The sequence below is a fragment of the Cupriavidus taiwanensis genome (assembly GCF_900250075.1).
GTDB classification, from domain to species: domain Bacteria; phylum Pseudomonadota; class Gammaproteobacteria; order Burkholderiales; family Burkholderiaceae; genus Cupriavidus; species Cupriavidus taiwanensis_C.
In genome coordinates this window covers 31,315-88,985 of sequence record NZ_LT977072.1, presented here as the reverse complement: position 1 = coordinate 88,985, position 57,671 = coordinate 31,315, and the positions used below count along the sequence as shown (strand labels likewise).

Annotated in this window: 47 protein-coding genes and 9 pseudogenes (1 of these 56 running past the window's edge); 23 read left to right on the top strand and 33 right to left on the bottom strand. The window is 54.3% G+C overall.

All coding sequences use genetic code 11. The annotated features are described in order from the left end of the window. Positions 1-180 carry the final stretch of a hypothetical protein gene (locus CBM2588_RS29175; protein ID WP_147298459.1) on the top strand. 189 nt of this gene lie to the left of the window's left edge, so 180 of the gene's 369 nt are visible here — the last part of the coding sequence; the start codon falls outside the window, past its left edge; the stop codon is at positions 178-180. 433 nt (positions 181-613) lie between these two features. Here the strand turns inward: CBM2588_RS29175 and CBM2588_RS29170 are convergent, their stop codons facing one another. Together CBM2588_RS29170 and CBM2588_RS29165 are read right to left on the bottom strand one after the other, a co-directional pair. Beyond that, entirely contained in the window at positions 614-925 is a 312-nt protein-coding gene (locus CBM2588_RS29170; RefSeq protein ID WP_115683837.1) for an H-NS histone family protein, read from the bottom strand. A 508-nt stretch (positions 926-1,433) separates the two neighbouring features. Beyond that, positions 1,434-1,748 (bottom strand): H-NS histone family protein, encoded by a 315-nt coding sequence (locus CBM2588_RS29165; protein ID WP_115683836.1) that lies wholly within the window; start codon positions 1,746-1,748, stop codon positions 1,434-1,436. 574 nt (positions 1,749-2,322) lie between these two features. On the opposite strand from CBM2588_RS29165, the gene CBM2588_RS29160 reads away from it, so the two are divergent. Beyond that, positions 2,323-2,598, top strand: coding sequence for a hypothetical protein (locus tag CBM2588_RS29160; protein ID WP_115683835.1), 276 nt, complete (start codon positions 2,323-2,325; stop codon positions 2,596-2,598). A gap of 537 nt (positions 2,599-3,135) precedes the next feature. Here CBM2588_RS29160 and CBM2588_RS29155 read toward each other — a convergent pair. The 5 genes and pseudogenes from CBM2588_RS29155 to CBM2588_RS29140 form a co-directional block, all read right to left on the bottom strand. After that, positions 3,136-4,563: a radical SAM protein gene (locus CBM2588_RS29155; RefSeq protein WP_115683834.1), complete on the bottom strand. Its 1,428-nt coding sequence runs from the start codon at positions 4,561-4,563 to the stop codon at positions 3,136-3,138. Further along, positions 4,563-5,468, bottom strand: a complete 906-nt coding sequence (locus CBM2588_RS29150) for a hypothetical protein (RefSeq protein WP_231942366.1) — start codon at positions 5,466-5,468, stop codon at positions 4,563-4,565. The genes CBM2588_RS29155 and CBM2588_RS29150 overlap by 1 nt, the downstream gene beginning before the upstream one ends. An 11-nt stretch (positions 5,469-5,479) precedes the next feature. After that, entirely contained in the window at positions 5,480-5,839 is a 360-nt protein-coding gene (locus CBM2588_RS31195) for a glycosyltransferase family 2 protein (RefSeq protein ID WP_231942342.1), read from the bottom strand. A 20-nt stretch (positions 5,840-5,859) separates the two neighbouring features. After that, positions 5,860-7,233 carry a hypothetical protein gene (locus CBM2588_RS29145; RefSeq protein WP_231942341.1) on the bottom strand — a complete coding sequence of 458 codons (1,374 nt, stop codon included), beginning with the start codon at positions 7,231-7,233 and terminating at the stop codon, positions 5,860-5,862. A 456-nt stretch (positions 7,234-7,689) separates the two neighbouring features. Then, positions 7,690-8,468: pseudogene (locus CBM2588_RS29140) on the bottom strand (IS256 family transposase); the annotation flags it as partial. Between the two features lie 2 nt (positions 8,469-8,470). Here CBM2588_RS29140 and CBM2588_RS31715 point away from each other — a divergent pair. Beyond that, positions 8,471-8,707, top strand: a complete 237-nt coding sequence (locus CBM2588_RS31715; RefSeq protein WP_115683832.1) for a hypothetical protein — start codon at positions 8,471-8,473, stop codon at positions 8,705-8,707. A gap of 543 nt (positions 8,708-9,250) precedes the next feature. Here CBM2588_RS31715 and CBM2588_RS29130 read toward each other — a convergent pair. Both CBM2588_RS29130 and CBM2588_RS29125 read right to left on the bottom strand, forming a co-directional pair. Then, entirely contained in the window at positions 9,251-9,529 is a 279-nt protein-coding gene (locus CBM2588_RS29130) for a hypothetical protein (RefSeq protein ID WP_231942340.1), read from the bottom strand. A gap of 444 nt (positions 9,530-9,973) precedes the next feature. Beyond that, positions 9,974-10,177 carry a cold-shock protein gene (locus CBM2588_RS29125; RefSeq protein ID WP_115683831.1) on the bottom strand — a complete coding sequence of 68 codons (204 nt, stop codon included), beginning with the start codon at positions 10,175-10,177 and terminating at the stop codon, positions 9,974-9,976. A gap of 292 nt (positions 10,178-10,469) precedes the next feature. On the opposite strand from CBM2588_RS29125, the pseudogene CBM2588_RS29120 reads away from it, so the two are divergent. After that, positions 10,470-10,927, top strand: a pseudogene (locus tag CBM2588_RS29120) (ATP-binding protein); the annotation flags it as partial. A 492-nt stretch (positions 10,928-11,419) separates the two neighbouring features. Here the strand turns inward: CBM2588_RS29120 and phaP are convergent. After that, positions 11,420-11,986: a TIGR01841 family phasin gene (gene phaP, locus CBM2588_RS29115; RefSeq protein ID WP_115684024.1), complete on the bottom strand. Its 567-nt coding sequence runs from the start codon at positions 11,984-11,986 to the stop codon at positions 11,420-11,422. 1,537 nt (positions 11,987-13,523) lie between these two features. Between phaP and CBM2588_RS29110 the strand changes: the two genes are divergently transcribed. Next, positions 13,524-14,459 (top strand): cation diffusion facilitator family transporter, encoded by a 936-nt coding sequence (locus tag CBM2588_RS29110; RefSeq protein WP_115683830.1) that lies wholly within the window; start codon positions 13,524-13,526, stop codon positions 14,457-14,459. A 607-nt stretch (positions 14,460-15,066) separates the two neighbouring features. Next, positions 15,067-15,210 (top strand): annotated as a pseudogene (locus tag CBM2588_RS29105) (IS3 family transposase); the annotation flags it as partial. A 264-nt stretch (positions 15,211-15,474) separates the two neighbouring features. Here the strand turns inward: CBM2588_RS29105 and CBM2588_RS29100 are convergent. Further along, a pseudogene (locus CBM2588_RS29100) lies at positions 15,475-15,662 on the bottom strand (transposase); the annotation flags it as partial. 708 nt (positions 15,663-16,370) lie between these two features. On the opposite strand from CBM2588_RS29100, the pseudogene CBM2588_RS29095 reads away from it, so the two are divergent. Together CBM2588_RS29095 and CBM2588_RS29090 are read left to right on the top strand one after the other, a co-directional pair. Then, positions 16,371-17,060, top strand: a pseudogene (locus CBM2588_RS29095) (MFS transporter); the annotation flags it as partial. A gap of 90 nt (positions 17,061-17,150) precedes the next feature. Next, positions 17,151-17,618, top strand: a complete 468-nt coding sequence (locus CBM2588_RS29090) for a MarR family winged helix-turn-helix transcriptional regulator (protein WP_115683829.1) — start codon at positions 17,151-17,153, stop codon at positions 17,616-17,618. A gap of 616 nt (positions 17,619-18,234) precedes the next feature. On the opposite strand, the gene CBM2588_RS31410 is transcribed toward CBM2588_RS29090, so the two are convergent. Both CBM2588_RS31410 and CBM2588_RS31185 read right to left on the bottom strand, forming a co-directional pair. Then, positions 18,235-18,363, bottom strand: coding sequence for a hypothetical protein (locus CBM2588_RS31410; RefSeq protein ID WP_269462458.1), 129 nt, complete (start codon positions 18,361-18,363; stop codon positions 18,235-18,237). A gap of 35 nt (positions 18,364-18,398) precedes the next feature. Further along, entirely contained in the window at positions 18,399-18,590 is a 192-nt protein-coding gene (locus CBM2588_RS31185; protein WP_231942339.1) for a hypothetical protein, read from the bottom strand. Between CBM2588_RS31185 and CBM2588_RS31585 the strand changes: the two genes are divergently transcribed. Beyond that, positions 18,495-18,857 carry a transposase gene (locus tag CBM2588_RS31585; protein ID WP_368666649.1) on the top strand — a complete coding sequence of 121 codons (363 nt, stop codon included), beginning with the start codon at positions 18,495-18,497 and terminating at the stop codon, positions 18,855-18,857. The genes CBM2588_RS31185 and CBM2588_RS31585 overlap by 96 nt on opposite strands. A gap of 22 nt (positions 18,858-18,879) precedes the next feature. Here the strand turns inward: CBM2588_RS31585 and CBM2588_RS29080 are convergent, their stop codons facing one another. Next, entirely contained in the window at positions 18,880-19,896 is a 1,017-nt protein-coding gene (locus tag CBM2588_RS29080; RefSeq protein ID WP_115683827.1) for a LysR family transcriptional regulator, read from the bottom strand. A 760-nt stretch (positions 19,897-20,656) separates the two neighbouring features. On the opposite strand from CBM2588_RS29080, the gene CBM2588_RS31180 reads away from it, so the two are divergent. Further along, positions 20,657-20,806: a hypothetical protein gene (locus tag CBM2588_RS31180; protein WP_159373684.1), complete on the top strand. Its 150-nt coding sequence runs from the start codon at positions 20,657-20,659 to the stop codon at positions 20,804-20,806. Between the two features lie 118 nt (positions 20,807-20,924). Here the strand turns inward: CBM2588_RS31180 and CBM2588_RS29075 are convergent, their stop codons facing one another. Both CBM2588_RS29075 and CBM2588_RS29070 read right to left on the bottom strand, forming a co-directional pair. Beyond that, positions 20,925-24,155, bottom strand: a complete 3,231-nt coding sequence (locus CBM2588_RS29075; RefSeq protein WP_115683826.1) for an efflux RND transporter permease subunit — start codon at positions 24,153-24,155, stop codon at positions 20,925-20,927. Between the two features lie 20 nt (positions 24,156-24,175). Next, positions 24,176-25,189, bottom strand: a complete 1,014-nt coding sequence (locus CBM2588_RS29070; protein ID WP_373427218.1) for an efflux RND transporter periplasmic adaptor subunit — start codon at positions 25,187-25,189, stop codon at positions 24,176-24,178. 715 nt (positions 25,190-25,904) lie between these two features. Between CBM2588_RS29070 and CBM2588_RS29065 the strand changes: the two are divergent. The 3 genes and pseudogenes from CBM2588_RS29065 to CBM2588_RS31710 all read left to right on the top strand — a co-directional run. Further along, positions 25,905-27,006 (top strand): annotated as a pseudogene (locus CBM2588_RS29065) (ISL3 family transposase); the annotation flags it as partial. A 626-nt stretch (positions 27,007-27,632) separates the two neighbouring features. Next, a complete protein-coding gene (locus tag CBM2588_RS29060; RefSeq protein ID WP_231942338.1) occupies positions 27,633-29,996 on the top strand; it encodes a PEP/pyruvate-binding domain-containing protein in 2,364 nt (787 codons plus the stop codon). A gap of 630 nt (positions 29,997-30,626) precedes the next feature. Beyond that, positions 30,627-31,073 (top strand): integrase core domain-containing protein, encoded by a 447-nt coding sequence (locus CBM2588_RS31710; RefSeq protein WP_373424464.1) that lies wholly within the window; start codon positions 30,627-30,629, stop codon positions 31,071-31,073. 399 nt (positions 31,074-31,472) lie between these two features. Here the strand turns inward: CBM2588_RS31710 and CBM2588_RS29050 are convergent, their stop codons facing one another. The 3 genes and pseudogenes from CBM2588_RS29050 to CBM2588_RS29035 form a co-directional block, all read right to left on the bottom strand. Continuing rightward, positions 31,473-33,071, bottom strand: coding sequence for a thiamine pyrophosphate-dependent enzyme (locus CBM2588_RS29050; protein WP_115683823.1), 1,599 nt, complete (start codon positions 33,069-33,071; stop codon positions 31,473-31,475). A 14-nt stretch (positions 33,072-33,085) separates the two neighbouring features. Continuing rightward, entirely contained in the window at positions 33,086-34,120 is a 1,035-nt protein-coding gene (locus CBM2588_RS29045) for a pyridoxal phosphate-dependent aminotransferase (protein WP_115683822.1), read from the bottom strand. A gap of 1,762 nt (positions 34,121-35,882) precedes the next feature. Continuing rightward, positions 35,883-36,683, bottom strand: a pseudogene (locus CBM2588_RS29035) (IS256 family transposase); the annotation flags it as partial. On the opposite strand from CBM2588_RS29035, the pseudogene CBM2588_RS29030 reads away from it, so the two are divergent. Beyond that, positions 36,657-37,076, top strand: a pseudogene (locus CBM2588_RS29030) (transposase); the annotation flags it as partial. The pseudogenes CBM2588_RS29035 and CBM2588_RS29030 sit on opposite strands and share 27 nt — an antisense overlap. A gap of 411 nt (positions 37,077-37,487) precedes the next feature. Here CBM2588_RS29030 and nifK read toward each other — a convergent pair. From nifK to nifB, 8 genes are all read right to left on the bottom strand, one after another. Next, positions 37,488-39,044: a nitrogenase molybdenum-iron protein subunit beta gene (gene nifK / locus CBM2588_RS29025; RefSeq protein WP_115683820.1), complete on the bottom strand. Its 1,557-nt coding sequence runs from the start codon at positions 39,042-39,044 to the stop codon at positions 37,488-37,490. Between the two features lie 70 nt (positions 39,045-39,114). After that, on the bottom strand, positions 39,115-40,575 hold the full coding sequence (gene nifD, locus CBM2588_RS29020; protein WP_115684023.1) for a nitrogenase molybdenum-iron protein alpha chain: 1,461 nt from the start codon (positions 40,573-40,575) through the stop codon (positions 39,115-39,117). A gap of 76 nt (positions 40,576-40,651) precedes the next feature. Further along, positions 40,652-41,533, bottom strand: coding sequence for a nitrogenase iron protein (nifH, locus tag CBM2588_RS29015; RefSeq protein WP_115683819.1), 882 nt, complete (start codon positions 41,531-41,533; stop codon positions 40,652-40,654). A gap of 667 nt (positions 41,534-42,200) precedes the next feature. Further along, positions 42,201-42,479 (bottom strand): hypothetical protein, encoded by a 279-nt coding sequence (locus CBM2588_RS29010; RefSeq protein WP_115683818.1) that lies wholly within the window; start codon positions 42,477-42,479, stop codon positions 42,201-42,203. Between the two features lies 1 nt (position 42,480). Then, the gene (gene nifT / locus CBM2588_RS29005) at positions 42,481-42,699 is read right to left on the bottom strand and encodes a putative nitrogen fixation protein NifT (protein ID WP_115683817.1); all 219 of its coding nucleotides are present in this window, start codon (positions 42,697-42,699) and stop codon (positions 42,481-42,483) included. 286 nt (positions 42,700-42,985) lie between these two features. Continuing rightward, complete coding sequence (locus CBM2588_RS29000; protein ID WP_115683816.1) at positions 42,986-43,477, bottom strand: nitrogen fixation protein NifZ; 492 nt, start codon at positions 43,475-43,477, stop codon at positions 42,986-42,988. Positions 43,478-43,685: 208 nt separating this feature from the next. Next, on the bottom strand, positions 43,686-43,877 hold the full coding sequence (locus tag CBM2588_RS28995) for a 4Fe-4S binding protein (RefSeq protein ID WP_115683815.1): 192 nt from the start codon (positions 43,875-43,877) through the stop codon (positions 43,686-43,688). 106 nt (positions 43,878-43,983) lie between these two features. After that, positions 43,984-45,540 (bottom strand): nitrogenase cofactor biosynthesis protein NifB, encoded by a 1,557-nt coding sequence (nifB, locus tag CBM2588_RS28990; protein ID WP_115683814.1) that lies wholly within the window; start codon positions 45,538-45,540, stop codon positions 43,984-43,986. 423 nt (positions 45,541-45,963) lie between these two features. Here nifB and CBM2588_RS28985 point away from each other — a divergent pair, with 423 nt between their 5' ends. The 7 genes from CBM2588_RS28985 to CBM2588_RS28955 all read left to right on the top strand — a co-directional run bounded on the left by CBM2588_RS28985 (position 45,964) and on the right by CBM2588_RS28955 (position 51,827). Continuing rightward, positions 45,964-47,055, top strand: a complete 1,092-nt coding sequence (locus CBM2588_RS28985) for a homocitrate synthase (protein WP_115683813.1) — start codon at positions 45,964-45,966, stop codon at positions 47,053-47,055. A 113-nt stretch (positions 47,056-47,168) separates the two neighbouring features. Then, positions 47,169-47,507: a nitrogenase-stabilizing/protective protein NifW gene (locus tag CBM2588_RS28980; protein ID WP_115683812.1), complete on the top strand. Its 339-nt coding sequence runs from the start codon at positions 47,169-47,171 to the stop codon at positions 47,505-47,507. Positions 47,508-47,522: 15 nt separating this feature from the next. Further along, the gene (locus CBM2588_RS28975; RefSeq protein ID WP_115683811.1) at positions 47,523-48,371 is read left to right on the top strand and encodes an electron transfer flavoprotein subunit beta/FixA family protein; all 849 of its coding nucleotides are present in this window, start codon (positions 47,523-47,525) and stop codon (positions 48,369-48,371) included. Then, positions 48,368-49,495 (top strand): electron transfer flavoprotein subunit alpha/FixB family protein, encoded by a 1,128-nt coding sequence (locus CBM2588_RS28970; protein WP_115683810.1) that lies wholly within the window; start codon positions 48,368-48,370, stop codon positions 49,493-49,495. Before CBM2588_RS28975 ends, CBM2588_RS28970 begins: the two co-directional genes overlap by 4 nt. Next, positions 49,492-50,802 carry an FAD-dependent monooxygenase gene (locus CBM2588_RS28965; RefSeq protein ID WP_115683809.1) on the top strand — a complete coding sequence of 437 codons (1,311 nt, stop codon included), beginning with the start codon at positions 49,492-49,494 and terminating at the stop codon, positions 50,800-50,802. Before CBM2588_RS28970 ends, CBM2588_RS28965 begins: the two co-directional genes overlap by 4 nt. Further along, complete coding sequence (locus CBM2588_RS28960; RefSeq protein ID WP_115683808.1) at positions 50,799-51,098, top strand: ferredoxin family protein; 300 nt, start codon at positions 50,799-50,801, stop codon at positions 51,096-51,098. The genes CBM2588_RS28965 and CBM2588_RS28960 overlap by 4 nt, the downstream gene beginning before the upstream one ends. A gap of 243 nt (positions 51,099-51,341) precedes the next feature. Beyond that, on the top strand, positions 51,342-51,827 hold the full coding sequence (locus tag CBM2588_RS28955; RefSeq protein ID WP_115683807.1) for a hypothetical protein: 486 nt from the start codon (positions 51,342-51,344) through the stop codon (positions 51,825-51,827). A 79-nt stretch (positions 51,828-51,906) separates the two neighbouring features. Here the strand turns inward: CBM2588_RS28955 and CBM2588_RS28950 are convergent, their stop codons facing one another. From CBM2588_RS28950 to nifE, 6 genes and pseudogenes are all read right to left on the bottom strand, one after another. Next, the gene (locus tag CBM2588_RS28950; protein ID WP_115684022.1) at positions 51,907-52,473 is read right to left on the bottom strand and encodes a nitrogen fixation protein NifQ; all 567 of its coding nucleotides are present in this window, start codon (positions 52,471-52,473) and stop codon (positions 51,907-51,909) included. A gap of 18 nt (positions 52,474-52,491) precedes the next feature. Beyond that, the gene (gene fdxB, locus CBM2588_RS28945) at positions 52,492-52,794 is read right to left on the bottom strand and encodes a ferredoxin III, nif-specific (protein ID WP_115683806.1); all 303 of its coding nucleotides are present in this window, start codon (positions 52,792-52,794) and stop codon (positions 52,492-52,494) included. Between the two features lie 18 nt (positions 52,795-52,812). Beyond that, complete coding sequence (locus CBM2588_RS31175; RefSeq protein ID WP_269462465.1) at positions 52,813-53,010, bottom strand: CCE_0567 family metalloprotein; 198 nt, start codon at positions 53,008-53,010, stop codon at positions 52,813-52,815. Positions 53,011-53,112: 102 nt separating this feature from the next. After that, positions 53,113-53,499 (bottom strand): annotated as a pseudogene (gene nifX, locus CBM2588_RS31170) (nitrogen fixation protein NifX); the annotation flags it as partial. A 47-nt stretch (positions 53,500-53,546) separates the two neighbouring features. After that, a complete protein-coding gene (gene nifN / locus CBM2588_RS28935) occupies positions 53,547-54,905 on the bottom strand; it encodes a nitrogenase iron-molybdenum cofactor biosynthesis protein NifN (protein WP_115683804.1) in 1,359 nt (452 codons plus the stop codon). Positions 54,906-55,010: 105 nt separating this feature from the next. Then, a complete protein-coding gene (gene nifE / locus CBM2588_RS28930) occupies positions 55,011-56,408 on the bottom strand; it encodes a nitrogenase iron-molybdenum cofactor biosynthesis protein NifE (RefSeq protein ID WP_115684021.1) in 1,398 nt (465 codons plus the stop codon). Between the two features lie 295 nt (positions 56,409-56,703). Here nifE and CBM2588_RS28925 point away from each other — a divergent pair, with 295 nt between their 5' ends. Further along, the gene (locus CBM2588_RS28925) at positions 56,704-56,991 is read left to right on the top strand and encodes a transposase (RefSeq protein WP_231942337.1); all 288 of its coding nucleotides are present in this window, start codon (positions 56,704-56,706) and stop codon (positions 56,989-56,991) included. A gap of 32 nt (positions 56,992-57,023) precedes the next feature. Beyond that, on the top strand, positions 57,024-57,671 hold a 648-nt coding region (locus CBM2588_RS28920; protein ID WP_172583720.1), incomplete at its 3' end, for a DDE-type integrase/transposase/recombinase.

Genomic DNA, 57,671 nt, shown 5'->3' with positions numbered 1-57,671 from the left:
GAGTACCAAATGACAGTGGTCGATTACAGCAAGCGCATCACCACTCGTATTAATTGCATCAACTTAGTTCGTCTTGGCCATATCAGCGACTGGTTTTACTTGGCACATGGCCTGCGGCATCCAATTGGACGCTACGAACTCGCCCTTACTCGTGCACCGGCAGGATCGCGGCGCCATTAACGTCTTGCCCTGGTACGCGCTCACGCAGGGCATCATCAGTAGATTTGCCCGCGCGCTCCAACAAATTCTGTGTGAGCTATCGTCGCCAATGGGTCCCAATGTCAACGCAGACGTCGATGCGGATTAGCTTAGATCGGATGAGCGTTGTGTGGCAAGATAGTCTGAAACTATAAAATTTAGGTGTAAAAGCGCGCGCATTGAAAGCTCGATGTTTTCGAGCCAGGCCTGCACCCATCCATGTCCTCATCGCGGCTTCGAGCGTGAAGAACAACAGACGCCTATGTGTTGTCGAACTATAAGCGCTGGGCTCGTTCGGTGATACTACACAATTTGCCAGGCATCGACGACTCCAAATGTCGTAAGAAGCATGGCTTCGACGGCAGGGGATGGAGGAGGTCCCTCGCCGCCAAAATTCCTTCAGGTCCTCGGAGGTTTATTCCTGGGGAATCAGAAAGCGTTCTGGCCGTTTACCTAGCCACGCCGGCGTTCGGCCACGCCCCGACCACGTCTTGCCCGTCTTAGGGTCCATGTACTTCGGAGGCAGTAACCTCTTTTCGGGCGAGGCGGCCACAACGGCAGGGCGGCCGCGACGACGGCGAGGCGCGATGTCGTCTTGGGACAATTCGTAGCGCATCATCAATCCGCGAATCTGTTCGATAACACTCGAAAGCTCATTGGCACGGGCCTCTTCGATTTGGACTTCCAGCGCCTGTTTCTGAGCTAGCAATTCCTGATATGTTGCCATTTCGATCTCCAATTGGTCAGTTACTCATGACCTATTACGCAACTTAAGAGAGTCCTGCAAGGAATCCATTCTTGAACACTTAGCCGGGAGCCAGCAACGTAGTCGCACAACTCAATTCATCCTACTTAGGGCCGGGTACACTGACATCACTGAAGCACAGGGGCGGAACGCATAGTGAAAGCGTCTACGTGGTAGCATAATGCGCCTTGCTGAGCGCGGCGAAATCTGGAAAGGGAAATGCAGGCTCGCGATTGATGCAGTCCATCGCGCGGCTACAGTTTAGCCTGCGATGAATTTAAGGCGGCCGCCTCGAATCTGGATCCATTACACGATTCTTCGTCACGGACTAACGGCCACGCGCCAATCTCAGGTTAGAGTCATTGTACTTGTGCGCACTACAATGTGGCAGACTAGCTAAAGCCCGTTTGCCACGTCCGCTTAATGGTTTTACGAAATGCCCGCTTTCAAGCGTTAGCTTGACCGGGCATTTGAGCACCTGTACGTGTCGTCACTCCTGCGGAATCAAAAAACGTTCAGGCCGTTTGCCCAACCATGCCGGTGCTCGACCTCTTCCGGACCAAGTCTTCCCGGTCTTGGGGTCCATATACTTGGGTGGCAGCGGCGCCTTTTCGCGCTGTGCTGAAGCAACACCGACTGGCCGTCCCCTACGGCGCCGCGGCGCAACATCTTCGGGCAACAGGTCGTATTGCGCCATCAAATCACGAATTTGTTCTATGACGCTGGCAACCTCGCTCGCCCGTGCCTCTTCAAGCTGGGCCTCGATCGCTTGCTTTTGCGCTATCAGTTCTTTATATGTTGCCATTTGCGCCTCCGGTTATTGCTGACGTTTGACTTATACGCACTTTAAAGTCAGTCCGCAAGTTCTTTTTGTTCCTTACCTTACAAAAATGTTGCAAACCGTTCAAATCCCGGGGCCGCTTTGCCGTGCCGCTGGTACTTGAACCGTATGGGTGCGATGGAGACTCTCCCCCTTCTCGGAGTCAACGGTACTCCTCCGCGCGCGTGTGCTTACCTGATCCGCTGAAATCGGCTCCCACGCTAGCCAAAAAAAGGGACCGATGCCCTGCTCCACAAGCAACCATTGCGCACTTAAAGTGATCTGTCTGGGCATGCTACAGCACGCTGATATCCCTGGCCCAGCTCAACCTAGCCTCATGCGCGACAACGCCGGTTCGGTTCCTTCGTCTCCACGGATTGGGATGGAATAGTAAGTCCATCTCGCACCGACGGAGTAGGAGAATCGGATTGAGCGGAGACGCACAGGTCTGCGTTCGATCCGAGTATTCTCATCATTGTCGGATATGGCTGACCAGCGCTTCCAGCAATGTAAATACAAAATTCGCTGGATCCAAGTTTCTTGCTTCTTTGCGTAGCCAATGCTCGGCAGCATCGGGTTCACTCTCATTTCCGAGCATCTGCGCCGCTCGGACAGCGACAGCTCGCTTTGCGAGCGCTATGGCATCAGCCGCAAGACCGGCTACAAGTGGATTACGCCAATGAAGGCGTCCGCGGAGCGATCCTGGCGCCGCGGGGCCCGGCGAGCAAGGAACTGGATTCAGCAGCGCCTAGCCGAGCGGTTTGGCGAGGGAGAGGTGCCGTCTCGCACGACCAGCTACAACATCCTCAAGGCAGCGGGCCGAGTCGCGGATTAGGGTACTGTACGAATATGGCGCCAACATCACAAACCCTAAGCCGTCGCCGCACGGGAGCGTAGCGGTCGGAATCCGCCCCTCTCGACGCGCTTGCTTTGCAGCCAGAGGCTGTCGCCATAGAGGATGACGGAGACGGCGCGTTCGAGATTAGACGATGTGCCACAGCAGGATCGCCCGTGACGACGAGATCCAGTCCGCTGGCGCGATAGCGTTGAAGTTCGTAAGTGCCGTAAGTGCCACTCCGCAGCTTGCCGAGCCGGTTGAAGCAACGGCCCAAGCCAGGTTCGCGTACTCGTGCGTTTTGGCGCGGGTAGCTCGACGAGCACAAGCTATGCAGTCACCTTGCCTTGCTTGCTCAAGGTTGCTAGCAGAAGGAATCGGACCACTGCGCGAGAATTATTTTGGTGCTGATCGGCTTGTGCCGCGGACCAATATCAAGACGGGGCAGTATATAGGTAGCCTCGATACTTTTCGCCTGCTTAACCTCCCTGCATTGCCATCTGCGCCCGGCCAGTCGGCAAGTTGTATTAGTCGCGCTTAGGCGCCGAACTGCGTGTTAATCACCGCTTCCACGAGGGTCACGCCATTTGGAGTCAAAGTAACGATATTATCGTCAACGGTGACGAGTGCTTTTCCCACCAGCGCATTCAGCGCACGATTGATCTTCGGATTGGCAAAAAAACTCCGCCCCTCAAAACGTTCTTTAAACACATCATCATTCACTGGGACTAATGTCGACAAGGCCATTTTGAACGCATTAATTTCACCATGAGCCCGGGAGATGCCTCGGCTGTCTTCAATGGGCAAGCGATGCTTGCCAAGTGCTTCCTTGTATCTACTGTATCCAGTTATGTTGATAGCTTCGGCTGTTGTACACTTCGAGCTACCACCCAAACCAATAGCCACCTCTGGATACTGCTTACCAAGATCAGTGACTAATCCCTTCCATTTTTCGGGGGGATGATTCCTATGATGGAAGTACATTGTGGGATGCTCCAGATAATTGCAGGACAAGTACTGTTCCACAAGCTCCCGCATTTGATATTGCTTACCTAAACCAGGGAACCCTCCCTTATTAGCGAAAATTTTTCTTTTCTGCCACAAACTTTGTCGCTCGCCGGAAACACCGGTGCGTCTTCTCATAAACTCACCGATGTGCAGCTTGGTGCAGACAACATGAGAGAGCCCCAATTCTAGAACCTTCTCCATGTCCCGTTTCACGTCATCGACACTTTGCCCGAGGAGTCCATAAATAAGGTCGACACTAATCCAATCGAAACCGACCTCGCGTGCGTCATGAACGGTTTCCATGCAAGCGCGGGCTGAATGCGCACGACCGGATGCTTTGATAATATGCTCATTGAAAGACTGCACGCCAAAACTGATCTTGGAAAAACCTATCCTTTTTAAAAAACTCAAATATTCTTTAGTCAGCGTTCCCGGATCACCTTCAAACCGCATCGATGCAGCCGACAAATTAAAGTTGCATCGATAAAAATCCACTAAGCGTCGCAGTTCGCGCTGAGGAAGTAGTGATGGCGTGCCACCGAAGATATTAAACTCCCCAACCTCTGCTCGGCGAAGGCCTGGGATACTCTCAAGCCAATGCCTTGCTTCTGCTATATTACTATCTACCACATCCCGGAACACAGTCTGCGCGGAGTCGACCTGTGGGTTGAGTATGACGGTGGGGAATGCACAAAAGTGGCAACGGTAGCGACAAGTTGGAATATATGACCAAAGATGGATTTGTTTAGCCTTACTTATCTCTCGCTCCATATCACCCAAAAAAGAATAATATGGGTAATTAAGAATATCACCGGGAAAAACATGGCAGCCGAATGTGTCCTTAAATACGTAATCTAGAAATTCACTATTTTCCGGCCTCGAGAGGAAATCATATACTCGCGGCAAAGGATAGCGAACATCGACGTCATTCAACGAATCTAGCGCTGCTTTGTTCATTAAAAAACTCCACCGTTCGCGAAATAATTATGTGCCTCCCCGGATTCACGGTCCTCACAAAAGTAATAGACAAAACGCTTGAAGTCTTCCGGCTTGACAACATCGAAACACTTTGGCAATGGTGGTGGGAAGCCGATATCTTCGCCAATGGTTCGGCGCATGGCGCTAAAGATCTCATCACGAAATTCGAAATAAAGTCGATAGCATGACGTTTTATAGGAATGGATAGACTTAAAGTCGATCATGCGAGTTTCATACTTAATTTCCTCGAGACGCCGGTACAGCTGGTCTGCCGCGCGGCCAGTGAAGAATTCACGAACACGTGCATTTTCCAGCAAAAGATGTGGATTAAGCAGCACAGGCAGAATGATATTCTTGGGAACATAGTCTTTTATTGAGCTGAGCCAGGCATTTTGTGACTGTTCGGGGGTCGTATCTTTCAGCGCAATATTTTGGCGTCCCTTTTCTGTCCGGACGTCCTTCATGATAATAATACCGTCCTGACCATAGGCGATGCCCGTGATGACCTCGTCAAGCAGAGTATCAACCCGACGACTGTTAATTTCTACCCGGGAATCTCGGGCGTAAACCGGTTTGCCACCCCATGCAACGACTCGTATCCCAAAATCCCAATCATCGGAAAGATGTTCCACAAATTTACCGCTTTTGAGTTGGTAGAAGATTTCGATGCCACCGACCTTGTCGTAGAACCTGCGCTCAACAGCGAAGCCCTTCCCGTCTGGAAAACCACCGAATAGTGAAAAGGACATTTCCCGACAGCGTAAAGTTTTTTTGATTTCCCGAAATAGATTCGGACGACTGGCGAATAAACTTTCATTATAATAATAATTGCACGTACCGAGATCCCCATTATCATCCATCATTTTTTTTATTATTGCGTGCAGCCAGTATGGCTCTACGGTGCAATCAGCATCCGAGGAAACAATATAGTGTTTTTTTGCACCCCCAGGCGAATGTCCCTCGTTCTTGAACGCAACGACGCATAATCCATACCCCGTTTTCTCGCAGATGAGACCCCCTGAACGGCTTCCGGGATGATATTGATATCAATAGTGGGATTTTCGGATTTAAGACGCTCTACTTTTTGGACGGTATCGTCCGTAGAATTGTTGTCTACAACAATCAACTCATAACTTTGGTGAGTAATCAATCCGTTATGGGTTTTCTGGTTGATTAAAGATGCGAGTACCTTCTCAATGCAATCGCTTTCGTTATAAATTGGCAGTACGACAGATACAAAAATATTGTCTCGCATACCACTTCCCAAGAAATCGATTAAAAAATATCAAAGGCCCTAGGAGAAAGTAATCGTTTTCCTAGAACATAATTATTTGCTGCAATTTTTTGTGTAAGCTGCTTGTTGATGACCAACTCATAGAGCGCATCAATGAATTCTTGATCAGGCAAGCCATCTTTCCCCTCTGATATCCTCATAACTGGAGCAACGAAGCCATGCTTGCCATAGACTTCATCATAATATTCATAGCTTGTCGTGATGTAACAGCGTTTGTGACAAATTGCTTCGCCAATAGGATTTCCGTAGCTATCATAATCCCAGGAGGTGAGAAAAGAGACCAGATCGCAGGAATAATATAGATCATCGATAGTGTACGTTTGGCTCCGGGAGGATACACCGCCGTGCTGAAGAAGGCCGAGAAATCTCACAGAACCCTCGCTGTTAAGCGTTTTGGATAAAGTTACTAGCTGTTGATAATATTCTGGATCTTCATTTGGATTCCCCGCAATAAAAAGCCACGCCCTCTTGTCTATGCAATTTTCAACAAAAATTCGATTTAGGTGATGAATTATATAAATATCCCTGTCCAATCGCTTTTGAGGGATAATTCTTGTAGTTCTTGCAATAAGAAGATCGTCATCACGGATGGAGAACTTCTCCCTCAAATTCGTGTAGCCGACCTGGTCTTTAAATTCGTAGGTATTTTTTTCAACCTTGACCTCAACGGCATAATTACACCACTCCTCAAGTTTGTTCTTTAGATCTTCGTTGAGTGTTACGTATGTGATGTGATTGGACTTGATAGGCTTGATTGCATTTTGGTATGGTGGTGAACCATACTTCATGGCGGTTTTTTCGCTGCTCCACATCAAATCATGATCCCGCCAAATAACAAAGTTTCCCAATCCATTGTGTTTTCCATACTCTTCGATGGCGAGGTACAGGGCTCGGGTGTAAATTATGTTTTCAGGAAGCGTCCCATTTTCTACAATAACATAGCCAATATTCAGACTATCCCAAAGCTGAACAATCTTTTTTGATAGTTGCTGTGATGCATATATAATGTCGCTCTTTATATTTTCTTTGTTTCGACTGGTCGTTGACGACGGTTGATTTATCAACAAATTATGCGCGCGCTTAATAAAATCGGCGTTATAATTTTTTATGGAAGTGATGTCATCTATGCGAACAAGAGTGAATAAGTCCTCGTAGAGGTCTTTTTCCCATTCGTATGGTTTATTAAATACCCCCTTGTCAACTTTTATATCATAACCAAGGTCCAGGTACGATTTTATACCTTTTTTTGAAAGCATTTTCGCTGTCTTGAGTGCCTCAATGGTAATTCCTGATACCGCGACTGCGTCAAATGATATAAATATGGCCCGATCGTATTTCATTTTTGCAAATGTCATATTAACTCGATTCAGAGAATTGGAGTCGCTCACACCGCAGCTATACTGGCAGTTAGTGTTCTACGAATTTCGCTAAGATATTGTGCGTTTCAACAATTTTGGCTTTATGTGTTCACCATCAAATATGCGCCCGTCCTTGGATTGCTATTGTGCAATGCCTCGTTGCCTCGGCAGGGACGACGGAACTTTGATGCGAGATTCGTACCACCAACATTCTTTGGTTGAAACCTCAGTTGAGCAGGCAGTATTGCAAATACTCGACAACTTTTAGTCAATAAACGGACAAATATGAATGTCTTCGTCGCCATTGCGACAATTAATCGCTGTGCCAGAGTAAGCGCAGCAGCTCCAGCTGTTGTAACTCAGGAGGTAATCAGAGCGGTGGAATGAGAAAAGACGGTGGATCTGGTTTAAGCAACCAAGCTCAATGTGAAAAGAAAATCGTTTTGATAGTGGGGTCGTATTCAGGAACGTCGCATTCAAGGCCTGTTCCATACCCTTAAGGTCATCAGTGACTGTCCTGCGTGCTACGACGGGTCTTCGGGTCATTGAACACCTTCATCCGGAACTTGCCTCCTTCGATGCTTTCAATCCATAAGCCCAGGATGTCGTGCGTGCCGTCCGGCAGCACGCCCAGGGCCAGGTAGACGGCGTGTTGCGCGCCACGCTGTCCTCGCGCATCTGCGCGCGCGTCGAAGAACACTACCGGCTACATCGCCTTCAGCGGGCGGGCCTGCCAGGCGGTGATCTCGTCCATGACGGCATCGGTCACCGAACTGATGAACTCGGGCGATACCTCTGTGCCGCACTATTCGGCCAAAGACTTGGATCTCCCGCACGGTCATGCCACGGACGTAAATGGCGATGATCTTGTCATCGAACCCGGTGAAGCGCCGCTCGTGCTTGGGGATCAGGATCGGATCGAAGCTGCCGTCGCGGTCGCGCTGAATGTCGACCCGCAGCGGCCATCTTCGGTTAGCACGGTCTTGGCGCTCTTGCCATTGCTGCGCTGATTGGCCGAACCGACTGGCGCTGCGCGCCGCGCGGGTAGCCCAGGTGTTGACCCAGTTCGGCACCCAGGGCGCGTTTGATCAGGACCTTCTTGAATGACATCGAGGCGTCCTGAACGGCCTCGGCGATCATCGGACACTTCACGAAATAGGCAATCAGGTCCTCAGGGATATGGTCGGCAGTTCACGGTCTGGGGCGTGGTCCGTCTTGGTTTTGCGGGGCATACATGCTCCTTGGCGACATGATATGCCCTAAACACAAAATTTCTGACAGACTCCTGCTGTCGAGGCGCTGGAGGAGGGCCTTTGCGAAATATGGCACGCCGGAGATCGACAACACCGACCAGGGCAGCAAGTTCACCGCCACGGAATTCACCGACGCGCTCAACCTCGGCATCATGCTGTCGATGGACAGCAAGGGCAGTTGGCGCGTCAACGTGTTAGTAGAAGCGACGGAACTTTAGGGAGCTGAAAGTGCCGGTTTCCTTAGCTCTGCCTGTCTTTATTCAAAAACGGCAGCGACAGACGTCGTACCCCGAAGCAGCTTGTATTCATGCAATAAACCGAAAAGTTCGCATACCGTTACATATTTCTCTGGTTTTTTAAACGAAAGATACATCCCGTTCTACCTAATATAAAGTTGAAAGCCCACGGCCGAAGCCGGGAAGATCGGTGAGACCGAAAGCATAGTTGCCATGCTTTTCGGGACCACAAAGCCGGAAATACTGGCGTGCTATGCTCGCTGAATTTGATATTAATCAAGGTGTCGGGCGGCTAGTTTAGTAAATTCTAACAAGCCATGGAGGTGCGGGGGCGCTATTCATGGGTTGTTAACTCGTTTCCACAATGGGAACTTAACCCGCACCGGCGAGCCGGTGCGGGCGTTTCTTTTTGTTCGTGCGATCTGGCGAAATACAGTCTCCCCGAGCGCCCACTACTGAACCACGCCGAGCACGCGATCAAAGTTGGAGCCTCGCGGCGCGGAGCCGCCCCGATTGAGTTCAGGCTCAGCGAGTTGCTCGGCGCCAAGCCTGAGACTCCGCGATGTACTGGAGTCCTTGTTCGCATTGTTCCAGCGACAACAATGTCGGCGTTGCGACATTCAGATCAAGCGATGCGATAAAAGCCATTTCATGGCTTTGCCCCCGGTCGTTGAAGTCAACGACACCGTCGCCCCTAATCTTTGCCGCGACAAATGGTTCGAGCGCATCGTGCAACTGCACCTTTCGCTCCCGCAGCGCTGCGTTGTGGCACGCCGAGCCAGTGGGGTGTTGTTCTTGCTCCATTTGTGCACGGCGATCCAAGCTCCGCAGGCGGCGTAGATCCATACATTCCCAGGGTCATCAAGAGGCGATACGCTGCTTCACTCGCGTTAAGAACCGCCCTGGCGCCACAGTAATTTCAGACCGGCTGGGGAAGTGCAGAAATCGGGCGACCAACGGATGTGGCTGGGCTGTACTTTAGCGCTGTACTTTAGCGGCCCGACGATTCAGTCTGCTCCCACTACTACAACGCACCTATTGCTGGAGCCACTTACGGATAACGGAAGCACTCGAGTATTAGATGCCATGCTACGATGGTCTTGTGGAATGGTAATTACAATCCTGAAATTTCGCCGATCTTCCCAAGTGGAATTCCCGGCAAAAAAATAAAAAAGGAGCGGCGACGGTGCCGAGCTCACGCACAAACTAGCACCACGCCGCCAGCAAGTCTAAATGGCTCTCAAGTGCTCACAGCTTACGAATCTTTGACGCCTGCAGTCCCTTCATACCTTGCGTGATTTCAAATTCTACTTTCGCGCCCTCCTCCAGTGACTTGAAGCCGCCACCTTGGATTTCCTTGTAATGAGCGAACAAGTCTTTACCGCCATCATCGGGCGCGATGAACCCATATCCTTTTTCACTATTGAACCACTTTACAATGCCAGTCGCCATTTCATCCTCAAAGTTGTTACATGTTTGGGCTTGGGCCACATCTCTTGCGTGTCGTGACCCTACTATGTGTGCAATAGCATAATTATAACCACGCTAGCCGCTATGACAACATCGTAATGCGGATTAACCAAGCCTTCTGAAGAAAAACTCAATTCATCTGTGCGCCGACCGAAACTGTCACCAGAGTTCGCACTAAAATGCCGCGGCCTGCCTTCTTCTACGTTGCCTGCCAGAATGCGTATTGCACTAAGTGCTTAGATGAAGCCCAATGCAGTTAGTTCATAAGCGCCAGACGAAAAGAATCGAGCGTTGCCAGAACGCTGTACTCCTTGGCCCCTCCCGCCGCCGGCAAGAAGACACATCTGGCTATCGCTGCGGCCACACATGGGGTTATCAAGACCAAGTTCATTACTGCGGCAGACGTGATGTTGCAACTCGAGGCCGCCAGGCGCCTCGAGCGATACGACTCGGTACTTCGGCACAACATCCTTGGTCCACGTCTGTTGATTGTCGATGAGATTGGCTATCTTCCCTTTGTCCGGGGACCAGACCAGCCACTTCTTTCAGATCGTTGTCAAACGATATGGGCGGGGGCCTCACCAGCAACCTCCCGTTCACCCAATGGGATCAGACCTTCGGCAACACAACATTGGCCGCTGCGATGCTGGACCGAGTCTTCCACAAGGGGGGATAGTTACCGGGCTGAAACAGCAACGCAAAGCCGACCACGTGTCAGCCACCAAAGACTGATTGACTGGTTCACTTATAATTTGCGCGGGCGCTCGAAGTGGCTCAGACTTGGACTGCGCTTGACACGAGTATCCGAAATATCGAACGGCGTGACCAACTGTTCGCATGCATCGGGCGTCCATATCATTGATCTGCACCACCGGCTCAACGAACGCTCGCAACTGTCACGCTCGACAAGAAGTTCGCGCAGCGCCGTATCCGCTCGGCGGCTCAAGACTGTCTGCGATTCACGCGACGTGCTCATCAGCATCCGGACCCGGCCTGTGCCTATTCTGGAGGCGGGCTGCATCGTCTCTCAAGGGAATATGATCAGCTCGAAGCGGGTGCTGCCCGCTAAAACGCTCGGTAAGCCTATCAGCGCTCCCCATGGAACGCAGACTTCTCGAGCGCACATGCAGCGACCATGGTGATAGGGGCTGAAAATAGGCTCAGTCATCAATCCGACTTTTTTGGGCGGGACTCTCCGTGGACACTTCCCGCCGCCGTAGCGTGCTAGCCTTTGTCGGCCCGCGCAGCGTTACTAGACGGCTGCAGGGCCGAGGACGATGCCACGGAGGCCGCGAGGTTCACGTTGTTCTCGGTGATGTCGCCCACCTGCTTGCCTGCTCGCTGCATCGCATCGAGAAAGCTTGTCGTGGCGGTCAGAGTCGACTTCCAGGCGGCCATGGCAGTCCCCGAGCCAGAAGGAGCGACACGCCCGACCGCATCAATATAGTCCTGCATTACGCGCTTGCTCTGTTCATACTGGGCTTCGGCCACCTTCGCAAAATCGGCACGCGTCTCCGCGGCAATCTCGAGCCCTTGCCGGCAGTACGCTTGAGTCTTTTCGGCCAACGGGAGCAAAATCCTGGCTTCCATCACCGGTAGGTCGGCATCGTTCTTGGCTTCAAAGGCCTTGCGCGTGCACGCCTGGGTTTCCGCTAACGTCGATTTCATCGTCTGTAAGTTCAGTTCCGCAACCTTGTGAAATCCATCGAGCGTCCTACTGGTAAGCCCGTACAGGATCTCAATACCCGATTTTTGCGCTGCTGCAATCGTTTCTAGGTCTAACGTAGGCATGATAAAACCCCTGGAAATGTGCCCCAGTTGTCCCAACGAGGGCTTTCACAAGAAATTGTCCGTACAGTTCGATACAAGGATAGCTCTAGCCGGATGGATATCTACCAGCCTTACGACCAGGGCACTCCAGCGTGTCGAGATCTGGGGCATCCACCCCTTCCGAATTCATGAGGACTCAGCATCCCTCCTCCTATGCTTTTCAACTAATGAAACCATTAACGATGCACCGGCGTCACACCTGCTATGGTACTTCACCGCCTGAGCCTGTGCGCCACCGCGAGATTGGCACCAATATCAGTACCGCCGGTAACATTCAATGTACTCTTAGCAACCGCCAGGAAACGTGGAATTGCCGTTGGCATTTGTCAAGATAGTCTTGTTGTGCATCCCAGGCATTGGGTTCTACTTTGGGCGCCAGGCGCCCCCACAAGCGGATCAGCCGTGGAAGGCGGTACTCCATCGTAAAACCAGACTTCACCTGCCGGATTTCCCCCCTCCATCCCAATGTACGACGCGAAGTACAGATCCAGCTGCTCTCGCGTGAAAAGCGTATTAATTGTTGCCTTCTCCATGCCGCAAATCGCTACGTTAGGTAATAATTTCCTACTCCTGTCCCTCTGGAGCATCTTTTGGCGCCACATTCTTGGCAGACCTAATTCTGCGCGCTCTATCACACACTAGACAATCCTCCTATTCGCATGGTCCGTTGGAATAAGCCCTCCCTGCTTGAGCGGGTGGTAACCTCCAGCGTTGCAAAGCGCTCACGTGCGATATCAATCTTCGTACAGAAAAAATGATCCGACTCGATAATTTAAATTAGATTTGAACAAGATCAATTTCAATCCCGCCGAACACCTTGGAAGAGATTCTTTATCGGCCCTACAGGTTCATGATTCCCTGTATCCTGATGACGTGCTCTATGCAGAGTCGGCTTCCAACTGCGAGAGCGAACGTCTTGTTCAACATTGTTGATCAGGTCGGAGCCTTGGCAAGAACTGACAACGCAGTGGATGCGACAGGGACGCTGCGGTGTTGCGCACTCATTGAGTACATGCTCCTTGGCGACATGTTATGCCCTAAACACAAAATTTCTGATAGGCCCTACCAGCGAACAATTCGTTGCGTTCCTTGACTAACGTTGTCGCCAATCAAAGGCCGGAGGACTCCAAGCTAATCAAGTGGAAGTTCGACAATCCATCGCGACCGAGGACGCAGCTTCCGGCGACAGGTTTGTTGTCTGCGTGGAGGTTTGTCTGGCATCAGTTTGCTTTTGACCTACCTTCTGCACCAGGCAGGAGATCCTTCGCGCTTGTGGATGGTGTACTGATTCGTATTTTCTTTGCTAGTGCTGCTCGGTGCTTTCGCATGGTCAAAGAAGCCTTAAAATGAAAAAGACCAGAATTGGGAAATCGCTTCAAAGACAATCTTCTGAAAGCCGAAGCGGAGCGGCAGGACTTTTTTCGTCACCACCTGGACGTGATGATCTACTTCCCGTCGCTTTGAGCTATAGTCTCACGATCAAATCGAAATTCACCGGATGCGTCCCGAACTACCCGAAAACGACGCCGGAAGGCTGACTGACGCACAGGCGCGCCACAGCGCCGGCTGGCGCAGCACGCTTGTCAGCGTGGCGGTCAATATCGGCCTGACCATGGCCCAGGGGGCGGCCGGCATCATCTCCGGCTCGCAGGCGCTGATTGCCGACGCTGCGCATTCGCTGTCCGACCTGCTTTCAGACTTTGTCGTGCTGGCCGCCGGATGGCAAAGCTGCAAGGACCCGGATGCCGATCACCAGTATGGCCACCTGCGCTTCGAAACAGGAGCGTCGCTGGTCCTGGGTGTGCTGCTGCTGACGGTGGCGGCGGGCATGCTGTGGGCAGCACTGGGCAAGCTGCAGCATCCCGCCGGGCTACAGCCGGTTCAGCCAATGGCACTTTGGGTGGCAGTGGTCGCGCTGGCATCCAAGGAGTTGCTGTTCCGCTACATGCTGTCCGTGGCGCGGCGGGTCCGTTCGAGCATGCTGGTAGCCAATGCCTGGCATGCGCGCTCGGATGCGGCTTCGTCGTTGGTGGTGGCGCTTGGCATCGCCGGCAACCTGCTCGGCTATCACAGCCTCGACCCGATCGCGGCAATGGTAGTGGGGCTGATGGTCGCGCGCATGGGGCTGCGCTTCAGTTGGGACGCGCTCAATGACCTGATGGACCGCGCCGCCGACAAAGAAACCGTCGCCGACATTCGCGCCACCATGCTGGGCACGCCCGGCGTGCTCGGCTTGCATGACCTTCGCACCCGCAAGATGGGCGACCAGGTGCTCGTTGATGTCCATCTGGAAATCGAGGCCACGCTGACAGTGGCACAGGGCCATGCGATTGCCGTCGACGCCCGGCGCCGCACGCTGGAGCACCATCGCGTACTCAACGTGATGACCCACGTCGACCCGGTATACTTTACCAAGACCCTCACGGCAGAATAGATGTCGCCCTGTTAGGATTTGAACTTTGGGATATCCAAAAGATTAAAGTGGCTTGGACTCGTTGTCATCGGACGGGGTGGCAAGCTTGGGTGTTCAACGGTCACCGAAAAGAGAAATATGACATCGTGTGTTGTCGTTGCTGGCTGGGTAGGCCGTGGTAGAAGAAAATCGCCTTCCGGATAGGCCATTTTGGAATGATCGCACTCACGCAGTTGGCCCCATAAATTCGGACTGAATGGTCATTCCCGTGGAAGTGTGGCATCCAGGCGAGGTGCCGAACGAGCAATGTCAGTCCGCACAAAAGACGCCGTTACGACGCCGCTCCTACTAGGCATCTTCTAGTGCTGCGCCGAAGGTCACGGAAAGATTGAGCGGAGATGAATTGCAATGAAATTGCACAGCATTTAAGGGGCATCCCTTATAAGGCGAGCCGGCCACGGACTTTTTCCAACCTGAGGCGGGCCACCGCTCTTTCTGACCAAAAATGCCGCAGCCTAACTTCCTTGATCGAAATTAATCACGATTTTTTCGTGCGATTGCCGTTTTTGCCATCACGCTCCAGGCCATAGACGTCACCCTCAAGCCCCCCTTCCACCAGCACCCCGGTGGCACGCTCAAGTCCGAATTCTTTTACCTGAACGAGTTTGCCAATATGGAGCAACTACAGACCGGACGGGCGCGCTACATCCGCTATCACAATCACGACCGCATCAAGTTGAAGCTAAATTGGCTGATTCCTGTGCAATACTGAACTCAGCCTTCGTCTAACTCAAACTGTGGTCAGTTCAAGGTGGCGCCTGAAGGAAATTTAGACAAACTACTAGACACAATGCAGAGCAATGATTGTGGCCGTCAGCCAACTGGATGCCGCGGCCCCAGGCGGGGCGCCAGCATGGCGTCAATCAGAATCAGCTCTTTCAGAATCCGCGACGTGATGTTGGCCGCCGTCGAGGGAGCTGTCTCATTTTTGTGTGCAAGGCGGTTTTGAATTCTGTTAGCCCCGTGCCGCAGTAAATTACTCGCCATACAAAATAGCAAACTGGTTCATGGCGGACTTTCAGTCATAGGTGGTGCGAACCGACTAGGCCAGCACGTTGCGCAGCACCAGCCACAGCAGGTTGACAGCTGCTTCATTCGAGGGGAGGTGCCCTCGGGTTTGATGATCTTGCGCACATGCATATTCAGGCTTTCGATGGCATTCGTAACCGCATGATTGGAACCGGTGCCCTCTTCTCCTCACCGAGTAACTTGGTGTATGGTTCGACCATCGAGACAGGTGCACCGGTGAGCACTTTCATAGATCGAGATTGAAAACAGAGCTCCTCGGCGATGACGAATTCAAGCGATACGAACGGATAGCAGGCAAGCGAGCGCGACCATGCGGTTGAACACACCCGCACGGATGGCCACTTCGGTGGTCTGCAACCCAATTTCGCCTGTCTTGAAGACTTGCGTCCATCGATGGGGTCGGGCAGCCACGACTAGATGAACACCTGCGCAACCAGCGCTAGCATGATACCGACCGCTTGAGCTGCGCACACATATGAAGCTTCATGCCTTAAAAACACTGGGTCATCCTGGCTCAGCAAGGAGTAGCCCTTGCAAACCGGCGTTTAGAATGCCGTCGCATCGTCATTTTGTTGCACACAAGACAGAAGCGTGCCTGAAACACGACAAAGCTAATGGAGATTCGGCATGCAGAGAGCAGGACTATTAGCAATTCGGCTCGATGGCCCGTGATTTGCAAGGTGGTGACGCAAGGAGGTTCTTATGCCAAGAGTGGCAAAACTACAAGGCGCTTCCCCCAACGACAAGGTGTTGCCCTTCCCTGAATCTCTGATGGCTACGTTGGGCGTGGCTTTCGTGGGAACGCTTGTGGCGCTAGACCAGACCATGGTGGGCAATGATCGCGGGCCGATTCGCGTCGACTGGCTGGGGGCGCAGCTGATCGCGGCCGGCCTGGGCAGCATGCAGATGAGCGTGGAACTGTTGCCGGCGCATGGCCTCGACGCCTTTACCGCTGGGCTGCTCGTGCTGACGGCGGTGGCGTCGGCGGCGCTGTGGCAGTGGGAGCGGCGCTGCGCCAATCCGATCCTGCCGGCCGAAATGTTCCGGGACCCCGGGATGGCGCCGCTGTTCAAGCTGGCGGTGTTCACCGGCTTTACCATGTTCGCGCTGTTGCTATATGCGCCGCTGCTGTTCCAGGGCGGGTTCGGCTACTCGCCGAAGCAGGCCGGCGTGCTGATCACGCCGCTGGTGGTCTGCATCACCGTGGGCAGCGTCCTCAATGGCCGCATCGTAACGCGCATCCGACGCCCAAACAATGTGCTCTATGCCGGCTTTGGCATGCGGACACTGTCCTGCCTGGGGTTGTCGCAGGCCACCCGCGGCATGCCGCATGGCGTGCTGATGGCCATCATGCTGGTCAGCGGCCTGGGCCTTGGCTTTAGCATGCCCAACCTGACGGTGTTCGCGCAGCAGACCGCGGGGCGCGAGCACCTCGGCATCGCCACGGCCATACTGCAATCGCTGCGCATGGTCGGTCGCATGGTGGGATCCCGCTTCTCGGGCGGCAGCCGTGCTGGGTGTGTGGAGCGCGCGCCAGGTGCCTTCGATCAAGCCACGCCACGGGCTTGTACCAGTCATGGCGGCGGACTAAAGCTGCGCGGCAGCTTACCCTGAGGAGAAACGATGGATATGGAGCGACAAAGTGTGGCCGTATTGCAGCAACTCGGCCGAACCTATCGCGCCTTTACGGGGGCGTTCGAGAAGCGCATGGGACTACCCTTGCCGCGCTGGCGAATATTACATGCGCTGCATCATCAGGAAGGCGCCATGGGCCAGAAAGCCCTGGCTGACCTCGTCGTCATGGATCCCGGCGCGCTGACCCGCCAGCTAAAAGTTATGCAGGAGCTTGGCTGGATCGAGCGTAGCATGTCGGAACGGGACAACCGCGTCCTCCATGTCACGTTATCGCCTGCCGGGAGGCAGGTGGTGGCGCACGCAATGCCGCTGCGCTCGTCTTTCCTGGAAGCGGCGCTGTCCGAAGTTTCTACGACGACCTTGGATGAACTATCGCGCGGCCTAGCGCAACTTGAGGCTGGAATTGCCCAGGCACAGCGCTGCGCTGCAAATCAAACTAGCCCGCGGAGTACCTAGAGCCCTCCGATCAACAACGCGCGGTTGAGTGCAGCAAGCTTCCACAGCCTACACTCATTGAAGAGGCTGAGCTTCGTGTAAGGTGAGCCGCAATGCTCCAATTAACGCAACGGGCGCTCGGCGCGGCGTCACCGAGGCGGCTGCCTTGACTCTCTTCGAACGCACCTCCGTTGTTGGTTTACCCGATGTCATGAAGGCGCAGTGAGTTCTATATACGGCGGCGACTAGTCCACTGCACCATTGAAAAAACACCAGTTTGTACTTGAATTGGGTGCATGGAAAAATGAACTTGACCGAGTCTGAGCGTGAACAGTTGCAGGCGGCGACTCGGAGCCGCGCCGTACGCGAGGCTTGAAGCCGATTCTTCTGCGTGACGATAGCCACATCGCGTGAAACAATCATGCAACGGCCTGGCTGCGACTCGCGTTTTATCACGCGATGATCCAGCCGGTTTTTGGCCGAGCGGCTGTCCTGCTTGCACGCGAGCCATCCTGAGAGACGGCCACTGCAGCCGCCCGAGGAGTTTGAGGCGCGCGTGCTGAACTCCACGCTCAATTCCAAGCGTGCGCATGGGCCACGTACCCAGAAGCTTGCTGCGGAACTTACGACGTGTCGGTCACGGCTGGTGCAGCGCATCTGCCGCAGACATGGCGTACGCCCGGATCGCTGGGACAAGCATATGATCTCCAATGATCCGCACTTCGAGATCAATGCCGCGGACCTGTACCGGAACCAGCCAGCGCATGCGGTGGTGTTCTCCTTGACCGAGAAGACCGGAGTTCAAGTCCCTGGATAGTAAGGATCGGTGTTGCCGCTGTCGCCGGGAAGCACGGCGCTCTCAACCTGTTTGCCGCACTCAATACGATAAATGTGCCGGTGATCGGCAAGACCGCACCATGCCATACCAGCGATCAATTCGTCGCGTTCCTGAGCGACGTTGTCGCCAGTCAGAGGCCGAAGCAGGAATTCCACCTAATTTGTGACATCATTACCAGCTACAAGACGGATATCGTAGGTACCTTCCTCAATAAGCATCGCGACATCCGGTTGCACTACACGCCGACTTATTCGTCTTGGCTCAATCAAGTGGAAGTACAACGATCCATCGCGACGAATTCGTCCGGTTCCGTTTCAATGACGCGGAGGACTAGGATAAATCGGTGTAACTCCGGACTGTCCAGACTCACCACGCCTGCCTATACCTGCCAAGCAGCCGACAGGAAAAAAATATATCAATAACGCAGGCGGCTGATTACGGCCTCTAACTGAAAGTACTTGTGTCTACGGCGCCTGCCTCTGGTAAGCGATTGCTTAGAAATTGCTGTTGAGCCATGTTGTTACTTCTGCCGATGGCCTTGAGCGGATCGCGCATCACAGCTCTACCAACCTCCATGACGTCGCTCACCACTCGTTGATCGCAACTGCGTTCCGCCCCCCAAAAATTCAAGGCAGCCCATCTGGGGAAACTACAAGGGAGTGCTAGAAGTTGCGTTTCTCGCTCGCGTGTCACCAATGGAACGTTATAATCCAGCAGCGAGCAGATGCCGCCCGCTGAATGCAGTAGCGTTATCTGCGCATGCCAGGATGGTACCACCGTCTCTCGGTAGCCAGGTGTACCGGCCTGCCGGCTCAGGAAGGCACGTAACGGGCTGCCGGGTTCGCTGTCTTCTTGCAATAGGATCCAGGCATTCTCGCTCTTATCCTCGTTGACTCTGCGCGTGGCGCTGACGAGCCGACGCTGCGTTGCCACGATGTTGTGCTGGCGCATACGCTCGGGATGGTGCCCGCTGTCGACGACGAAGGCGCAGTCTAATGCTCCGGCGTCAAGTAGACTGGCAAGCACCGCGTCGGCAATCACCGGCCGCGTGACAAAAGTGTCTTGCGGAAACTCCTCGCCTAAGGCGAACAAGATTTCAGTGATGAGGGGATCGCCAATCGATGCCGAAAAGCCTATTGCTACGCGCCTACCACCCTCCTGACGCTTGATCGTGACCTCCTCTCGGCGTCGAACCAAATCTCCCCATATCTCCAGGATCTGACGCGCTATCTTTTCCAGACGTATCGCATGCGGCGTGGGCACGAGTATGCCGTTTCCTTTGAAGAACAAGGGGTCACCGGTGATCTCGCCCAAGCGATCGAGACTATAGGACACCGTGCTCACGCTGCGCTGGGTGCATGCTGCGACAGCACCCAGGTTACGGTACTCCATAACGAGAACAAAGACTTGCAACAGCTTCGTGTTAACATGACGAATTTCCGACAGCGTAGGATTGGACATTCTACCAATATCACCATGCAATGGTGACGCGAGTCTAAAGGACGGGATGGTATCCAAAAGAAGATAGACATAAGGTCTAGTCCCGTCAATTGATCTGAATCAAATCTTTGCAGGCGATCTGATTGTTCCACAAACTTTCGAAAGATCCTCATGCAGGCGGGCCGCTCATTGAATCGGCGGCTTGTTATGCGTTTAGGTTTCAATACAAGCCAACGCCGGCGAAAGCGGCAGGAGCCCCCAAAGATTGTTAGGGCTGTCAATCTGCAACCTAAACTTCTGATGAGTGCGACGGCAATGCAGGCCGCTACGTTGTACTACATAATGCGCTATGAGCGTAATCGGGTCGACATAGCGCCGTTACCATACATCGCTCCAGTACATCGGTTCACCAAAGACGTGATTCTGTAGCAACCAAGTTACAATCCGTAATTTGCCCCGATCTTTGCAAGTTCCAAGTCAATTATCTTTTTGCTTGCCTAGATTTAATTCGGTTGCGGCACCCAGGATTTTGTGCTACGTTGATATATAAACGTCCCTTCGAGGCTATGTGCCCGGCTTTCTCGCGCAAGCCTGCACACCGGGTGCGTGCAATGCGGGGAATTGTCATCAGGAAGAACAACTGCTTGCGCGTACCTTCTGGCGCTATCATGTGAACAATCAAAGAGGGCTAGTGACGATGAACGTGCGAAATTTTCCGCAGGCGATTGTTTGAGCTAAAAATGGAAGGTAGCTGGACCAACTTCGGTCTGTCCAGGTTCGCGTGAAACAGTCGAACGTGAATCCCCTGGACTGCTTTTCGAGGGTTTTTATCTCCGTGGCATCAGGCACGTTGGAGACCGCCTATGCGTTCATGGCGAATTTCATCGCTACCTACAACGCGCTGTTTGCCAAGGTGCCGGCACCAAATTGAGCGCCACTCTTTGCACATTACCTTTCGTGGTGATGGCCTCTGCCAATATGGACCCGTAATCGAAGTTAGTCCACGACAACTACGCTTCACAAGTGGATGGGCGTATCTCGCGTAGAGTTCATCTTGCAGGCTCATTCGCTTTTTCGGGGCCACCTTTCGTGGAGGGCAAATCACCGGCAGCCGGATGTGCAGCTGAAGACGGTGTTCTGTCTCGCCAAAATGGACGCAACCACGCGCCGAAATCATCGAGGTACGTATAGATCACCGGCACCACCACCAGCGTCAGGATCGACGAGGTGATGATCCCGCCGATCACGGCCTGCCCCATCGGCGCGCGCTGCTCTGCGCCCTCGCCCAGGCTGAAGGCCAGCGGCACCATGCCGAAGATCATCGCCAGCGTCGTCATCAGGATCGGGCGCAGCCGCACGCGCGCGGCTTCGACCAGCGCGGCCTCGCGCGACAGCGGCGCGCGTCCATAGGTGCCGTCCACATCGCCCTGGCGCGCCTGGTTGGCGAAGTCCACCAGCAGGATCGCATTCTTGGTCACCAGCCCCATCAGCATGATGAAACCGATGATCGAGAACATGTTCAGGGTCGAGCCGAACAACAGCAGCGCCGCGAACACGCCGGCCAGCGTCAGCGGCAGCGAGGTCATGATGGCGACCGGCTGGAAGAAGCTGGCGAACTGCGAGGCCAGGATCATGTAGATGAAGATCACCGCCAGCGCCAGCGCCGACACGGCGTAGCCGAACGACTCGTTCATCGACTTGGTCGAGCCACCGAAGCGGTACTTGTAGCCGGCCGGCCAGTTGACACCGTCCAGCGCGGCCTTGACGTCGCGCGCGACTTCGCCGGCCGAGCGCCCGGCCACGTTGGCGGTCAGCTCGATCTCGCGGTTCAGGTCGCGCCGGCTGATCTGGTTGGCGCCGGTGGTGGGCACCAGCTCGGCAATCTGGCGCAGCGCCACCATCCTGGGCGAGCCGTCGGCGTTGGTATGGCTGCTGGCGATCATCAGCGCGCTGAGGTCGGCCATGCCGGTGCGCGCGTCCTTCGGCAGGCGCACGCGCACGTCATAGTTCTTGTCGTCGGGCGCGCGCCAGGAGCTGATGGCATCGCCGGCCAGCAGCGGGCGCAGCGCATTGCCGATCTGCGCCACGCCCACGCCCAGGTCCGAGGCGAGCTCGCGCCGGATGCGGACTTCGATGGTGGGGCGGTCGTCCTTCATGCTTGAATCCAGGTCGGTCAGGCCCGGGATCGCCGCCATGCGCGCGCTGGCTTCGCGCGACAGGCGCCGCAGTTCGTCGAGGTCGTCGCCCTGGATCGACACCTGGATCGCCTTTTGCCCGCCGGCGCCGTCGGGCATGCCGACCATGGTCAGCGTGATGCCGGCGATGCCGGCCAGGCGCTGGCGGATCAGCGGGTTGAGCTGCGCGGTGGTCAGGGTGCGCGCGCGCCGCTCGGTCAGGCGCACCGACACCAGCGCGTTGTTGCGTCCCGAGGCGTTGCCAGAGTTGATGGTGGCGTAGGTGTAGGCCACTTCGGGGAAGGCCTTCAGCGCGGCTTCCACCTGCCGCACCTTGGCTTCGGTGACGTCGAGCGAGGTGCCGACCGGCGTGGTGAAGCCGACCTGGGTCTCGCCGAGGTCGGCATTGGGCACGAACTCGGTGCCGATCAGCGGCACCAGCGCAAAGCTGCCGAAGAAGGTCGCGGCGGCGATGACGGCAGTGGCCAGGCGATGCTTCAGCGCCCAGCCCAGCATGCCGGCGTAGCCGTCGCCGAGCTTGTCCATCCTGGCCGAGAACCAGTCCAGCAGCCGGCCCACCGTGCGTCCGTACCAGCTCTTCTTGTTGCCGGTGCCGTGCAGGTCCGGGTCATGCCAGACCGAAGACAGCATCGGGTCCAGCGTGAACGAGACGAACATCGAGATCAGCACCGCCGCCACCACGGTGATGCCGAACTGGTGGAAGAAGCGGCCGATGATGCCGCCCATGAAGCCCACCGGCAGGAACACCGCGACGATCGAGAAGGTGGTGGCCAGCACCGCCAGCCCGATCTCGTTGGTGCCGTCCAGCGCCGCGCTGCGGTGGTCCTTGCCCATCAGGTTGTGGCGCACGATGTTCTCGCGCACCACGATGGCATCGTCGATCAGCAGGCCCACGCACAGCGACAGCGCCATCAGCGTGATCACGTTGAGGGTGAAGCCGCACAGGTACATCACGCCGAAGGTGCCGATCAGCGCGATCGGCAGCGTCAGCCCGGTAATCACCGTGCTGCGCCACGAGCCGAGAAACAGGAACACGATCGCCACGGTCAGGAAGGCGCCTTCCAGCAGGGTCGAGCGCACCTCCTTCACGCTGCTGCGGATGCGGCGCGCGGTGTCGTTGACCACAGTCAGCTGCACGCCGGCGGGCACCAGCTTGCGCACCTCGTCGGTCATGCGCACCAGGCCGTCGACGGTATCGACCGTGTTCTGGCCCTGCGCCTTCACCACCGACAGGAACAGCGCGCGCTTGCCGTCAAGCAGCGCCAGGCTTTCCTGTTCTTCCTGGCCGTCGCGCACGTCGGCGATCTCGCCCAGCGTTACCGGCTGGCCGGCGCGCCGCGCCACGATGATCTGCCGGAACGCAGCCGGCGTGGGTACGCGCCCCTTGATCTGCACCACGGTCTCGGTCGCCGCGGAACGCAGTTCGCCCGCGGGCAATTCCTGGTTCTCGTTGCGGATCGCGTTCATTACCTGGTCGACGCCGATGCCCAGCGCCTCCAGCTGCGCGGGCCGGATGCGGATCTCGACCTCGCGCTTGGTGCCGCCCACGATATTGATGGCGCCCACGCCGCGCACGGTTTCCAGCCGCTTGCGCACGATCTGGTCGGCGATGGTGGTCAGCTCGCGCTGGCTGCGGCTGGCGCCCGGCGCGTTGGAGACCGACAGATTGAAGATCGGTGCGTCCGAGGGGTCATAGCGCAGCACGCGCGGTTCCTTGACCTCGTCGCGGAACTGCGGGCGGATCAGCGCGATCTTGTCGCGCACGTCCTGCGCGGCCTGGCCGACATCGACGCTCAGGTCGAACTTGATGACGACGACCGAGGTGCCCTGGTACGAGTGCGAAAAGATCTCGTCGATGCCGGAGATGGTGTTGACGATCTCCTCGACCTTGCGCGTGACGCCGGACTCGACCGACTCCGGCGCGGCGCCCGGGTATTCGGTCTGCACCACCACCACCGGGAAGGTGATGTCCGGGAACTGGTCGACCGGCAGCCGCTGGTACGAGAACAGCCCGACCACGATGAAGGCCATCATCATCATGGTGGCCAGCACCGGGTTGCGGATCGACAGGCGGGTGAACCACATGGCGCGCGTCCCCTATGCCGTCAGGCCTTGACGCGCCTGACCTGGCTGCCGCTGCGCAGCGTGCCGAGGTTGTTGCGCACGATCTCGGCGCCGGCGTCGAGGCCGGAGACGATTTCCACCATGCCGCCGGCTTCATCGCGCACGCCGAGCTGTACCGGGCGTTCCGCCAGCGTGTCGCGCTCGATGGCATAGACGAAGGCGCGTTCGCCCTCGGTACGCACCGCCGACACCGGCACCGCCACCACCGCGGCGCGCTGGCCCAGCACCAGTGCGCCGCGCGCGAACATGCCCGCGCGCAATGCCTGGTCGGCATTGTCGACGCGGACATAGACCATGATGCTGCGCGTGCCCTCGCTGACCGCCGGGTTGATGCGCACCAGCTTGCCGGCAAAGCCGCCGGCGCCTTCCACTTCCAGTGCCACCGGCTGGCCCACCGCGGCGCGCGCGACGTCGGCCATCGGGATCGGCGCTTCCAGCTCCAGCACGCGCAGGTCGACCACATCGACCAGGCGCGTATCCGGCGACACCTTCTCGCCCGGCTGCACCGCGCGCGCGGCCACCATGCCGTCGAGCGGCGCCTTGACCACGGTGTCGGCCAGCGCCTTCTGCGCCACCGCCTGCCCGCCCTGGGCGGCGTCGAGGTTGGCTTGCGCCACCGCCAGGTCGGACTGGTACTTGTCGAAGGCGGTCTGCGAGATAAAGCCCTTGCCGACCAGTTCGCGGTTGCGTTCCCAGGTCTGGCGCGAGTTCTCGAACTGGCCGCGCGCGGCCAGCATCTGCCCGCGCGCCTGCGCGGCCCGGGCCTCGTATTCGGCCGGGTCGATGCGCACGATGACCTGCCCGGCGCGCACCGGTTCGCCTTCGCGCACCAGCACCTGCTTTACTTCGCCGGAGACCTTGGCCTTGACCGAGGCCTGGTTCAGCGCGCGCAGGCTGCCCGACAGCGGCAGCGACAGTTGCAGGTCCTGGCGCGCCACCTGAACCAAGTCGGTCTGTAGGAATTCGACGCCGATGGCCTCCTCAGGTCCAAACATCCGATGCGAACTTCTAGCGGTGCGCACATAGGTCACAATACCCAGCACTAAAATAGCGCAGCCAATAGTGACTAGCAGGTTCTTTCGTTTCATGTCGGCCTTTTGGGCGGTTACTGGCTTAGGCGGCGCCCCCCCTACCCATCCTCAAGGCTTGCCCGAACATATCGTCGCGGAAATACTCTGCGACACCTCGGGACTTCTTTTGGGTCACTCACGCTCAGTCCCTTGCCAAAAGCGTGATCACTATAAGCATCCGCCAGCACACGGCTCTTAGGCCTGCGACTTGGCATGCCCAACGAGAACACACACAACGGTACAAGCCCGGTGAATTTAATGACCCGCTATACAAAGAACCTCTCATTTTCCCAATTATCTGCCGCACGATCATAGCCTGTCCGTCAGTCAGACCTGAATTGCGCGTAGGAATTCCCTGATAGATCCTCAATCTGATGGCGCACGGTAAATACAGCGGCAAACATTTTAGTGCTGTCGAGCGCCGAGTAAAGAATGTTTTCGTTAAAGCACGATCCCTCATAGGTACTTCCGTATGCTTCATTTGTGCTGGAATTGGCTTTCAAGTGGCTGGCCTGCTCAACGACCTCTCATTCGTGACGCAGCGCAAGATCGGACCCGACCGCAAGAGGCCGGGCTCAGTAGAACCCACGAGGAATCGCCCGAGTACATGTAGCCACAACGCACATCCCTATCCGAAGCGGTTAGCAAGGTCATGCATTGCGAGGAGTGCGGGGCGCGGTGCCATCAAGTTCACAGACGGTAGTTCCCGAGTCAGGGATCTGCCGCTGTTCGAGTACCGCGCTGCGCCGCACTTCCCGCGACGTGGGGTGTGGTGCAGCCAGTGCGGCGGCCCCGGCTTGAACGGTTGGAATGGCTCGGACGCGATCAACGCGTCACGGCCCGGCTAGCGCAAGTCCGCGGCCATTTGCTACGCAGCTGCACGGTGCAGGCCGTGGGGGCCTTCTACGATCTGGGCTGGCATACGGTCAAATCCATCGACAAGGCACGCCTGCGCGAGCCTGTGGTCGAGCCGGACTGGCCCACAATCCCTTATCCGACCATGGACGAACACCCTGCACAAGGGACATCGCTACGCCACAGTGGTCGTCGATCCGATCGGACGGCAAGTGTTCTGGATCGGAAAGGGCCGCTCGCGCGAGACTGCCCGAGCGTTCTTCGAGCAACTCTAACCGGACGCGGCCAAGCCCGTCGCGGCAGCCGCCCATCGACATGACGACCGCCTACGAGCTGGAGATTCTGGAGCATTTTCCGCAAGCCGAGGTAGTCTATGACCTGTTCCACGTCGTGGCCAAGTACGGGTGCGAGGTCATGGACCGGGTTCGCGTCGACCAGGCCAATCGCCTGCGGCACGATCGCCCGACCAGGCGGGTGCTCAAGTCCACGCGCTGGCTGCTGCAGCGCAACCAACAGAATCTGAGTGCCCCTCAGGCGGTGCATCTGGACGAGGTGCTGCAAGCCAATAGGCCGTTGATGACCGCCTACATCTTACGAGATGACTCAAGCGGCTGTGGTTCTAACGCCGACCGGGATGGGCGCAGAAGGCCTCGGAGCAGCGGGCGCGCAGGCATGGCCGAGCTGCATTCCTGCCCTCAATGTTCGCCCAGCGCCTGAAGGCCTACTGGCACGGCATCGTTGCCCGCTGCCGGCAGCCGTTGAACACGAGCGTGGTCGAGGGGATCAACAACACCATTAAGGTCATCAAGCGGCTTGTCTACGGCTACCGCGACGAGGAGTACTTCTTCCTCAAAATCCGCGCGGCCTTCCCCGGAATTCCTCGTTGAGCCAAACAAAATGCCCAAACAGGACGGGAACCTTGGCGTGTTTGTCGCAACAGTGTTGCCATGGCTTCGCGGTCACGAACGGAGCAGCAAAGGTCAGCTTTACGACAAAATCGTCATCTTCCCCACCAATAGTCGCCGCTATTGACCATATAGCGACATACCAAGAAAGAAAGTAAAGAGTGTCTTTACTGTATCAGCAAACGGATCATTGCTACTTGTCTCGATCAAAAATTCCCACAGCCTATCGAGATCCAGACAAAGCCCGCAGCCAGTACCGAAGGCCCCAATAGCCCAGTCATGTCACGCGCGTCGAAGATCCACACCAACCCGCATAGACATTCAAGGGGCCACGATCCCCTGGTCATTTCCTTCAAAGTCTCCGCTCTCAATCAATCCATTGAGTTGTGAGTATATATGATTTTAAGTTTGGCACGCATGTTGCTCGAAGTACTCGCAGAGCGTCGATGTGAAAATTACCAAATGCCACATAATTTCGCTCTATTCGGACCACAAATTCACCCTCCATTACGGAAACATATAAGGTAGCCTCCAAAGAACCAGCAGGTCGATATATCCTGGAAGACCCGTCTTCTACGAAACTTATTAATAGCCTGGAGATCAATAAATTGGACAAATCAACTTCCTCCTTGAGCATTTTCTCGGACGTCGCCCCCTTCAAAAACACAAAAGCCAAAACATTAATCGCCCTTAGATCCGCCGCCTCGAAATTCCACGTCTATCCGCTTCATCGTGTGACGCATGCACAATGGAGCACGAATTCCACAAAAATTGTCAAACTAATCAAAATATCTTTTGGAATATCGGAGCCTCTAGCAGTTCGATCTAGCGCAGCATCCGAGGATAGTCTGGAGCAATCTAAAGCCGGCCAGTACCTTTCTGTCTTAGATGTTCGTACCGATGAGCAACTGATTCAAGCAATAGGTGATGTTTTCTCTTCGTACGGCACCCCATTGCCATCCGACGAGGTGTTCGTCCAACCGATGGCTAAAGATATTGCAGTAAGTGGCGTTGTCATGACTTGCGACCCTGAATCTGGCCTTCCATACTATATTATCAGTTACGATGAGAGCGGCGATACCACAGTTGTGACTTCCGGTGGAAACGGTACCCGCACTTACATATTTTTACCAGGCCACGACGCACCGGAGCCTCTCCGCTGTTTGGTGCCAGCAATCGAAGAAGTGATCGAAATTGTCGGTATTAAAGAGGTAGATATCGAATTCGGGATCTCGAATAATGGAACCGTGGTGATCTTTCAGGTAAGGCCAATCACAGCCCCGCGGAAATGTGGATATAGCGTTGGTCACCTTGACAAGCTTTTACAATCACTGAATTGCGTTGAAGCTTCGATCGAGGACGTCAACAGCTTCAATAACGGCCAGGGACTCGTAGGGGAAGTTCTCGGAGTCATGCCGGATGTGAACCCCGCCGAGTTGATAGGAACTAAGCCAAGGCCATTGGCCGCCTCCATCTTTCGTCACCTGTTCACTAATACCGCTTGGGCTTCCGCGCGGGCAAATTTCGGATACCGAGATTTGCGCGCAGTTCCCCTCATGCATATGATTGGCGGCACACCATATGTTTCTGTATCAGCAAGCGTAGCCTCATTTTTACCGGCCACATTGCCCCATTCCATAGCAAAAAAAATCATCATCGAAGCTCAACGCAATTTAATTCTAAAGCCAGAGCTTCATGACAAAATAGAATTTCGCGTTGTTCCAACTTGCCTCAAACCAAGAATGAGGGACGGCCACTGGCGCGAGCTATTTCCAAGCCTTTCTGAGAACGAATGGGCTTCGTACCTGGATCTGCTACGTACCTTAACGAACCGCATTATCACTGGCGACGACCTTTTTGATCGTGCTAGACACAGCATCGAAGCATTAGAATCCGCTGCAAGATTTATAAATTGGGATGAGGACCACGGATTGCTTGATGTACTATCGTTGATCGAAAAAGTGCACGTGCATGGCACAGTACTATTCTCTGAGATCGCGAGAGCGGCCTTCGTAGCGACGGACATTCTCAAGTCATTAGAGTCTGAAAAATTGCTTCGCCCGGGGTTCCTGGATGCCGTCGTGCGCGCCTCCGACTCCGTTGCAGCCCAACTAGTAAACGATTTTTCCGCACTACAGCCTGCAGAATTTCTAAAATTACACGGCCATATTCGCCCTGGCACATACGAGATCACCGTTCCTCGATACGACGATCCTATTAGTAAATACTTCGACTGGATGAATCGCACCATCAAGGAGGAGCCGACAGAAGTATCCGCCATCGACTTGGCTCTGTCACCCGCTCAGATATCAGCCCTTTCTTCCGAGTTTGATCGAACCGGCTACGCTTTCGATTGGCCGATATTTGAGGCCTTTGCAATGAAGGCGATTCAGGGCCGTGAACGCGTGAAGCATTCTTTTAGCCGGCTAATTTCGGACGCCTTGGAGATGCTCGCACTCGTCGGAGCAAATCTTGGTCTTAGCAGGGACGATCTGTCGTTCCTTACGATGCCCGACATTGCATTTTCTTTAGAGATTCGCTCCAATCATTCGACCTTTCTTCGGTCTGCAGTCGAGAGAAATCGACAGCACTGGGAAACAACCAGATATCTGCGCCTGCCTGATCTGTTGTGCACACCGAAAGACATCTTCGGCTTCCATGTCTTCCACTCCCGCCCGAGCTTCATCACCGAGATCACAGTTGAGGGGGTTGTCACGGATGTATATGGTTCGTCTTTCAAGGACAGTATCGTATTTATGGAGAATGCTGACCCCGGTTTTGACTGGATATTCACGCACGGCGTCAAGGGGTTCATCACGAAGTACGGTGGCGAAAATTCACATATGTCAATCAGAGCGCGCGAACTTGGTGTTCCCGCCGTTATCGGTGCCGGCAGCCGCTTTGAACAATGGCGGAACGCACGCGTTATTCGACTCGAATGTGCAGCGCAACGCGTCCAGGTTCTCGGTTGAGCTATGTTTCGTAAAGAACTGAGGAAATACGGAGTACGGCGATGCCCGCGCCGCATTAGAACGCTCCCACGAGCGGCCTTACCGAGACTCGTGAAGACCTCATAGCCAAGTTGCTTCGCTTGGCCCTCGGCAGGCACACCTTTTCCGATCCTGCCGAGGCTGTCAGCCTTCGACATCCCTATTCCAGGATGATCTTGCGCGACAGAGGCCCTGATGTTCTCATAGTGTGTATAAACCGGGGACATAGGTAACACCTGTTCGGGGACATGGGTAACACAACTAGACTGGCTGGCAGTGTCTTTTGGGAGACCTGCCATGCCATGGAAGGAAGTGTCACTCATGGATCAACTCAGGGAACTGATGATCCGGGCCAGCCAGCCGGGAGCGAACCGGCGGGAGTGGCCAGGCGATGGGGCATCGCTCCGAAGACGTTGTACAAGTGGCTGTCGCCCTACGCCGAGTCGGGCGAAGGTGAGGTGCGACCAGCGTGCTGAGACGGTCCAGTCCAAGCTGATTGCGACGTTTCGCCGCTACGGCTTGCCGCAGCGCATGACGATGGACAACGGTCCGCCATGAAGCGGCGATTCTGACGGCCTGGGATATACGGTGCTAACGGTCTGGCTGATACAGTTGGGCATCAAGGTCAGTCATTCAAGGCCATATCACCCCCAGACACAAGGCAAGGACGAGCGGTTTCACCGCACCCTCAAGGTCGAGCTATTGCAGCATCGGCGTTTTGCGGACAACGACGAAGCGCAGCGCGTTTTCGACCGCTATCGCGAAACCTACAACGGCAAGCGCCCGCACGAAGCATTGGGCATGGCGGTGCCCATGCAGCGCTATCGTGCCAGCGTCATTGCGTATCCGGAGATACTGCCAGCCGCCGAGTACCTGTCCTGTGACAAGGTCTATAAAGTTGACAGGTCCGCGCGCATTGAAGTTGGCCGACGGCGCTTCAAGATTGGCAAGGCGTTCATCGGCCAGCGCATTGCCTTGCGACCCACGGCGCAGGACGGCTGCTACCGAGTGTGGTTCAGCCGCGTTGAGATCGGAGAAATTGATCTGCGCGCATCATGATGCGCGCAGATCACGTGTCACCTATGTCTCCGAACACCTGTCACCCATGTCTCCGGTCTGTACAGTGGGTAGGGGGTAACCAGCGTGATAGACCGATACCATTATCCAACCTACTCAGCAAGGCTGACGGGTCAATACAATTGTAATCGCTAAGGTGATGACAGGGTCATGTTGACGTCGTGAGCGTCGCCAACTGGCGTGCCCGTCTGATTTGCAAGCGCGTGAAGGTGAACAAATCGATGCGGCCATGATCACTCAGCCATCATATGAGTGGATTCTCTTCGGGCACGGGGGCGATCCCATAAACATTTGGAAATTCATAGCTGTGTCCAGCCGTTCTCCATACCGGCTCCTGAAGCGGTCAACTTTATCGAAAACTTCATAGAATGGAGAATCACCTCACCGGAACTGGTCAATACTTGGCATATCCCCCACGCTGACTTCGATCACCGTCGGTACACTCGTCGTTGTAATGGCGCGACGTAATGCGAACCGCAGTCCTTCGGGAGAGTCCGTTCGGAACGCTTGTGCACCAAAGCTTTCCGACAAACGGCAGAAATTTGGATTTCGAAGATCAGTTGCTATAATTCTACCGCCGTAGTCGTTGACTTGCATCTGTTGGACATTTCCAAAACAGTTGTTATTGAAAAGCAGAACGATCAAAGGAATCTTATGCTGTACAGCAGTGGCTAGTTCTTGAACGGCAAACATGAACCCGCCGTCCCCCGTAATAGAAACCACTGGCACGTTAGGCTTTGCAACCTTCACTCCGAGCGCAGTCGGAAATCCATATCCAAGTGTTCCCTGATAGCCGGTAGATATGTAAGTGCGGGGACTGAACACGGGATAAACGATGCGACTCGCAAAGCCAACCTGAGTTAATTCGTCTACAAATATTCCATGTTCACCTATTTCTTCACGGATAACCTTCAGATAGCTCAATTGTGGTTCGAGCACTGCTGAACGCGCTTCCCATGCGGCTTTGACTTCCATCAATGCAGTTTCACGTGGACTTCGAACTGCATTGTATTTTTCAAGCCTTCTCAGCAAGAGTGGCAAGGCTTGCTCTGCCCGAGCCGTAATTTCGCATTTCGGCGTGAAAAATCTACGATGGGTGGTCGGGTCAACGTCAATGCGAATAATATCCGGCCGATGTGTCCGAATCCATTTTTTGCCTGGGATTCGCATGTTGGTACCGATGGCCAAAACAACATCAGTTTTTCTCCAAAGATCCTTCGCGGCGGGCAGGTGAAGGGAGAGATAGCTACGGGCATCCACAACCCCCATGCCGGTACGATATGCCACGACCGGTGCCTGTAAGACCTCCGCTAACTGCCGGACCAGTGTGCTCGCGCCTTGCGCACCGCTTCCGACAAATATCATTGGAGCAACTGAGGCACCTAGCACTTTGGCGACCTCATCGAGAGCGTCCTCGTCCAGAGGAGGTTCATAGGGAGTGCGTAGTTTGAGTTGGGGATCGGCGGGAGCCGTGCTGGCCAACACGTCCATTGGAATCTCCAGTCCAACTGGTCGAGGTCGACCCGAAAGCATCTGGTGAAAGGCTTCGCCGATCAAGATCGGAATCTCCGATGGAGTGTTAGCAGTTGCTACCCATTTGCTAAGGGAACGCAAGATTGAGAGCTGATCATTGATTTCATGCAATTCCCCCCAACCCCTTCCTATTGCAGTTGAGTTTATCTGACCGGTCAAACACATCAGCTTTGCGTTAAGTGCGTACGCCGTCGAGATCGCGGCGGTTGAATTGAGAAGGCCGGGCCCCGGAACAACGTTGAATACCGTGGGCAAATCGCTGACCAGAGCATGACCGAGTCCCATATATGCCGCGCCTTGCTCATGTCGAGTGTGAATTATCCGGAATTTTTCTCGATGATCGTAAAATGCATTATAGAGCCAATCGTTCTGCATGCCAGGTAGGCCGAATACCGTCCTTATTCCGAGGTTATGCAAAGAAAGAACTGCTGCCTCACCACCCGTCATAGCTCTCATAGTCTTCAGCCCTCCAGAAGCGTATCTAATAAAGCGAGTAATCTCGTGTTGTCACGTGGTGCACCGACCGTGATTCTTATGCAGTGCGGCAGATCGAACGCGGGACGTACCAGCACCCCGTGCCCAACCAAGAGCCCCGCCAGTTCCTCAGCGTTGAAGCCTTTGGGACAGCGAACCATGAGAAAGTTTGCCTGGCTTGGTGTAACCTCCAGATTCAGGGCTTTCAGCCCGGTCGCGAGCCTGCGCCGCTCGGCATGGTTGTTATCGACGGTGCGCTGCAAATGAACCCTATCCCCCAAAGCGGCAATTGCAGCCTCCATTCCTGCTGTGCTTAGGTGAAAATTTCGTTTCCGCTTCTTCACCTTCCGTGCTATCCGTTGCGGCGCGATCCCATAACCGATTCGCATACCAGCCAAGCCATAAGCCTTGGAAAAACTATGAACGATCACGACATTTTGGTCATCGAGGACATGCCGTATAGCGTCAGGAAGGCCTTCTTCCGTAGCAAATTGATAATACACCTCGTCATAAATTACGGTGACATAATCCGGAATTTTATCCAACATCGCACCCAACACATTTTCCCCAAACCAGGTCCCGGTCGGATTATTTGGATTACAAAGATATAGCAGCCTGGTATCCTTGTTTATCTTGCGCAGGATTGCATCGACGTCCAAGCGGAAATCTGGTCTAATAAGAGGCACTCTGTCTATCTCGCATCCCTTACTTGCAAGAGATCTTGAGTATTCACTAAAGCACGGCGGACATATGATGGCACGTTGACCAGGATTAATCAGCGCATCTTCCACTAAAGACAGTACCTCGACACCGCTGTTTGCCGAGAAAAATTGCGCGCTTGTAAGGCCTCTACCATGAAACGCAGCTAGGGCATCGCAAAGCATGTTGTCGGTGCGTTCTGGATAGCGATTGGCCGAGGCAATTGCTAGTTTCGCGGCATCAACTGCTTTGGGTGATGGACCAAATGGGTTTTCGTTTGAGGAGAGTTTCGTAATCTTCATTCTTTCTTCGTCCGCCATCATTTCATCAATTCACAAATAGCCCTGCATTTGATTATGCTACCCTAACAATTGGCTATTTCTCGCAACCTTAAACGAGGGGGGTGTTTAAAAATCCACTGCAGAATTTCATTTTGAAATTTTCAAATATTTACCATTGAACAATGATGAAATAGGACATATTTCATCATTTCGGCGCCGGATACCCGATAACGACCCGGAAGAGTTGACAAATTTTGCCTCCGCAGACTTGAACTTGCCCGTCGATAATTAATGAGCATTATGTTCACGGAAGTGCCTTGTGCATGCCGCGCGTCCAAACGATATTTGGTTTGTCTGCTTGATGACGGATAAGTTCAAGCTCAATGCAGAATACCGCCCAACATACGGCAAAGAATATGGCGGGCCATAATCAACGAGGATTGCTCAATTTGGCACCCCTTGTTTGCGGCGATGCTGGATACCGCTACACTTCCTTATCCCATGCCGCCTCGGAATGCACTTAAAGTTCTTTACTGCCTAGCTTGACCCTAGCCGCCTTCTTTTCAAGCCACCTTTTTTATTGTAATTGCTCCGTGCGAGGTCGGTAAAATGATCAGTTTTCAAGACGCCATGAAGTTCTTTCATGGAACGAACTCTTACTGATATTTGTACAGGCTATCTTCGTCAGGATAGCCGTACGCGCGAACCCTGATGACCTTGAGATTCGATATTGTAGTTGCCTAGATCACAGGTCGGCGGTCAGGCGTCGATAGGCCGAGCATTCCCGCCGCTCAAGTCCTAGAGCGCTCACTGTTGAACAAGACGCGTTGAAGTGCCACAAACCCCTTACACGTTGCAAATGAAATTCCAAAAGTAGAGCAGTAAGTGTTGCCCAGCACCGTCTGCTTATGAAGAGCCATAGGTGGCAATTTGGTCCGACCAAAATTTGGTGGGAACCAAAAACAACGCGCGGGGTCCCACGTAATTCTCCAAGAATTACTCGAAGGAATTCCGCACAAAGGTCGTGGCGGAAACGCTGGACCCGGCACACTCACTGTCAGAAGTTCCGCGAGCGCATTGGCCTGGGCGCGAATCTTGCATCGACGTGGCTGCAAGATCATGAACATGCCGCGGCATCCGAGCCGGACGAACTATTCCTGCCCATAGAGAAGGCATCGCCGCGAAAGCCGGAGCCGATTGAATCAGCCAGGCTCGTCATCGAATGTCGACGTGTGCGTGTGAGGTTCGAAGGCAAGCCCGAGCCAGACGTCCTGCAGCTCGTGCTGCCGACCCTGTTGGGAGGGGCTCGGTGATGTGGGCCTTCCAACTGGAACGCGGGTGTGGCTGGCTGCTGGCGTAAGGACATGTGCTCTGGCTTCAACAGCTTGGCCGCGAAGGTGCACACCGTGCTAGAGCGGATCCCGTTTAGCGACTCCGTGTTTGTGTTCCATCGCCGACGAGGCGATCTGGTCAAGCCGCTTTGGTGGATCGGTGATGACATGTGCCTGCTGATGAAACCGCTGCTTGTACGAGGCCGCTTCGTTTGGTCGCGTGCGGTCGGGGGTGTAGTCAGCCCGAGCCAGCCGCAGATCTCAATGCTGCTGGAAGGCATCGACTTGCGACAGCCGGTGCGCACTGCGGAGCCGATCTCGGCATTGTAATTCTGAGTGCCGGCGCGTGGAGTGCTGGCATAACGTCGGCGAAAGCGTACTCGGACGACATCGAAGCGCTCAAGGCCCTGCTGCTGGAGCGCGATGCCCGCATCGAGCATCTGCAATAGGTGGTCGAATCGCAGAAGGCAGCGATAGGCGGTCGCAACGGCTTCAGCCAGGCCTTTGAGGCCATCGACCACGGCAATCAGGATATCCTGATTGGCTCGGTTCTTGAGTTCATTGAAGACCTTGAGCCAAAACTTGGCGCCTTCAGTCTGCTCGACCCACAGGCCCAGCACATCACGTTGACCGTCTGCCTGGATGCCCAATGCCAGATACACGGCCTTATTGCTGACCACGCCGTCAGTGCGGATCTTGACCCGCAACGCGTCGAAGAACACCACTGGGTACATGGCTTCGAGCGGGCGGCTCTGCCACGCGATTGCCTCGGTCATGACTTCATCGGTGACCGAGCTGATGAAGTCAGGGGAGATGATGAAGTCAGGGGAGACCTCGGTTCCGTAGCTCTCAGCCAGGAATGCCTGGACCTCGCGCACGCTCAAGCCGCGCGCGTACATGGCAATAATGCGCTCGTTGAATCCGGTAAAACGCCGTTCATGCTTGGGAATCAAGACCGGCTCAAAGCTGTCATTGCGGTCGCGTGGCAATTCGACCCGCACCGGCCCACGGTCGGTGACGACGGTCTTGCCGGTGAGGCCGTTGCGCGCATTGGACTCTTCGGCCGGCTTGGGCTCGCCTGGCTTATAGCCCAAGTGCATGCTCATCTCGGCGCCCATCGCCCGCTCGATGATGGCATTGTTAAACAGCCAGCATCAGATCCTGGACTCGCTGGGCGCCATCGGCCCTTTAACCAGTTTGTCGAGCAGGCCTTCAGGCAAAGCCGGCAGCGGCCCGCGGGCCGCTGCACGACGGTACAAACTTGCATCGTGCATTTGATCCGCAACAGCCTGGACTACGCCAACTACAAGGACCGCAAGGTGCTGGCGCAGGTGCTGCGGCCAATCTGCAACGTGGCCGGCGAACAAGAGGCCGAACATGTGCTGCAGGACTTCGCCGATGCCCCGTGGGGCGAAAAGCTGCCGATGATCGCGCAGTCGTGGCGACGCGCCTGGGAGCACGTCGCGCCGTTCTTCGTGTTCCCGCCCGAGATACGGCGCGTTGATCTACACCATGAATGCCATCGAAAGCCTGAATATACAGTTGCGCAAGATCTTCAGAACCCGAGGGCACTTCCCTCGAATGAAGCCGCTGTCAAGCTCCTGTGGTTGGCGCTGCGCAACGTGCTGGCCAAGTCGGTTCGTACCCTGACTGAAAGTCCGCCATGAACCAGTTTGCTATTCTGTATGTCGAGCGATTTACTGCGGAACGAGGCTAACAGAATTTAAAACCGCCTCGCACATAAAGAATGCGGACAGGTCCGAGGCCGCCCGCATAAATTCCCGCGCCTCCGAAAGGCATACACGTCCACCGCCGTAACCACGCCTGCACTGAGGGAAAGCCTGTCGGACAAACGGCAAAGGAACGTACGTTGAACAAGCGCTTTCACGTGAGACTACTGCGTCGCCCTCCCAACAGAGCTCGTCTCAATGGCTATCGGCAGGCAGATCGCCGCACGGAGCGAGCGATCACTCATTCGCTCTCGCAAAAACGAATCTCCCGCTTATCCGATTCAAAGTCCTCACGCAAAAACGAAGAGCCGTTTGGCGATTTGACCTTCGATAGGCTCCGCAGTTCGTTCACCGAACAATGTCATAGCTGTAGTCAGTCTCCGAAACAGCAATAGTGCTAGCGTCCAATGCTTCAAAGTATTCATCGAGTAGCGCCATAAGAATGCGAAGACCACCAGCGTATCCCCAAGTGGGGTACCGATGATAGTGGTGACGGTCAAAAATGGGGAACACGAGCCGCACGAGGGGTGTCCCGGCGTCGCGCTCCAAGTATTTTCCGTATGTGTTGCCGATCAGATAGTCCACCGGCTCCGTGAATAACAAAGAGCGCAGGTGCCAGAGGTCACGCTTCGGATAGACTTTGCATCCTGCACCATATGGTGACGCATCGAGCAACGCCTGTACTTTCTCCGCCCAAGCGTCGTTGCCGTTTGTCGATAACACGTGGCTTGGTTCAGCCCCAATCTCGAGGAGAAATTGGGTGTATCCCAGCATCTGGTCCGGGTCCCCATACAATGCGTACCGCTTACCATGGAGGCTTGCCTGACTGTCCGCCATAGCGTCTACGAGTTGACCTCGCTCCTTTTCCAGTTCAGCTGGTATTGGCTTACCGGTCACCCGCGAAATCTCCATAAGGAAATGGTCAGTGCCACCAACGCCAACCGGCGCATTTAAAACCACGACATCCTGACCCTGTTCAGCGATAAACTTACTTGTTCGTTCGCAGCAGAACTCCTGGAAAACGAATGTTGCTTTAGCGTTCAGTGCGCGTTCCACCTCCTCTTTCCTTGTCCCACCTTGATACATTCTGAACACGCCATCCGTAGGTGTGTTCCAGGTTTCCGACGGGTCGCAGATAATGTTCACTTTTACGCCAAACAGATCGAATATTCTCTTGATTTCACGCATGTTTCCGACGACAAAGCCATCAAAGCCGCCGATGAAGTTCACACTGTCGTCAGGCGTTCGGACCAACGGGTTGGACGCCCCTGCCTTACCGCCCCAAAAGTGCTTCAGGATGCCCAGTAGCGCATTGTCATAACCCGTCACGTGACTACCGACAAATGCTGGCGTGTGGGCGAAAGGCACATCGTAATCTTCAGGGACGCTGCCCTTCTGCTTGCTGTTCTTGATGAATGCATCGAGGTCGTCCCCGATCACCTCCGCCATGCATGTTGTGGATACGGCAATCATCTCGGGCTTGTAAAGGTTGTACGCGTTAGCCAGTCCATCAATCATGTTGTTCAGGCCGCCGAAGACCGCCGCATCCTCAGTCATTGAGGAACTCACACACGAAGTCGGCTCCTTGAAATGCCTCGAAAAATGTGAACGGTAGTATGCAACGCAGCCTTGAGAACCATGTACGAATGGAAGTGTCTTGTGAAAGCCGTTTGCTACAAACACGGCTCCAAGCGGCTGACATGCCTTGGCCGGATTCACAGTCAGTGATTCTCTGGCGAAGTTCTTCTTCTTATAGTCTTCTGTCTTAGTCCATTCGGAAAACTCCCTTATCTTTTCTTCAGGATCCTTGAATTCGAACTCTTTCTTATTCTGAAAGAGCGCCCTGTATTCCGGCTCCCGGAAAAGTAATTCATGATCGAGAATTTTGTCAGTCGATTGCGGCATCACTCACTCCTGTATGTAAATAATAAATAACCGTTCGCTAGACGCCAATACGCCGCTGCGATCTCCCTGCTCATGTTCGATCTTTCCACGGCGTCTTCGCGAGGTTCCATACAGGACTTGAGATAGCAATGTCCATATCACGTGCGAATATCGCAAATCCGTCGTAGCCGTGATAAGGGCCTGAGTAATCCCAGCTATGCATTTGGCGGAACGGGACTCCCATTTTCTGAAACACGTACTTCTCTTTGATACCAGAACCGACAAGATCGGGGTGCACCTGGTCTACGAATCTTTCAAATTCGTACCCCGTCACATCATCATAGATGAGCGTGCCATCCTTTACATAATGCGTGGTTCGTTGGTAATCGTCATTGTGTGCAAACTCGTACCCCGTTCCGATGACTTCCATGCCTAGATCCTCGTATGCCCCTACAACGTGCCGCGGGCGTAACCCACCTACAAAGAGCATCACCTTTTTACCTTGCAACCGAGGCTTATATTTCGCAATGACGGCATCAGATACTGCGCGGTATTTAGCGATCACCTTTTCTGCATTTTCCATAATCGCGTCATCAAATCGACTTGCAACTTCACGCAAGCTTTTCTCAATCATTGTCGGACCAAAAAAATTATATTCCACCCACGGAATTCCATACTTTTCTTCCATGTGTCGACTGATGTAGTTCATCGATCGGTAACAATGCAACAAATTCAGCTTCGACCTTGGGGTGTTCTCCAGTTCCGCCAATGTACCGTCACCGGACCATTGTGCGATTACCCGCAAACCCATCTCTTCAAGAAGGATTCGACTTGACCACGCGTCCCCCCCAATGTTGTAGTCGCCGATGATAGCAACGTCATAGGGTGTCGATTCAAGTGCGAGCCGCTTATTGGAGTGAGCATCGAACACAAAGTCGCGGATCGCGTCGTTTGCCAAATGATGACCGAGTGACTGCGACACACCACGGAAACCCTCGCAGCGCACAGGCACGACGGTGTGCCCGCCATACTCCTTACTCTTCTTCTTTGAGACAGCCTCAATGTCGTCTCCGATAAGACCGATCGGACATTCTGTCTGGATCGAAATCCCCTTGTTGAGCGGAAACAGCTGCTGTATCTCATCAATGATCTTGTCAAGCTTCTTGTCACCTCCGAACACTATGTCCTTCTCCTGAAAATCAGAGGTGAACTGCATCGTAACGAACGTATCGATGCCCGTGGTGCCAACGTAGTAATTGCGACGCGATCCCCATGAGTACTGGCCACAGCCAACGGGCCCATGGCTTATATGAATCATGTCCTTGATCGGGCCCCATACCACGCCCTTTGATCCAGCATACGCGCACCCGCGAATCGTCATGACCCCAGGCAGCGACTTGATATTTGACTTCACCCCGCAATCTGGCTTGCCTTCCTCGAATGAACTTAGGTGCTTGGCCCGTCGTTTTCCCATCTTTTCAGGGTAAGCTCGTAGCACTTCGTCAATGAGGGCCTTGTTGGCGGCCTTCCGTTCCTCAACCGTCGTGGTCATCGCGTAATCCATAGGTAATCAACATGCTCGTCCCAATAGCCGCCGTGCGCGCACGGCGGCTGTCGTTCAAACCTGGCTAGGCAGTAAGCTCTGACGCAGTCTTCCCAACTTTTGACTCGTCGATCTGCACCAGAATCCCCTTCGCCATCAAGAGATCCTCCAACTGGTCCATCGTGATTGGCGTCGGAATAACGCCATTTCCACCATTGTTATGGATCTTCTCGGCAAGCGCACGATACTCCCCTGCCTGAGCGCAGTCTGGCGCATACTCAATGACGGTCATTCGACGCAGTTCTGCATGCTGGACTACGTTGTCGCGAGGCACGAAGTGTATCAACTTCGTGCCTAGCATCTCCGCCAGCGATTCAGCTAGCTCAAGTTCCTTGTCCGTTTTTCGCTCGTTACAGATCAACCCACCCAAGCGCACGCCGCCGCTATTTGCGTACTTCAAAATGCCTTTAGAAATGTTGTTTGCCGCGTACATCGCCATCATCTCACCAGACATAACAATGTAGATCTCTTGGGCCTTGTTTTCACGTATTGGCATCGCGAAACCGCCACAGACGACATCGCCGAGCACATCATAGGAAACGTAGTCAACATCATCATACGCGCCGTTCTCTTCCAGGAAGTTGATTGACGTTATAACACCTCTGCCTGCGCAGCCAACCCCCGGTTCAGGCCCCCCCGACTCGACACACCGAATGTCCTTGTAACCAATCTTCATTACGTCATCCAGCTCAAGATCCTCGACAGATCCCGCTTCAGCCGCAAGCGAGAGGATTGTGTCCTGGGCTTTAGCATGCAAAATAAGCCGTGTCGAGTCCGCCTTTGGATCGCACCCAACGATGAGAATCTTCTGCCCGAGGTCGCTCAGCGCCGCTAGCGTGTTCTGCGAGGTAGTCGACTTGCCGATGCCACCTTTACCATAAAAGGCTATTTGCCGAAGGTTAGACATTGTGATACTCCATTTTGAATAGAAAGTGAAGCTAGAAAATCATGGTTTGCAAGGCCACGATCATGTCCTCAGTCTGCGGTGTTTCCCTATGGTCTTCTTCTTTCAAAAGCACGCATCGGCCAGCTCGTGTCCGCGCGACCGCTTTAGCGCAGCTTTCGTGCCATGTCGCTAAGAACTCCAGAAAGCCCGATAAATCGCGGGTTTCCGGAACTCCTGGTGGCCATGACTGTGAACTATGGCCGCGTCGCGATACTGACAAACCGTTCGCGCTTTGTCGAAATACGTCGTTTGGCAACTAACGCGCCCTCGCGTCGCCCCAGTGACCTATCAACTTGAATCATTAAGGCTGGCACGCGTGCGGTGAAATAGAGAAGTGCTTGGCAGATTCACGCTAGCCATCGGGCAATTTCGGAACGTTGAACCGACAAACCCTGTGCCCAGCGGTAATATGGAATACTTTCTGTTTTTTTGAAAATCTATCGCAACTACGTACGGAGAGTCGTCGTAGATTCGAAAGTTCCAGAGAAGAGACACTGAGGTCGACTTAGTTGTCGGTTAGCCAACTTTTAAGCCAACTATGGTTTTCCACGGGAGGCTACTTCCTCACTTATTAAAATTAAATCTTTTCACTTCGCAAATTCCACATTCGAATATTGTGGCATTATGATCACTCATCATTGTATGCCCAATTTTCCGTAAGGATCAGCATATTGGCGTTGCTTGGCTCCGACGTTATAGAAATGCAGACGCCCGTGGATGCGCCAAAATAGACGCGCCGCCCGGCCAATTCAATGACCGGCTTTTCGTATCGCATTTCGAGCTCGCTCACCCGGATTACACGAACATCCGGATAGCAACTTTGCCACTTGGCCGCAACTTCAGGAAGTGATGATTCCTTGCGGATCAATTCAGTTATAATATTGATCTGATCACCAGTGAGTGCCATGTCATTTTCCTCCAGAATCAACTCGTCTAGCTTCGACAGTGACTGGAAGCCTAGTATCTGGCGCCATCTCTGGTAACTGAAACTGCCAACCGTTCGCAAGCTTAACGAGGCCGCCCCACATTTGCTCCTTTGTCATGGAAACTATCGGCTCTTCAAGATCCTTTCTTGGCAAGTATGCTTTTAGTGTACCTGTAATATCCTTTCGAATCATAATTTTCATTTCGGGCCTCCAAAAACGGAGAAACTGGAAGAAAAGTACATGGCAACACCGCGTTACAAAGATTTGTCAGGTTCACCGCCACGCATTGAACGGCGCGTATTGAAAAATTCTCAGGACAAATCACACACATTTTGTCAGAGCCCCGACAAGCATAATCGACTCGTTACGTACAAAAGACCTGCAAGGGCAGCTTACCCGTTTGGTCTGGTCCGCCAAATCTTACCGGCGAATCGATCTTCTCTTGCGAGAACGGCCAATTCCTCTTAGCGGGCAAGGCGCAGGTCCGTCAGGATTCCCTACAACAGCACGCGGAACCTTTTTTTGAAGTACCAGATAATCTATGGACTGATCTTCCACAAGATTTCTCCAGTTTGTGATTGACTCCTCCCTTGGAATTCAGAACGGTCCCGTCAAAATTTTCCCTATCTGTGATGGACGGTGGGCCCGCGATGTGGTCGCCGATAGGCGCGCATACGCCTTCATTTAAGTGGTCCAGCGTGCAGAGTTCTCTTGCGCGCATGCCGACGCGACGATCACTCGCGACGAAGTGAACAGCATAGATGTAGAATCGTTGCAGGAAGGTGTCGATTCTAGTGATGTAGCCAGTATCTCCTTTATTCACGATAACTTCGCCAATGTCTTTCCCAAAAAACGTTCCATCGTTGCGAACCATCGACCGTGCAATTACGCGCTCGCCAACCTCAAAGCTAGGTTCAAACGCTATTTCGACGGTGTCATTTCTCTCAGAGTTGCATAAGACCTGCTTTGGTCCCGACATCGCCTTTCCCCGAGGTCAGTTTCTAAATTAGGCATCCGCAAAGTTGCCCTCCACGCTAGAGGCATGTTCGCACCCCACCGACAATGCCACGCCAACGGGTCCTAGTTCCATATTTTCCAGCAATCCATAGCTTCTCCACCGGTAAAGCTTGAGCCATGACATGAACCAGACCGATAAACAGGCCTTCTAGAAGCGCGCTGTGGCCATGCTAAGCCGGTACTATGCAATCGTCCACGGGGCACACCGACACACACTGCGGAAAGTCGAGTCCCTCGCACATAGTGCACTTCTTAGGATCAATTACCAGCACATCACCTTTCGCCCTAATGGCAACATTTGGGCACTGTGCCTCGCACGCCGAGCAACCGGTGCAGGCTGAGGCAATAATCTTCAGGGCCATAAATACGCTCCTTACAATTTAAAGTACTGTACTACTCCTCCGCGCATGCATGACCTTTGCACGTCAAATGGTCGTTATTGGACTTTTATAGACGCGCTTTGCCGGATCATGCATCGTCGCAATGTTTACGCAACGATGCGCCACCAGCCACACGGCTTGAGTAGTCGTTGAACCAAGATAGTGCTGCGACCTCAACAATCTCTCCCGCGTACTGCTCCACCGACTCGATGCCAGCATCGGCTAGTTCCTTACGCGGACACATACCAATTTTCGCCACAAAAATGGCATGACAATCGTTGATCGCGCGTATCATACGTACTAGTCGTTCATCGTCACCGTAGCCCCCTTGGCAATACAATTCAACTCGGCGGGAACCCACAAAGTGCACGCCAGAAGCACTAACTTCGAAGATTTTTAGTTCAGAAATATTCCCAAAGTGCCCATTCACGCGACCCCGGCCTTTCGTGGCAACGGCGATATTGACCTTCAGTGATCCTGTCGCTTTCCTGCCCTGCGTTAACGCTAGTACTTCCCTCTTTGCCTCACGTTGCGCCATGATCTCAGTCTCCGTGCGGACCCGGTACTCGTGGCGGATGTTTCGGTCATAACCGATATCCATCTGCTCGATACTCTCCAGAGAAAACTCGTCACTGCGATCCTCCCCGAGGAGACCTACCGCGTCCGCTCGGCACTGCCGGCAATGCCGCATCAATTTCACGCCGCCCGAACAAGCTTCCTGTACTGTCCTCAATTCATGGGAGGTAGGTTCGCGTGGTCCGTGCAGGCCAAAGTACGTACCATGCGAGGGGTCGGAGATTAGCGGCATAATGTTGTGAAGGAATGCACCTCGCTCTTTCACAGCGCGGTTTACCTCAATCAGATGTTTATCGTTAATGCCTGGAATCAACACCGAATTGATTTTCGTCAGTACGCCACGTTCTGTTAGCATTTCGAGCCCTCGCATCTGCCGCTCATGCAACACGCCTGCGGCGTCCGTCCCTGTCAATCGGCGACGGTTCCAAAAAATCCACGGGTAAATTCTTGCTCCAATAATCGGATCGATCATGTTGATGGTTATTGTCACATGATCAATATTGTATCGGCAGATGTCATTCACAAAGTCAGGCAACGCGAGGCCATTGGTTGAGAGACATAGTTTGATATCGGGAGCTCGCTCCTTAAGCAAACGAAACGTCTCAAACGTGGTCCCCGGGCTCGCGAGAGAATCACCGGGCCCAGCAACACCCACCACCGTCAATTGCGGTATGCGACTCGCGACAACCATCACTTTCTTCACCGCCTGCTCTGGCGTCAGCTTTCTCGACGTAACGCCAGGTCGCGACTCGTTTGAACAGTCGTACTTGCGGTTACAGTAGTTGCACTGAATGTTGCAGGCGGGCGCAACCGCTACATGCATGCGCGCGTAATGGTGATGCGCTTCCTCTGAGTAGCACGGATGATCTTTTATCTTATCCCACACCCCCGGCAGCATCCCCTCGGCCTCTCCAGACGACTCACACTTCAACACGCTGGCACCAACAGACGCAGTACCGCCGCCCCGTAGAGCGGATGTTCTGCTAGTTGGCATTAGGGGCACAATTCTCTCCTCGCCTCCATAACAGGTAGTCGATGGTAGCGTGCTCGCGCTCGCGCTATCTCGCATAACTCTTTCCTTCTCATCGAGAGTGGGTGGTCATCGTGAAAAAAGCGAAATCCGTGCCATCGCGCATGGAGCGTCTCGACCGGTATGAAGGAGGCCAACATTCGCTTGCGTTCTATAAGAACCGACAGCAGCGAGTTCGTCTCGCGGGTGGGTCGAAGCCAGCTCCAAGCTCACTGCGAAAAGAGAGAGCTAAATTGGCCTACTACGGCTTCCCTCTTCTCGGCACCGGTCAATACCGGTTGAGTTAATAGCAGCTTGTCCGGACAGAGACATTCGCGACACGAAAAGTGTGCGAAGCCCCAATTTTACTGACAGCGTCGCCGCCGCCGCTCCTGAAGATAGCGCTCCAGCTTATTGAACTCGGCTGGCACAACGCTTGCTCGGCCGTCTAGGACCCTATGACGCGCAAAGGCGACTACCGCGATGCTTAAACCGATTATTATCAAGAGAACATTGTGCGGCCCAGAACAGCCCCCAAGGTGCCTTTATCGGATAGAAGAAAATTGTGCGATTTCCGGCATATTCTTGGCTCCGGAAATTCCAGAGTTGCTAACGGGAATCCCTGCAATGGGTGATGAGGAGATAACGTTTATCGACGCTATTGGGGACATGAAACTCAAGCCCGAAACAATAATTTCCCGGTGTTCGACAGACACCGAGCAAACCGCTGCCTTGCGCTGCAAGGCTGAGTTTGTGCAATTGTCCATTTCCGTTTCCGATCTCTATTCGCACCATCTGCGGCTGTCGCGAGCTTGGGTATTATCCCTGATCGCGCGCCTTATCCGGAAGATAGGGAAATGCCACACAGGAATATCTATTTGTATGTTAAGCCTTGGGAGTGCGTACTCCTCGTTCCTTGTGGAAGTCGCGCTGTGCCCGAGCATGTGTGGTGAACAGCGGATCCAATTCTCCAACAAAGTTGGTGCAATTCTCCCGTTTGCGGCCTACGACCTCATTGCAAGGCTGCACGATGCAGTTGATTTGGAGAAAAAAATCTATTTGCAAAATTGTGTCGGTCTCGCTACTGCACATACACTAGCTGCGCTCAACTCCAGCGCCCCACATGTGAACCCAGCAGTAAAAGGCATGGTTCACCCGAAGGGCAAGGCGGCGCTCGAGGAAGTCGTGACGGGTTCACAGCATCTACTTGGGCAGGATACAGGCGTCGATAGAAAAACGCTCGTCCAGATCTCTTCTCTTGTCAAAGATGCGTTTGACCGGACAGTGCCGTCGAACAGAATAAGAACCCGTATAGGCTCCCATCGAGCTAGGAGTTGGAATACACACTCCCGCGTATCCCATTTCGATTCCCGGCTGAGCCGATGCGACAAGCACGATTCGTTGCTGTCTAATACGCGTCCGCACCCAGATTACCAAGATTCGGGAAACTCCGAGGCCGTTTTCCGGGAGCGAGTAGTTAAAAAAATGGTGTTATCTCTGCATCGCGAGCGGCGCTGGAGATATCCAGCAAAGCCCATTATCCCTTTTCCTGGCAACCGTAGGAGGTCCATGTAGCGGTAGCTAATCGGCCCGTTACTCGTCGAAACAGCGCGGTCCGCGTCTATGTACGTCACACGCCGTATTTGAAAACTACTTCCTAGCAGCTTACTTCACCTCGGAGCAAAGATATGCAAGGACACCTCAATCAGCAGCAACACCTCTCTTCAACTGAGGACTTTTTTCGGCATTTTGACATCGCATTCGACGAAACAGTCTTGAACGTTAGCCGTCTACATATCCTGAAACGGTTCTTCCAGTACATCGAGCAACAAGAAGAGCCTTCCTTCGACAACGGCACCGCGCTGTTCGAATTTTATCGCAGCTTGCTCCTCAAAGCGTACAACGATTTCGTCTCGTCAACGCCAGCGGAACAGAAGGTTTTCAGGTGTTTTCGGGAGGCAGAAGGACGAAGGTACGTTAGCCTTGACAACCTTCGCGCTTCACTGGGAAAGCGCGACACCGTCTAACGCGGAGAAGGAACCATGCACATTGTCGTCTGTATCAAGCAAGTCCCCGATTCAGCGCAGATTCGGGTGCATCCGGTCACCAATACAATAATGCGCCAAGGCGTTCCAGCGATCATCAACCCGTACGACCTCTTCTCACTAGAGGAGGCGTTGCGGTTGAAGGACCGCTTCGGCGGACGAGTCACGGCGCTATGCATGGGGCCGCCCCAGGCTGAGGACGCGCTACGCAAGTGCATCAGCTTCGGCGCTGACGAAGCCATACTCATCACCGACCGCGCTTTCGCCGGGGCTGATACGCTTGCAACGTCCTACGCGCTTGCCGCTGCCATCCAACAGATCACGACTCAACAAACAGTGGATATGGTCTTTACCGGTAAGCAGACCATCGATGGCGACACCGCGCAAGTCGGCCCCGGTATCGCGACACGGCTCGGCTTCCAACTCCTGACCTATGTATCAAGGATCGTTGAGACGGATTTAAATAAGCGTTCAATCGTCGTCGAGCGTCGTGCCGAAGGAGGCGTGCAAGTGCTTCAGACCGCGCTGCCTTGTCTCATAACGATGCTTGAGAATACGAACGAATTACGTTTTGCAAAACTCCCCGCGATGATACACGCGGCGGCGTTTCCGATACGCAAATGGAATCGGGAGCAAGCCGGTATCACTGACTTGAATAGGATTGGGCTCAAAGGCTCGCCCACCGTAGTCAGCAAAGTATTCGGCCCAACGCCGAGAGACGAAAAAGGCGAAATTCTGGAAGTGGATGCCGCGAACCTCCAAGAAGTCTCCCACAAACTTGTGCAAAAGATCCTGGCCCGTCATCCAACATTGGAGGCGGACCTGTTAATGAAGAGGTTCTCATGAATTCCTCCGTTGGTTTAGACAACATGCCGAACACCACCGTTAGAAAGAGCAGCAACCGCCACCTTGAGTTACCTGAGCACCTGAAAACTTACAAGGGTGTATGGGTTTTCCTTGAACACGATCAGGGTCAGGTTCATAGCGTGTCGTGGGAACTCCTAGGAGAGGCATACAAGCTCGCCGACAAGCTGGGCAGTGAAGTAGCAATTGTCGCGCTCGGCGGCCCTGAAGAGCCCCTTGAGCAGTTTGCAACCGAAGCATTTGGTTTCGGTGCAAACAAGGCGTATGTGATCCACGATCCGGTGTTGCGGGGGTATCGGAATGAACCATTCACGAAAGGATTGACCGATCTAGTTAGTAAATATCGTCCGGAGATCCTGCTTCTTGGAGCGACCACTATGGGCCGAGATCTTGCCGGCTCTGTGGCAACGACTCTCTCGACGGGGCTGACGGCCGATTGCACTAGCTTGAGCATCGACTCTACCTCGCGCGCTCTTGCGGCCACTCGCCCAACCTTCGGTGGCTCACTTCTTTGTACGATAATGACACTTGCATGCCGGCCTCAGATGGCGACGGTCCGACCGCGCGTAATGGCGATGCCGCCAGTTCAGACCGGCCGTTGCGGACAGATTATTCATGAGCAATTAGGTATGATTGAGTCCGACATCGTGACGAAGTTACTCAATTTCATTACCGATTCAAAAAGCAATCAGATTAATCTTCCTTATGCGGATGTGATTGTAAGTGGGGGAAAGGGACTTAAGAACCCTGAAAACTTCAAGCTGGTCTTCAATCTGGCGCGTGTACTCGGCGGCGAAGTAGGTGCGACTCGCCCCTGCGTGCAAGCTGGCTGGGTCGAAGCCGAGCGCCAAGTGGGGCAAACGGGTAAAACCGTTCGACCAAAACTTTACATCGCCGCAGGAATTTCCGGTGCCATCCAGCATCGCGTCGGGATGGAAAGTTCTGACGTAATCGTGGCCATCAACACCGATGAAAACGCACCAATCTTTGACTACGCGCATTACGGCATCGTAGGAGATGCCATGCAACTACTGCCAGCATTGACTCAAGCTTGCGAGGATCACTTGGCGCAGCATAAGTCCGGACATATGAGGGTAGTCAAATGACCGAACCTTTGCGTTTTGACGTAATTGTCGTTGGCGCAGGACCTGCCGGAAACGCCGCTGCCTACTTGATGGCCAAGGCCGGTCTGAAGGTCCTCCAAGTTGAGCGCGGTGAGTATCCGGGGAGCAAGAACGTTCAGGGAGCGATTCTCTATGCGAATGCCCTGGAACAAGTTATCCCAGATTTTCGCGACGACGCACCGCTCGAGCGGCACATCATTGAGCAACGCATGTGGATGCTCGACGATACGTCATTCGTAGGCACGCACGTACGAAGCGAGGACTACAACAAACCACCGTACAACCGTTACACCATCATCCGCGCTCAATTCGATAAATGGTTCTCATCAAAGGTCCGAGAGGCCGGCGCATTGCTCATTTGCGAGACGACAGTGAATCAACTGATTATGGATGGAGATCAAGTTGTCGGCGTTCACTGCGACCGGGAGGAGGGTGACGTGTATGCGGACATTGTGATTCTCGCAGATGGCGTCAACTCAACGCTCGCCCGAAAGGCAAAATTTCACAGCGAAATTGAAGCGCATAACGTTGCGCTCGCTGTCAAAGAGATTCTCTTTCTTCCCGAGGAGACCATTCGCCAGCGCTTTAACGTTTCAGGAGACGAAGGCGTCGCTATTGAAATGGTGGGCCGCATCACCGATGGCATGACTGGCACGGGCTTTCTTTATACAAACAAAGAGTCCCTGACCATCGGCGTTGGTTGTATGTTAAGTGACTTCAAGAATTCCGCACACCGCATAAGCCCTTATGCGCTGCTGGAAAACATGAAGCACCACCCTTCGATAGCGCCGCTAATTGATGGAGGCGAAATGAAGGAGTACTGTGCACATCTGATTCCCGAAGGTGGCTTCAATACGATTCCACAAGTATATGGCAACGGATGGATGATAGTGGGCGATTCCGGAGGGTTCGTCAACTCCGCACATCGAGAGGGGTCTAACCTAGCAATGACGACAGGCCGCCTTGCTGCTGAAACGGCAATACTCGCAAAAGCCATGGGTCGTGGCTACCGCTCCGAGGTGCTTTCGGCGTACAAGCGCGCGCTCGATAGGAGCTTCGTGATAAAGGATTTACACAAATATCGCCACATGCCAGAGATCCTCCGACAGAACCCCCAGTTCTTTACGACGTATCCTGACCTGATCGCATTCGCAGCACGTACGATGATTACCGTTGACGGCATCGATAAGACGACGAAAAAACATGAAATCATCGGAAAGTTTAGAAAGAGCCGGACCCTGCCTGGTCTTCTTGGCGACGCGTACAAACTATGGAGGGCATTTCGATGATAAACGTGACAGTCAACATCGAAGAAAAGCTATATCAAAACCGCTATCGCGTGGATGTAGGTAGGCCACATATCCATATCAAGAACGCGGAAGTATGCGCCAATAACTGTGCCGACAAAAGCTGCACCTACATCTGCCCAGCTTCTTGCTATCGCAGTGAGACCAACGGGGCCGTTACGCTCATTACCGACGGCTGCCTCGAATGCGGCAGTTGCCGCATTCTCTGCACTGACCACCGTAACGTCGAATGGGAATACCCGCGAGGCGGTCATGGTATCCAGTTCAAGTTCGGCTGAGGCCACGGCGCAATGAAATGAGCGGTGTTGACCATACTGCTCCCCCCTATTTACAAACAATCTCAGAACGCCTTTCCCTAAGCTGATGTTGCCTACCGTCTTGGACGTTAAGCCAAGGGGCCTTCTGTAGGACTGCTTTTTTATGATGTACGTGCGCCCAATTCATTGTCTCCATTCCGGCAGTCATCGCATCGGCTTGGAAGCAAGAAAATCATCCGGAGCCTCACCTTGCAGGAGAGAGGAATGAACCTCATTACCGATATCGAATTGGCCGAATTTTTTGGCAGCACTGCCACTCCCCCGGCCATCCAGTTGATTAATACAATTCCGGAGGGCGGAAATGACAATGCGGAGGTCATCTTATGGACGACAGTTCTTTCGTTCCCCACCTGCTTGCCACCGTACTATATGCTGTATAAGTTACAAGCAAGCCGCGGTGAGCTTCGAAAAGCGCAGGAGGTGGCAGACAAAGCCCTGGTGGCTGCTGCGCGCCAGGCGTCCATCAACATTGATTGGCGTGCGGTATGGCCCGGCGACGCTGATTTCACTATTTCAGGCCCTGCTCGCTTCTGGCTCTTTACCCTGAAAGCCCAGGCGTTATTTAGTATACGGCTCGGCGAGCATGCCATGGCGCTCCAACTGATGAACAAACTTCGCTGGCTGGACCCCAACAACAGCATCGGTTTAGATATCGTTGATTCCTTGCTCGCTCGTTCGCCATTAAGATAGCGCCAGCCGATATTAGTCACCTTATCCTTTTATATGACCAGGCCCTGACAGTCCTCTACTTGTAAAGATCGTTTTTTCATCATTCAGGCCCAAAACAGTCTCCGAAACTGGGGCAAATGCTGCAGCTCGGAGCCCTGCACACGTAAAACGCATCGCGTTCACATAGCTGTTTGTAGAGGAACTTTTTCCACTTCATTCCATGTACGTTCTTTTCGGCAAGCATGGGAAACCAGTACCTCAGAACCTCTGACAGCTCGGCCCGGGATGGAAGGCGTAAGTTTTGCCAGAGATGTTTGTCTTTCAAACACGCGGAGGCCAATGCATGAGAAACACAGCGCACCTCGATAGGTGTACCGGCACTCGGATCAGCGTGTGCCTCAAGCAAGGTTACGAGTTCTTCGACCTCGTCAAAACACATCTGGTCTTGCGCGGTTGCCTCCCTGTTTAGCTGCAAAGATAACGCATACTCGGCACCTGGAAACCAGTGTGCAAGCAACCATCTTGTTTCATTGGCATCAAGTCCTATTATGGGGAGGCCATGTACGTTTCCCTCCTCGAAAGTTGAAGAAATGGCGCCAGCAAGGGTCAGCACCGTGCAGTCATTGGCATCTACCGCGTGACGCATTAGCGTACTGTGGAAATTCATCTTCGTCATAACTAAGGCCTAGGCAGGCGCGTGCGTGTAGCATTTTTTTGGACAAATCTTCGCGCACGCAGTGCAACCTATGCAATACTCGCGATGCAAGATAGTCATAACCTTCTTTTCAAACTCCTCCTCATTTTCTTTCTCCCCCTCAAGAGAAATCTGGCTGCCATCCTCGCTCACCCCAACAAGTTGAAGGACACCGCGCGAACACACACGAAAACATCGCCCACACCCGATACAATTTTGATGATCGATAGAACTTACAAAGTTTGGCGTCCAGATCGCGCCACTTGGTAGCACTACAGTAAAGTTGTCACTCACGTTGCATTCTCGCGATATTCACTTGTAAGCCAAGCCGGCGGTTTTCCGCGCCTCCATCAACGCGGCGTGGATTTCGTGGCAGCGTCTGGCAACGACTAAAATTTGCTCCCAACTAGCCGGCAAGTCTTCGGATAGGTCGTGTAGATCCATCTTGGCTTGCACCGCAAGCGTGTTCAATCTTTTCAAACGAGCTTTTGTTGCCTCAGGGTCGTTTATCCTGTCTTCGCTGTCAGCTTCAGTACTGAAGGGTATTTGTGGCGGAGGGTAGTCTTTCTCTTTGAGGTAGGCGCGATCATTCGCTAACCGGTCGCCCGCGCCGAAATCGTATGACGTGCCCAGATCCTTCTTGATCACCTTCCTTAACCACGGAGGCGGCGTTCCCTTCAACACCTCCTGCAGCTTTCTGAGGATCGTTTCAATCGGCTCCGCCTTTGCCACCTTGATAGGGTGGATCTTCAGCGCAACCACGCGCGCGGCTCCGGCACCTCCAATTGCGGCGACGTACAGTATCGCGCAGTCATGGATTGCTTCAAGCCTTTGACCCAGCTTCGCTTCGTTATCATGATTTTGTGGCGTGTCGCTGAAATCGAAAGCCTGGATGAACCTGTGCGCGGCCGCTGTCACGTCGTAGACGAGTATATGCTTGGCCCACCCGAAGTGTGCGTCAACATGCTCCTTATCTTGCGTGGCGAATGCGATTTTCATGTGTCGTCTCCTGTAGAATCACATAGTGGCTGGACGAAACCTCGACATTAGATCACCGGGGTTTCCGCAGTGCGATGGGTATTGATCGTGGGTAGGGGCCAATCCGTCGGTGCGCGGAACTGGATTCGCTCAAGCATCAGATTTGCAATCTCGAAAATCAGGTCCATCGTCCCTCGATATCCTATCTGACATCGATGTGCGTTTCCGACGCGGTCGAATACGGGAAAGCCTACGCGCATCAGCGGCTTGCCGAGTCGCGCAGCCATTTGACGGCCATGCGAATGAGTGATTAGCACATCGCAATTGCCGGCCGCACGTTCCATGTCTTCCAAGTCGCCCAGCACTACTTCGCTTGCGGGCAATAGAGCGTGCGCTGGAGATGTGGTCGTGCTGACGCAGACTGATAGTTCTGCCCCTAGTTCGTGCAGCAGCGACCCAACCGAAAGGAGCATGTCCGGATCTGCACCGATCGCAACCTTTATACCCCCCGTATAGAAGTGACTATCCAGCATTGCATCCAGAAGTTGATTACGCTGCCGACGGTACTTTTCTGGAATGGCTCGCCCTGACAACTGCGCGAGAAGTCGCAATAATCGATCGTTAGGTTCCAGACCCGTGAGACGTTCGAAGATTTCGAATGGCGTCCCAACAATTTCCTGTAACGCTCGCGCACCAGCACGAGTTTGCTCTCCAATGCCGATTGTGAAAGAAGATGCCCCAGCAGCGCGGATTTGTTCGAGCGTGGTTCCGCCCTGCGTTATGCCCCGCCATTCTGAATCAAGGTGGCCATCGAGCGAACCGGAAATATCCGGGAGGACTATTGGGTCTAGGCCAAATGACTCAACTATCACCCGTAGTTCTTCAACATCACGCGGCGACAAATGGCTCCCCGGCAACACGCTAATCTGTCGATAAATAGCAGGCAGCGGCTTTACCAACGCCATGACAATCTCCACCACAGCTTTGCTGTAGCCGTCTTCGAAGGCGCCAACATAATCTGGCGTCGAGACGTACACAATTTCGGTATCGATCAGTTCTGGATTACCTTTGCGTATAGCTCTTAAATGACCATCGAGATCCTCGCCATTGATCTCTGTGAGACCTGTTGAACAGACCACAATTATTCTCGGCGCCTCGCGCTTACGGATGTTAAGCAATGCCGTCTCGACATTATCGTATCCCCCTAAAACCGCAGAGATTTCATCCATTGCGGTAGTCCGCAGCGGGATTGCTTCCTTGAAATGTCGCGTCAGCAACACCAAGGCAAACGACGCGCAACCTTGTGAGCCATGCAACACGGGCATACAAGCGTCGAGCCCCATAGCCGCAAAGCTGGCGCCGAGTGGCTGGCTAGTTTTTAACGGGTTTACCGCGCAGGCTTTTTCAGATTGGATCACGATAGCCATAATGGTCTCCTCACCTTCCTAGACCGCCGCCACGCATGAAGATGTGCTTCCCGGATTCTGTGGCGGCTTAGTATTCCTAGTACATTAGCTGTGGCGCGAATCTATTTACCAGGCGACTTCACCTCCGTTAGTCCACGGCGCTGGGATGCGCACCTGTTGCCACACCGGGTTGTAAATAGTACGCTCTATCTCACGGACCAACTCCACGATCCCTTCATACCCGGCATACGGATGATGACGTTCTTGATTTACGTCAAGCCAAGGCATAAGCGCCTTCAATGCGATAAACTGTGAGCGGCCCCCAGACAGCATGATGTCGGCCTTCGCATCGTGCAATAGCTTGTACATCTCGCGCGCCGTCATGTTGTCGAACATGAGCGCGTCCTGTCCGAGGATCCCCTTGATTCTTTCTTTGTCTTCCTTGGTACTCTTCTTCACGCTTGTGCCAATAATTTCTAAGCCGGCCTCCTGCAACGCAGCCACAACTGACCATGATTTCACGCCACCTGTGATTAGCAGCGCCCGTTTACCTTCAAGACGTGCCCGGTACGTGGCAATCCGCTCCCATGCCCGCTCCTCCTGAGCTTGAATCAGGCGTTCGGTACGGTCTATCAGTTTTCCAGATGCCCCTCGCTGCACCAACAGACTCGCGATCTGGCGGAGAGCATTGCTTGTGTCGCCAATTCCGTAGAATGAGCACTCAAGGTAGGGAATTCCATAACGCTTTTGCATTTTAGTTGCCACGTGGACCATGGACTTCGAACAGACCACCATGTTCGCTTTGGCCCGATGCGCGCTCGCAATATCGCTGTACCGACCATCGCCAGTTATACACGACAAAAGACGGATGCCAAGTTCGTCAAAGAGCGGCTTTACCTGCCATAACTCGCCTGACAGGTTGTACTCGCCAATTACGTTGATGTCTGTGGGGGTTGTGTATGCAGGCTCACGGGTACCTATCACATAATTCAAAAGCGCCTCGCCGCCAAGCTTATTGCCGACGTTCTTTGATCCAGCGAACCCTGGCGCGTGCACCGGTATAACTGGTCTACTGAATTTATCTGAAGCCTGCTTGCAAACTGCATCTATGTCATCGCCGATTAACGCAGTAACGCACGTCAGATAAACAAAGACCGCAGGTGGATTGTACTTTTCAATGATCTCGCGCACGCTGCGGAATAGACGTCGTTCACCGCCGTAGATCACGTCGAACTCATTGATGTCAGTCGTGAAGCCAGTACGATAGAGCGTCGGCCCTGATGAGGCCGCGTGGCGGTTGTCCCAAGAGTTGCCTTCGCATGCGATTGGTCCATGCACGAGGTGCGCCACGTCAGCCACAGGCTGAAGCGCAATTTTCGCCCCGTCGAAAGCGCAACCCCCAGCGGCCGCCCCCGGTGAAAGCTGCTTTGAGCAGCCCTGCTTTCGCCGCTCCTCGCTCTTAGCCCGGTTCTTCGCACAATTCGGTTGGTCAAAAAGATCGGCGCCCCTCGCCTTTCGCGACATAACGACTCCATACACTCTGAGGTTCGCGAAGGTCAGCAAGTTGCGTACCATCATCGCAGCCGTGCATTTTCCATTATGCAGTCCTACGCGGACGCTGGCGCAATTGTCGTAGATGGCCGCTCCCGTGGCAAAGTTGGAATCGGTCCCGACACTATGCAGTTCCTCGAGGGTAGACTCATTTGCGTTGAATTGTCACAAATTTTTGTTATAGGCCCTCCATGTCAGGATAGTTGTCGCCCCGCCGCCTTTCGATAAAGGACAATGGAGGGCGGAAGCGTTTGGAGAATGAAACGCTATGGAGACGGCACCCCTGAGCGAAGCGGAGCTGTCCGAATACTGCCGCAGGAAGGGCATTCAGCCAGAACAGATCCGGCAGTGGCGTGCTGCCTGTGAACAGGCGAATGCCAAGGCGCCGCCCAGGGCAGGCATGGCACAGCTGCGCGAGGAAGCAGTCGCGAAGAAGCGAATCCGCGACCTGGAGCGTGAGCTGAAGCGCAAGGACGCCGCGCTGGCGGAAACGGCAGCGCTGCTGGTGCTAAGAAAAAAAGCCGAGGCGATCTGGGGAAGGGACGAGGAGGACTGATCAACGTCTCGGATCGCCGCGAAGCCATTGCGTTGATCGATGAAGCGTTAAGGAGCGGCGCGCGCCAGGCCCTCGCGTGCGAGGAACTGGGCCTGAACGAGCGCACCTTGCAGCGCTGGCGCCATACGCCTGAGGATAGACGGCCGGGCGCGCAGCGTGCGGTGCCGGCCAACAAGCTCAGCGAGGCCGAGCGCGAGGCCGTGCTGGCGGCGGCCAACGAGCCCGGCTGCGAGGGTCTGACGCCGCACCAGATCGTACCCAGGCTGGCCGACGAAGGCCGCTACCTGGCCTCGGAATCGACCTTCTACCGCTTGCTCAAGGCCGCCGGCCAGGCGCGCCGGCGCGGGCGCGGCCACGAAGCCAAGCCGCGTGCGTTGACCACCCACCGAGCCGACGGCCCCAACCAGGTGTGGTGCTGGGATATCACGTGGATGCCCACGACGGTGAAAGGTCGGTTCTTCTACTGGTACATGATCCAGGACATCTACAGCCGCAAGCTGGTAGTCAACGAGGTGCACGAGAGCGAATCGGCCAACCATGCCAGCGAACTGCTGTCGCTGGGCTGTTTGCGCGAGAGGACCGCCGGCCGGCCGCTGGTGCTGGTGCTGCATTCGGACAACGGCAGCGTCATGAAAGGAGGGACGATGCTGGCGATGATGGGTTACCTGGGCGTGCAGCCC

Bases quoted from the DNA above. Each gene is read 5' to 3' on its own strand.
- CBM2588_RS29170 (WP_115683837.1), bottom strand. From the start codon at position 925: ATGGCAACATATCAGGAATTGCTAGCTCAGAAACAGGCGCTGGAAGTC.
- CBM2588_RS29165 (WP_115683836.1), bottom strand. From the start codon at position 1,748: ATGGCAACATATAAAGAACTGATAGCGCAAAAGCAAGCGATCGAGGCC.
- CBM2588_RS29160 (WP_115683835.1), top strand. From the start codon at position 2,323: ATGCTCGGCAGCATCGGGTTCACTCTCATTTCCGAGCATCTGCGCCGC.
- CBM2588_RS29155 (WP_115683834.1), bottom strand. From the start codon at position 4,563: ATGAACAAAGCAGCGCTAGATTCGTTGAATGACGTCGATGTTCGCTAT.
- CBM2588_RS31195 (WP_231942342.1), bottom strand. From the start codon at position 5,839: ATGCGAGACAATATTTTTGTATCTGTCGTACTGCCAATTTATAACGAA.
- CBM2588_RS29145 (WP_231942341.1), bottom strand. From the start codon at position 7,233: ATGACATTTGCAAAAATGAAATACGATCGGGCCATATTTATATCATTT.
- CBM2588_RS31715 (WP_115683832.1), top strand. From the start codon at position 8,471: ATGCTCCTTGGCGACATGATATGCCCTAAACACAAAATTTCTGACAGA.
- CBM2588_RS29130 (WP_231942340.1), bottom strand. From the start codon at position 9,529: ATGGAGCAAGAACAACACCCCACTGGCTCGGCGTGCCACAACGCAGCG.
- CBM2588_RS29125 (WP_115683831.1), bottom strand. From the start codon at position 10,177: ATGGCGACTGGCATTGTAAAGTGGTTCAATAGTGAAAAAGGATATGGG.
- phaP (WP_115684024.1), bottom strand. From the start codon at position 11,986: ATGCCTACGTTAGACCTAGAAACGATTGCAGCAGCGCAAAAATCGGGT.
- CBM2588_RS29110 (WP_115683830.1), top strand. From the start codon at position 13,524: ATGCGTCCCGAACTACCCGAAAACGACGCCGGAAGGCTGACTGACGCA.
- CBM2588_RS29090 (WP_115683829.1), top strand. From the start codon at position 17,151: ATGGATATGGAGCGACAAAGTGTGGCCGTATTGCAGCAACTCGGCCGA.
- CBM2588_RS31410 (WP_269462458.1), bottom strand. From the start codon at position 18,363: ATGCGCTGGCTGGTTCCGGTACAGGTCCGCGGCATTGATCTCGAAGTG.
- CBM2588_RS29080 (WP_115683827.1), bottom strand. From the start codon at position 19,896: ATGTCCAATCCTACGCTGTCGGAAATTCGTCATGTTAACACGAAGCTG.
- CBM2588_RS29075 (WP_115683826.1), bottom strand. From the start codon at position 24,155: ATGTGGTTCACCCGCCTGTCGATCCGCAACCCGGTGCTGGCCACCATG.
- CBM2588_RS29070 (WP_373427218.1), bottom strand. From the start codon at position 25,189: ATGTTTGGACCTGAGGAGGCCATCGGCGTCGAATTCCTACAGACCGAC.
- CBM2588_RS29050 (WP_115683823.1), bottom strand. From the start codon at position 33,071: ATGACGGGTGGTGAGGCAGCAGTTCTTTCTTTGCATAACCTCGGAATA.
- CBM2588_RS29045 (WP_115683822.1), bottom strand. From the start codon at position 34,120: ATGATGGCGGACGAAGAAAGAATGAAGATTACGAAACTCTCCTCAAAC.
- nifK (WP_115683820.1), bottom strand. From the start codon at position 39,044: ATGCCGCAATCGACTGACAAAATTCTCGATCATGAATTACTTTTCCGG.
- nifD (WP_115684023.1), bottom strand. From the start codon at position 40,575: ATGACCACGACGGTTGAGGAACGGAAGGCCGCCAACAAGGCCCTCATT.
- nifH (WP_115683819.1), bottom strand. From the start codon at position 41,533: ATGTCTAACCTTCGGCAAATAGCCTTTTATGGTAAAGGTGGCATCGGC.
- CBM2588_RS29010 (WP_115683818.1), bottom strand. From the start codon at position 42,479: ATGGCACTCACTGGTGATCAGATCAATATTATAACTGAATTGATCCGC.
- nifT (WP_115683817.1), bottom strand. From the start codon at position 42,699: ATGAAAATTATGATTCGAAAGGATATTACAGGTACACTAAAAGCATAC.
- CBM2588_RS29000 (WP_115683816.1), bottom strand. From the start codon at position 43,477: ATGTCGGGACCAAAGCAGGTCTTATGCAACTCTGAGAGAAATGACACC.
- CBM2588_RS28995 (WP_115683815.1), bottom strand. From the start codon at position 43,877: ATGGCCCTGAAGATTATTGCCTCAGCCTGCACCGGTTGCTCGGCGTGC.
- nifB (WP_115683814.1), bottom strand. From the start codon at position 45,540: ATGCGAGATAGCGCGAGCGCGAGCACGCTACCATCGACTACCTGTTAT.
- CBM2588_RS28985 (WP_115683813.1), top strand. From the start codon at position 45,964: ATGCTTAAACCGATTATTATCAAGAGAACATTGTGCGGCCCAGAACAG.
- CBM2588_RS28980 (WP_115683812.1), top strand. From the start codon at position 47,169: ATGCAAGGACACCTCAATCAGCAGCAACACCTCTCTTCAACTGAGGAC.
- CBM2588_RS28975 (WP_115683811.1), top strand. From the start codon at position 47,523: ATGCACATTGTCGTCTGTATCAAGCAAGTCCCCGATTCAGCGCAGATT.
- CBM2588_RS28970 (WP_115683810.1), top strand. From the start codon at position 48,368: ATGAATTCCTCCGTTGGTTTAGACAACATGCCGAACACCACCGTTAGA.
- CBM2588_RS28965 (WP_115683809.1), top strand. From the start codon at position 49,492: ATGACCGAACCTTTGCGTTTTGACGTAATTGTCGTTGGCGCAGGACCT.
- CBM2588_RS28960 (WP_115683808.1), top strand. From the start codon at position 50,799: ATGATAAACGTGACAGTCAACATCGAAGAAAAGCTATATCAAAACCGC.
- CBM2588_RS28955 (WP_115683807.1), top strand. From the start codon at position 51,342: ATGAACCTCATTACCGATATCGAATTGGCCGAATTTTTTGGCAGCACT.
- CBM2588_RS28950 (WP_115684022.1), bottom strand. From the start codon at position 52,473: ATGAATTTCCACAGTACGCTAATGCGTCACGCGGTAGATGCCAATGAC.
- nifN (WP_115683804.1), bottom strand. From the start codon at position 54,905: ATGGCTATCGTGATCCAATCTGAAAAAGCCTGCGCGGTAAACCCGTTA.
- nifE (WP_115684021.1), bottom strand. From the start codon at position 56,408: ATGTCGCGAAAGGCGAGGGGCGCCGATCTTTTTGACCAACCGAATTGT.
- CBM2588_RS28925 (WP_231942337.1), top strand. From the start codon at position 56,704: ATGGAGACGGCACCCCTGAGCGAAGCGGAGCTGTCCGAATACTGCCGC.